Source organism: Edaphosphingomonas haloaromaticamans (assembly GCF_001853345.1).
In the GTDB taxonomy this organism is placed as follows: Bacteria; Pseudomonadota; Alphaproteobacteria; order Sphingomonadales; family Sphingomonadaceae; genus Sphingomonas_E; species Sphingomonas_E fennica.
The window spans coordinates 3754494-3812164 of sequence record NZ_MIPT01000001.1 but is presented as its reverse complement, the minus strand read 5'-3'; the positions used below and the strand labels follow the sequence as shown (position 1 = coordinate 3812164).

47 protein-coding genes and 2 tRNA genes are annotated in these 57671 nt (G+C 68.3%); 22 read left to right on the top strand and 27 right to left on the bottom strand.

Features of this window, described 5'->3' with window-relative positions; genetic code table 11:
* The first annotated feature begins 131 nt into the window (after window positions 1-131).
* The 7 genes from BHE75_RS17655 (at window position 132) to BHE75_RS23480 (ending at window position 10596) form a co-directional block, all read left to right on the top strand.
* Window positions 132-623 (top strand): DUF736 domain-containing protein, encoded by a 492-nt coding sequence (locus BHE75_RS17655; RefSeq protein ID WP_070934625.1) that lies wholly within the window; start codon window positions 132-134, stop codon window positions 621-623.
* Between the two features lie 80 nt (window positions 624-703).
* The gene (locus tag BHE75_RS17650; protein WP_070934624.1) at window positions 704-1717 is read left to right on the top strand and encodes a DUF2493 domain-containing protein; all 1014 of its coding nucleotides are present in this window, start codon (window positions 704-706) and stop codon (window positions 1715-1717) included.
* A 974-nt stretch (window positions 1718-2691) separates the two neighbouring features.
* Window positions 2692-2994 carry a hypothetical protein gene (locus tag BHE75_RS17640; protein WP_070934622.1) on the top strand — a complete coding sequence of 101 codons (303 nt, stop codon included), beginning with the start codon at window positions 2692-2694 and terminating at the stop codon, window positions 2992-2994.
* Window positions 2991-5036 (top strand): type IV secretion system DNA-binding domain-containing protein, encoded by a 2046-nt coding sequence (locus BHE75_RS17635; protein ID WP_070934621.1) that lies wholly within the window; start codon window positions 2991-2993, stop codon window positions 5034-5036. The genes BHE75_RS17640 and BHE75_RS17635 overlap by 4 nt, the downstream gene beginning before the upstream one ends.
* On the top strand, window positions 5033-8017 hold the full coding sequence (gene mobF / locus BHE75_RS17630) for a MobF family relaxase (RefSeq protein ID WP_070934620.1): 2985 nt from the start codon (window positions 5033-5035) through the stop codon (window positions 8015-8017). The genes BHE75_RS17635 and mobF overlap by 4 nt, the downstream gene beginning before the upstream one ends.
* Window positions 8007-8540, top strand: coding sequence for a lytic transglycosylase domain-containing protein (locus tag BHE75_RS23485; RefSeq protein WP_254684485.1), 534 nt, complete (start codon window positions 8007-8009; stop codon window positions 8538-8540). Before mobF ends, BHE75_RS23485 begins: the two co-directional genes overlap by 11 nt.
* 424 nt (window positions 8541-8964) lie before the next feature.
* On the top strand, window positions 8965-10596 hold the full coding sequence (locus BHE75_RS23480; RefSeq protein ID WP_368073073.1) for a recombinase family protein: 1632 nt from the start codon (window positions 8965-8967) through the stop codon (window positions 10594-10596).
* On the opposite strand, the gene BHE75_RS17620 is transcribed toward BHE75_RS23480, so the two are convergent.
* The 3 genes from BHE75_RS17620 to moaA all read right to left on the bottom strand — a co-directional run bounded on the left by BHE75_RS17620 (window position 10555) and on the right by moaA (window position 12528).
* Window positions 10555-10629: transfer RNA gene (locus BHE75_RS17620), tRNA-Asn, on the bottom strand. The two genes, BHE75_RS23480 and BHE75_RS17620, sit on opposite strands and share 42 nt — an antisense overlap.
* Before the next feature lie 88 nt (window positions 10630-10717).
* A complete protein-coding gene (locus BHE75_RS17615) occupies window positions 10718-11494 on the bottom strand; it encodes an NAD kinase (protein ID WP_015458165.1) in 777 nt (258 codons plus the stop codon).
* Window positions 11491-12528: a GTP 3',8-cyclase MoaA gene (moaA, locus tag BHE75_RS17610; protein WP_070934618.1), complete on the bottom strand. Its 1038-nt coding sequence runs from the start codon at window positions 12526-12528 to the stop codon at window positions 11491-11493. Before moaA ends, BHE75_RS17615 begins: the two co-directional genes overlap by 4 nt.
* Before the next feature lie 145 nt (window positions 12529-12673).
* Here moaA and BHE75_RS17605 point away from each other — a divergent pair, with 145 nt between their 5' ends.
* Window positions 12674-14476: a putative bifunctional diguanylate cyclase/phosphodiesterase gene (locus BHE75_RS17605; protein WP_438830596.1), complete on the top strand. Its 1803-nt coding sequence runs from the start codon at window positions 12674-12676 to the stop codon at window positions 14474-14476.
* Between the two features lie 87 nt (window positions 14477-14563).
* The gene (locus tag BHE75_RS17600; protein ID WP_070934617.1) at window positions 14564-15250 is read left to right on the top strand and encodes a hypothetical protein; all 687 of its coding nucleotides are present in this window, start codon (window positions 14564-14566) and stop codon (window positions 15248-15250) included.
* A gap of 212 nt (window positions 15251-15462) precedes the next feature.
* Here the strand turns inward: BHE75_RS17600 and recN are convergent, their stop codons facing one another.
* From recN to BHE75_RS17565, 7 genes are all read right to left on the bottom strand, one after another.
* The gene (recN, locus tag BHE75_RS17595; protein WP_070934616.1) at window positions 15463-17124 is read right to left on the bottom strand and encodes a DNA repair protein RecN; all 1662 of its coding nucleotides are present in this window, start codon (window positions 17122-17124) and stop codon (window positions 15463-15465) included.
* Between the two features lie 39 nt (window positions 17125-17163).
* Entirely contained in the window at window positions 17164-17940 is a 777-nt protein-coding gene (locus tag BHE75_RS17590) for an outer membrane protein assembly factor BamD (protein WP_015458160.1), read from the bottom strand.
* 125 nt (window positions 17941-18065) lie between these two features.
* A complete protein-coding gene (locus BHE75_RS17585) occupies window positions 18066-18452 on the bottom strand; it encodes an Mth938-like domain-containing protein (RefSeq protein ID WP_015458159.1) in 387 nt (128 codons plus the stop codon).
* A 25-nt stretch (window positions 18453-18477) separates the two neighbouring features.
* The gene (gene secF / locus BHE75_RS17580) at window positions 18478-19458 is read right to left on the bottom strand and encodes a protein translocase subunit SecF (RefSeq protein ID WP_070934615.1); all 981 of its coding nucleotides are present in this window, start codon (window positions 19456-19458) and stop codon (window positions 18478-18480) included.
* Between the two features lie 15 nt (window positions 19459-19473).
* Complete coding sequence (gene secD / locus BHE75_RS17575) at window positions 19474-21072, bottom strand: protein translocase subunit SecD (protein WP_015458157.1); 1599 nt, start codon at window positions 21070-21072, stop codon at window positions 19474-19476.
* Window positions 21073-21080: 8 nt separating this feature from the next.
* Window positions 21081-21419, bottom strand: a complete 339-nt coding sequence (gene yajC, locus BHE75_RS17570; RefSeq protein ID WP_015458156.1) for a preprotein translocase subunit YajC — start codon at window positions 21417-21419, stop codon at window positions 21081-21083.
* A gap of 126 nt (window positions 21420-21545) precedes the next feature.
* Window positions 21546-22028, bottom strand: coding sequence for a PaaI family thioesterase (locus tag BHE75_RS17565; protein ID WP_070934614.1), 483 nt, complete (start codon window positions 22026-22028; stop codon window positions 21546-21548).
* A gap of 143 nt (window positions 22029-22171) precedes the next feature.
* On the opposite strand from BHE75_RS17565, the gene BHE75_RS17560 reads away from it, so the two are divergent.
* From BHE75_RS17560 to BHE75_RS17545, 4 genes are all read left to right on the top strand, one after another.
* A tRNA-Pro gene (locus BHE75_RS17560) sits at window positions 22172-22248 on the top strand.
* A 142-nt stretch (window positions 22249-22390) separates the two neighbouring features.
* The gene (locus BHE75_RS17555; protein WP_070934613.1) at window positions 22391-24466 is read left to right on the top strand and encodes an autotransporter assembly complex protein TamA; all 2076 of its coding nucleotides are present in this window, start codon (window positions 22391-22393) and stop codon (window positions 24464-24466) included.
* A gap of 986 nt (window positions 24467-25452) precedes the next feature.
* Window positions 25453-28662, top strand: a complete 3210-nt coding sequence (locus BHE75_RS17550) for a translocation/assembly module TamB domain-containing protein (RefSeq protein WP_438830632.1) — start codon at window positions 25453-25455, stop codon at window positions 28660-28662.
* A 73-nt stretch (window positions 28663-28735) separates the two neighbouring features.
* On the top strand, window positions 28736-29215 hold the full coding sequence (locus BHE75_RS17545) for a hypothetical protein (protein ID WP_070934611.1): 480 nt from the start codon (window positions 28736-28738) through the stop codon (window positions 29213-29215).
* Here the strand turns inward: BHE75_RS17545 and BHE75_RS17540 are convergent.
* The 11 genes from BHE75_RS17540 to crcB form a co-directional block, all read right to left on the bottom strand.
* Complete coding sequence (locus BHE75_RS17540; RefSeq protein ID WP_070936047.1) at window positions 29196-30452, bottom strand: multidrug effflux MFS transporter; 1257 nt, start codon at window positions 30450-30452, stop codon at window positions 29196-29198. The two genes, BHE75_RS17545 and BHE75_RS17540, sit on opposite strands and share 20 nt — an antisense overlap.
* 150 nt (window positions 30453-30602) lie before the next feature.
* Window positions 30603-31985, bottom strand: a complete 1383-nt coding sequence (locus tag BHE75_RS17535) for an oligosaccharide flippase family protein (protein ID WP_015458150.1) — start codon at window positions 31983-31985, stop codon at window positions 30603-30605.
* 45 nt (window positions 31986-32030) lie between these two features.
* On the bottom strand, window positions 32031-33215 hold the full coding sequence (locus BHE75_RS17530) for a glycosyltransferase (RefSeq protein ID WP_070934610.1): 1185 nt from the start codon (window positions 33213-33215) through the stop codon (window positions 32031-32033).
* Window positions 33215-33793: a nucleotide exchange factor GrpE gene (grpE, locus tag BHE75_RS17525; protein WP_015458148.1), complete on the bottom strand. Its 579-nt coding sequence runs from the start codon at window positions 33791-33793 to the stop codon at window positions 33215-33217. The genes BHE75_RS17530 and grpE overlap by 1 nt, the downstream gene beginning before the upstream one ends.
* Window positions 33790-34830: a heat-inducible transcriptional repressor HrcA gene (gene hrcA / locus BHE75_RS17520; protein WP_015458147.1), complete on the bottom strand. Its 1041-nt coding sequence runs from the start codon at window positions 34828-34830 to the stop codon at window positions 33790-33792. The genes grpE and hrcA overlap by 4 nt, the downstream gene beginning before the upstream one ends.
* A gap of 393 nt (window positions 34831-35223) precedes the next feature.
* Complete coding sequence (locus tag BHE75_RS17515) at window positions 35224-35664, bottom strand: hypothetical protein (protein WP_015458146.1); 441 nt, start codon at window positions 35662-35664, stop codon at window positions 35224-35226.
* Between the two features lie 105 nt (window positions 35665-35769).
* Window positions 35770-36462 carry an ATP12 family chaperone protein gene (locus tag BHE75_RS17510; RefSeq protein ID WP_070936045.1) on the bottom strand — a complete coding sequence of 231 codons (693 nt, stop codon included), beginning with the start codon at window positions 36460-36462 and terminating at the stop codon, window positions 35770-35772.
* A complete protein-coding gene (locus BHE75_RS17505) occupies window positions 36459-36689 on the bottom strand; it encodes a hypothetical protein (RefSeq protein ID WP_015458144.1) in 231 nt (76 codons plus the stop codon). The genes BHE75_RS17510 and BHE75_RS17505 overlap by 4 nt, the downstream gene beginning before the upstream one ends.
* Entirely contained in the window at window positions 36686-37345 is a 660-nt protein-coding gene (locus tag BHE75_RS17500) for an HAD-IA family hydrolase (protein ID WP_070934609.1), read from the bottom strand. The genes BHE75_RS17505 and BHE75_RS17500 overlap by 4 nt, the downstream gene beginning before the upstream one ends.
* On the bottom strand, window positions 37342-38451 hold the full coding sequence (locus BHE75_RS17495; protein ID WP_070934608.1) for an RluA family pseudouridine synthase: 1110 nt from the start codon (window positions 38449-38451) through the stop codon (window positions 37342-37344). The genes BHE75_RS17500 and BHE75_RS17495 overlap by 4 nt, the downstream gene beginning before the upstream one ends.
* Window positions 38448-38828 carry a fluoride efflux transporter CrcB gene (crcB, locus tag BHE75_RS17490; RefSeq protein WP_070934607.1) on the bottom strand — a complete coding sequence of 127 codons (381 nt, stop codon included), beginning with the start codon at window positions 38826-38828 and terminating at the stop codon, window positions 38448-38450. Before crcB ends, BHE75_RS17495 begins: the two co-directional genes overlap by 4 nt.
* Window positions 38829-39011: 183 nt before the next feature.
* On the opposite strand from crcB, the gene BHE75_RS17485 reads away from it, so the two are divergent.
* Window positions 39012-39935 carry a LysR family transcriptional regulator gene (locus BHE75_RS17485; RefSeq protein WP_015458140.1) on the top strand — a complete coding sequence of 308 codons (924 nt, stop codon included), beginning with the start codon at window positions 39012-39014 and terminating at the stop codon, window positions 39933-39935.
* A gap of 21 nt (window positions 39936-39956) precedes the next feature.
* Here BHE75_RS17485 and pyrF read toward each other — a convergent pair whose 3' ends face one another.
* The 3 genes from pyrF to BHE75_RS17470 form a co-directional block, all read right to left on the bottom strand.
* On the bottom strand, window positions 39957-40631 hold the full coding sequence (gene pyrF / locus BHE75_RS17480; protein WP_015458139.1) for an orotidine-5'-phosphate decarboxylase: 675 nt from the start codon (window positions 40629-40631) through the stop codon (window positions 39957-39959).
* Complete coding sequence (locus BHE75_RS17475; RefSeq protein ID WP_015458138.1) at window positions 40628-40975, bottom strand: lipopolysaccharide assembly protein LapA domain-containing protein; 348 nt, start codon at window positions 40973-40975, stop codon at window positions 40628-40630. The genes pyrF and BHE75_RS17475 overlap by 4 nt, the downstream gene beginning before the upstream one ends.
* A 66-nt stretch (window positions 40976-41041) precedes the next feature.
* Complete coding sequence (locus BHE75_RS17470) at window positions 41042-43345, bottom strand: patatin-like protein (protein ID WP_015458137.1); 2304 nt, start codon at window positions 43343-43345, stop codon at window positions 41042-41044.
* A 111-nt stretch (window positions 43346-43456) separates the two neighbouring features.
* On the opposite strand from BHE75_RS17470, the gene tgt reads away from it, so the two are divergent.
* From tgt to BHE75_RS17445, 6 genes are all read left to right on the top strand, one after another.
* Entirely contained in the window at window positions 43457-44587 is a 1131-nt protein-coding gene (tgt, locus tag BHE75_RS17465) for a tRNA guanosine(34) transglycosylase Tgt (RefSeq protein WP_015458136.1), read from the top strand.
* A complete protein-coding gene (locus tag BHE75_RS17460) occupies window positions 44584-45111 on the top strand; it encodes a GNAT family N-acetyltransferase (protein ID WP_070934606.1) in 528 nt (175 codons plus the stop codon). The genes tgt and BHE75_RS17460 overlap by 4 nt, the downstream gene beginning before the upstream one ends.
* Window positions 45112-45203: 92 nt before the next feature.
* Complete coding sequence (locus BHE75_RS23475; protein WP_084653286.1) at window positions 45204-46037, top strand: ImuA family protein; 834 nt, start codon at window positions 45204-45206, stop codon at window positions 46035-46037.
* Window positions 45928-47496 (top strand): Y-family DNA polymerase, encoded by a 1569-nt coding sequence (locus BHE75_RS17455; protein WP_191225254.1) that lies wholly within the window; start codon window positions 45928-45930, stop codon window positions 47494-47496. Before BHE75_RS23475 ends, BHE75_RS17455 begins: the two co-directional genes overlap by 110 nt.
* Window positions 47493-50819, top strand: a complete 3327-nt coding sequence (locus BHE75_RS17450) for an error-prone DNA polymerase (protein WP_070934604.1) — start codon at window positions 47493-47495, stop codon at window positions 50817-50819. The genes BHE75_RS17455 and BHE75_RS17450 overlap by 4 nt, the downstream gene beginning before the upstream one ends.
* A gap of 91 nt (window positions 50820-50910) precedes the next feature.
* Window positions 50911-51546, top strand: a complete 636-nt coding sequence (locus tag BHE75_RS17445) for a YbhB/YbcL family Raf kinase inhibitor-like protein (protein WP_015458131.1) — start codon at window positions 50911-50913, stop codon at window positions 51544-51546.
* Window positions 51547-52356: 810 nt separating this feature from the next.
* Here the strand turns inward: BHE75_RS17445 and BHE75_RS17435 are convergent.
* Entirely contained in the window at window positions 52357-53199 is an 843-nt protein-coding gene (locus BHE75_RS17435; RefSeq protein ID WP_070934603.1) for a PhzF family phenazine biosynthesis protein, read from the bottom strand.
* A complete protein-coding gene (locus tag BHE75_RS17430) occupies window positions 53178-54074 on the bottom strand; it encodes a DMT family transporter (protein WP_070936040.1) in 897 nt (298 codons plus the stop codon). Before BHE75_RS17430 ends, BHE75_RS17435 begins: the two co-directional genes overlap by 22 nt.
* Before the next feature lie 108 nt (window positions 54075-54182).
* Here BHE75_RS17430 and BHE75_RS17425 point away from each other — a divergent pair, with 108 nt between their 5' ends.
* Window positions 54183-55586, top strand: coding sequence for a PLP-dependent aminotransferase family protein (locus BHE75_RS17425; protein WP_070934602.1), 1404 nt, complete (start codon window positions 54183-54185; stop codon window positions 55584-55586).
* A 5-nt stretch (window positions 55587-55591) separates the two neighbouring features.
* On the opposite strand, the gene BHE75_RS17420 is transcribed toward BHE75_RS17425, so the two are convergent.
* Window positions 55592-57172, bottom strand: a complete 1581-nt coding sequence (locus tag BHE75_RS17420; RefSeq protein ID WP_070934601.1) for a hypothetical protein — start codon at window positions 57170-57172, stop codon at window positions 55592-55594.
* A gap of 277 nt (window positions 57173-57449) precedes the next feature.
* Between BHE75_RS17420 and BHE75_RS24760 the strand changes: the two genes are divergently transcribed.
* Window positions 57450-57671: hypothetical protein (locus BHE75_RS24760; protein ID WP_217494733.1), on the top strand; the 222-nt coding region annotated here is incomplete at its 3' end.

Genomic DNA, 57671 nt, shown 5'->3' with positions numbered 1-57671 from the left:
GCTCGGGCTCACCATGCACGATGAAAATCTGTCAATAAATCAATAACATGGAAGTAATGGAGGGGAGGGAGTAGGGTTTGGATGCGGCCGGGAAAGAGAAACGGCCCGCACCCGAGAGAAAGGATGAAGTCATGAAGATCGGTAGCTTCAAGTTCGACGAACGCGCCAGCGACATTATCGGCAAGATCGCCACTCGCGAGATGCGCTTTCCCTACCTCATCATGCGCCGTGTCGAGGATCGACAGAGCGACAGCGCCCCCGTCTATGAAATCTACGAGACGAACCGCGCGGGCGACGAAATCCAGATCGGTGTCGTCTGGGAACGCCGCATGAAGTCCAATGACGAGGTGTTCCTGTCCGGCATGGTCGATGACCCGAGCTTCCGCGAGCCGCTCCCCATCGCCCTTTTCGGGGACGAGACGAACGGCTTCGATGTCCAGTGGCGGCGCGAACGCGACCGCGAGGCACAGGGCGGCGGCTTTGGCGGACGCTCCGGCGGCGGCCAGCGGCAGGGCGGTTTCGGCGGACGGTCGGGCGGCGGCTTCTCCGGCGGCAGCACCGCAGGCCCCGGCGGCGAATATACCGGGAACGGGCGCAGCCTTGACGATGAGGTGCCCTTCTAAGCGGCACCAAGGCGGGCCGGGGGAGCGCTGGAACGCTTCCCCGGACCCTGAACCGTCACCCGACCAAAGGAACCCATCCCATGAGCAAGCCAACGGCCTTGCGCAGCGTTAGCAGCTTTGCCGACCTGCCGGAACTCTATGCCGAACTCACCGCCACCCCCGATTTCGTGGCATCGTTCGGCGATCCCTTGCCCCTCACCATCATCGACGCGGGCGAAGACCCTGCCGAACACACCATGCCCGATCCGCTCGCGGCGCAGGCGGAATGCGGGGGCATCGTCGCCGCCATTTTCGACCTGCTAGGCGATACGCGGCTGGACCCACTCGCGCCCGAACTCGCATGGGGCTTCGTTAACAGCTTCCACTTTGTCGCGGGCAAACTCGAAAGCCGCGAGGACAGGCTGGCCGACACGATCCGCGATATGGCGCGCCGATTGGAGCCGGGCGAGGTGTTCAACAAGGAACTGGAAGACACCCAGCTTGAATGCCAGTCGGTCGCCGAGCAGCGCGCCGCCATGGAAGCCATGCGCGACTATGCCGCCGCGATGTATCGCGCCTATGCCGGTCGCCCATGGTCCCCGGCTCGGGGATCGCGCGCGTCCCATGTCACCACCGCCAGCCAGATTTCCGCGCTCGACTTCCTGCGCGCACGATCCGAGCGGCGGCGCGATCGCTACGACCCGCAAGGCCCCGTCGTCGTCGTTTCCGGCCCGCAGGACTGGCACGACTGGCGCGTCATCTGGAACAGGCTCGACCAGATCAGGGCGCGCATCCCGCACATGGTGCTTGTCACCACCGGGCAGCGCGCCGGTGTGGACGCCGCCGCCGCCGCATGGGCAGCGCAGCGCGGTGTCGTCTGTATCGCGTTCGGCCTCTATGGACGCGGCAAGGGCAAGGGCTTCAAGCGCAACCGCGACATTGCCGAGCTTATGCCGGTCGAGGCGCTGCTGTGCGAAGGTTCCGGCATCCAGTCGAGCCTCTATGACCTGCTCAACCCGGAACAGGGGCACCGCGTGCCCACGCATGTTTTCATGCGGACCGATCAGGAACCCGATGTGCCGATCAAGCGCAAGCGCCGCGTCATAGCGGCCTGATCGGACGACCACCCAACGAGAGGGACCGGCGCGGCACACCGCAGCCGGTCCCTTGTCGTGCTTGTCGCACGAGCGGGGGAAACCCGAACGGTTTCCCCCGCGTCGCTCCTTTTGCCGGGCGTTCCGCCCGCCAACGTCGCTCCCCTTTCCGCTAAGGCTGCACCGTCGCCTGGCTCGCNCCTCCGGCCTCCGATCCGGGCGGCGGCGTAGCGCCGGACTTCCCCCGCGCGGCGGCACCAGTCTTGACCGGCAAACCCCGTGCGGGCGGATCATCGGACGCAGCGGGAAGCGCCTTCAAGGCTGCCAGCGCGGCACTGCCACCGACCCGGATCGCTTGGGCGAGCACATCGCGAAACTCGCGCTCGCTCAGTCTCTCGACCGCTAGCTCCGTCGCGACCTTTCCATATTGCGCGCGCAATCCGCGCCGCACCGTCTCGGCTTCTTGCGCGAGGTTGCGCTGGTCGGCCTCGATCTTCGCGAGCCGTTCCCGTTCCGTCATCTTGGGCATGTTTGGACTCCTTCTAGGAAGGAGGTCTGCTCGCCAGTCCCGACTATCCACCAAGGAGCTTTCGCTTGCAACGCCTTCCCGCCAACAGAGCGCAACCAATCAAGCGCGGCTCCCCTGCCGGGGAGACCCGCGCCGATCGGGATCGACGGGCGCAGCGGGCAAGCGCGCTGCGGGCGAGGGACGCACGCCGGAGGCGGGTGTAATGCACCCCACGCACGGGTGCTGCGGGCGCGAATCGTCTGCTTTTCCGCCATTTTCCGAGGGCACAGAGCGGCTGTCGATCTGGCACTGATCGGCTGCCGCCGGCAGCCGGGCCCGGAGTGATGCGGGCCTAAGCGATTGATCTCGCTTGGCACTCTCTGGCTGCCAGCGGCAGTTTCGATAAATTGTTGAGATCACGGCGTAAATCGGCTATAAGGGTGACGCTTCACCACGTTGCTGGCGTGCCGGACAAGGAGTCCGCCGCTTGGCACGCATCACTATCCGCATAGACGATGACCTCTATGCGCGCCTTTCTGTCCAGGCGCGCAATGCTGGACTCGGCGCCGCGACCTATTGTCGCGACATCCTCGAACGGTTCGAAGGCACAGATCCTTCGGGCTACCATGCCCGCTTCGATGAGCTCCATGCGACGGTCATCCAGGCCTTCGCCATCCTCGCCACATCGGTCGGCGAGCGCTCGCCCGACATCCTCCAGAAGGGGCTGGGTGAGGCGCGCCGGCTCCTCCGCGAAAGGGGGCTGCTCGATCCCGAGCGGGACCGGCCATGAGCATCTTCCGCCACGACACGCTGGGCTCCTGGACCCGCGGCGGGCAAGCCATCGTCCACAACGTCCGGATGACCACCCAGGTCTTCTACCAGACCTTCCTTGCAGGACTCATCATCTGGATCGGTGGGATCATCTGGTACGCGCTGGAGAAGTCCTCAGAGTATGAGCGCTTCGTTCTGGTGAAGCTCGGCCAGGCGGTCTTCATGGGGGACACTGTTCCCGGCAGCGCGACCCCGATCTTGTTCAAGACACCCGCGGGTAAGCAATATTGGACGACACCGAAGGGCTTGCTCGACTCAGGTGTCGCCCACAAGACGCTCGCCGCCTTCGAGACCTATCTGCTACACGGTGCAGCGCTCTCCGGGCTTTTCGCCCTCGCCATGCTCTTCTGGGCCTGGTTCTATTTCACCCGGACGGGGAGGGGGCTCGGCTCCAACCACTTCCTGCGCGGCGCGCGCTTTGGAACCGTTCGGCAGGTTCGCCGCGCGCTCTGGCGCTACGCCAAGGGCAGCTTCGAAATCGGCGGCGTCAACGTGCCCGACGCCTTCGAGCCGGAGCATATCCTCATCTGCGGCGCTCCGGGCACCGGCAAGACCAACATCATCGTCAAAATGCTCGACGGCATCCGCAAGCGGAAGCGCCGCGCCATCGTCTACGATACGGCCGGAACCTTCGTCGAGAAATTCTACCGGCCCGGTATCGACGTGCTGTTGAACCCACTCGACGCCCGGGCGGATTGCTGGTCGCCATGGGTCGATGTTCCTCGCGACTATCACTACGACCAGATCGCCGAGTCCACGATCCCGGACAAGACTGGCGACCCCTTTTGGGCAAAGGCAGCGCGCGGGACTCTGGTCGCCGTCTTGCGGAAGTTGGCGCGCCAAGAACGGACTCTCGTCTCGATCCTGCTCGACACGCTGCTGCGCTCCAAGCTGAAGGATCTCGCTGCCTTCGCCGCCGGCACCGATGCGGCGGCGTTCATCTCGACCGAGGGCGAGCGCACCAGCGCGGGTATCCAGGCCGAGCTTGCCTCCGTCATGCGCAGCTTCTCCTATCTCGACGATACCGCCGACGGCTTCTCGATACGCGACTGGGTTGCCAACGAGAGGGACGACAGCTGGCTCTTCATCACCGTGAAGGCGGACCAGCTTCCCTCGCTCCGCCCCCTGATCACGGTGTGGCTCGACATCGCGATCAGCGCGATCATGAGTATGACAGCCGATCGCAACCGCCGCCTCTATTGCGTCATCGATGAGTTGCCGACGCTCCAGCGTCTGCCATCGCTCGGCGACTTCCTTGCCCGCGCCCGGAAATATGGTGGCTGTGGCATCCTCGGCTTTCAGAGCTACCCTCAGCTCGAGGCGACCTACGGCATCCAGGACGCCGCCGCGATCACCGGCTATTGCTCGACGTGGGTGGCGCTCAGAGCCAACGACACCCCGACCGCAAAGCATGTCAGCGAGAACCTCGGCCAGGTCGAGCAGGTCGAGGCAAACGAAGGCATGTCCTATGGCGTGAACGACATGCGCGACGGTGTGAACCTATCCCGCATGCAGGTGACGCGGCCCCTGGTCATGCACACTGAGGTCACCAACCTACCCAACCTGACGGGCTATCTGCGCTTCGGACGCAGCCTGCCGGTGGTCCGGTTCGAGGACAGCTACCATAAGGTCGCTTCTGTCGCCGAGGCGTTCGAGGAGCGCGGAGCACCGCCCATTCGGCTGACGGTCGCGGTCCCACCGACGCCGGCTATTCCGGTTACGCCGCCGCCTCCGGCTAAGCCGAGGGCGGGCGCCCAGAAGCGACGACGGCCCGATCCCAAGGCGCATGAGGCCGAGCTGCCACTTCCTCCGCCACCAAAAGAGACAGGAACATCGGATGGCGCCCCAAGTGCCGGCCCGATGTCGCCGTCCCATCCGAACGGGGACAACGAACCGGCACCCACTTCACCTCCGCTCGAGCTGTTCGGCAAGCCCGCGGGGTTTCGTCTCAGCCAGCACGGCCGCCATGACGGCGCCCGCAACACAGCGAGGCCGGCATGATCAATCCCATCCGCCTGAAGGGGAAACCCACGAACATCGCCCGCTACTATACCGTCGGCGACTATTACACCAAAGGCGCCGACGAGCACTCCGAATGGGGTGGCAAGGTCGCCGCCGAACTCGGCCTTGAAGGGAAGGTCGATCCCGGCGTTTTCAAGGAGCTTCTTGCCGGCAAAGTTGGTGATCAACAGCTCGGCCGTCGCCGCAAGGATGGCAACATCCAGCATCACCCGGGCTGGGATTTCGCGGTCAACGCTCCGAAATCGGTCTCGATCATGGCGCTGGTGGCAGGCGATGATCGTATCATACAGGCGCATGAGCGGGCGGTCGGGGTCGCGCTCTCCTACCTCGAAGAGCACGCTACGATGCGGCTTCGCGTCAATCGAGAGGTTGTCGAGAGAACGACCGGGCGGCTGATCTATGCGCGCTTCACTGAGCACGCGTCGCGCGAACTCGATCCTCATCTTCACACCCATGTCGTCGTCATGAACATCACCGATGAACGTGATGGCGCAAAGAAGGTCAGCCTCGAGACGCGCGCTATGTTCGCCGAGCAGATGGCAGCGGGACAGGCCTATCGGAACGAACTGGCGCACCTTCTCAAGGAGCTTGGCTATGAGGTCGAGTTCGATCCCCGACGCGGCCTCTTCGAAATCAAGGGCATCCCCAGGGATCTGATCACCGAGATGTCCCAGCGCGCTGAGCAGATCGAGGCTCATGCGAAGGAACATGGTCTGACCGGGCAGGCGGCGCGGCAGCAGGCGTTCTACGTTACCCGCGGTCCCAAGCAGAAGGTGTCGCTCGAAGATCTGCACCAGCGATGGGAAGGGCGGCTTGGTAAACATGCTGACGCGGTAAAAGAGACCAAGACGGCTGCGGAAAACGTCGGAGATCGCAAGCTCGACGTCGAACATCAAACGGCGGCGCGAGCGATGTTGTTCGGTATCCGACAATCCGAGGGCAAGGAGGCGGTCAACAACCTGGGACGGTTGCTGCAGACGGCATTAGCCTCCCACGTGGGGGAGGTTCGACTCTCCGACATCCGCCCCGTCGCGGAGGAACATCAGGCGCGCGCGAAGTTATTGGAGACCCGGCATCGTACCGGTGACGAAATCCATACGCGCGGTCGCACCACCCGAAAGACAGCCCGGCTGGAAATAGCATTGTCGGATCAACTGGCGCTTGCCCTGAACGACGCGCGGCCTCTGGCATCAGTTGAAGCGCTTCGCGATGCCGGCATCGCCCGCGATCTCAAGCCCGAGCAGAGAACCGCGCTCCTGCATATAGGAACTACCAACCACAGGGTTGTCGCCGTGCACGGTGTTGCCGGCTCGGGTAAATCCACAATCATTGGCGCATTGCACGAGGCTGTCGGTGAGGACGCGACCCTGATCGCACTCGCTCCCACCTCGTCGGCTGCCGCTGAGCTGGGTCAAAAGGCCGATATTCCGTCGCGCACGGTGGCGAGCTTGCTTGCCACCGGCGGAGCAAAGCTCGACGACAGCCATGTCCTGGTGGTTGACGAGGCTGGCCAGCTTGGCAACCGCCAGGCGACCCGGCTGCTTGAGATCAGCCGAACCACCGGCGCCCGCCTCATCCTACTTGGAGACACCCGGCAAACGGGGGCGATCGAGCAGGGCAAGCCCTTCTGGTTGATGATGCGCCTGGGAATGCCAAGGGCGGAACTGAAGGATCCAATTCGTCAGCAGGACGAGAGGATCATGCAGGCCGTCCGGCTGGCCCGTCTCCAGAATTACGAGGGCTCCCTCAAGGCGCTCGAGGCCGTCTCGACCGGTGCGAGCAGCGAGAAGCTGGCGGAGTGGCTGGTCGCCGACTGGACAAGGCTCAGTCCCGAACAGCGCGCGAAGACCAACATCCTCGTGCTTGAGAACGCGACCCGTCTGATCGTCAACACCAAGGTCCGCGAAACTCTCAAATCCGAAGGCGCGCTCGCGGCCGAAGAAGCCCGGCTCTCGATCCTCTCGCCCTCGGGCATGACCGACCAGGAGAAACATTTCGCGCGCTTCTATTCCCGGGGCCAGGTCGTGGTGTTCTCACGCGATAATGCCGGCCTCGGGATCGCCCGAGATGCCGAGTACAAGGTGATTGGGGTAGGGCGGGACGCTCGCGGGCGCCAGACGGTCAATCTAGTCGATGAGCATGGCAGGACGATCCTATGGGACCCACGTCTGGGCCGGGCCTCCCAGATCAATGTGTTCAGGGAAGAGAAGCGCGAACTTGCCGCCGGCGACCGGATCCAATGGCGCTTGGTCAATCGGGACCTGGATCTCAAGAACGCCGAGCGCGGCACCGTCGAGCGACTCGACGGTACGCTCGCGACAATCCGCTGGGATCGAGACGGCAGGAACCAGGAGATCGATCTGTCTCAGCACAAGAACTGGGACCATGGTTACGGCGAAACCGTTTATTCCGCGCAGTCCAAGACCTACGATCGGGTCTACCTCCTTGCGCCGGTGAATTCGCCGCTCGTCACTGGCCAGAACTATTACACCGCCATCACCCGCGCGAGGTTCGGCGCGAAGCTTTGGACAGAGGACCGGAAGCGGCTGGTCGAAAAGCTGAAACAGCGCTCGGGCGAGAAGACCTCTTCGCTCCAGGGTCTGGGACGGATCGAACGGGACAGCGTAAGGGGCCGGACGGCCCGCCACGGGGAACGCTGGGATCGGCTCCGAGCCGAGCAGCGTACCGATCGCGAAGCCCGCGAGGCACGCGAGGATCGGTCCGCGGCGCAACGAGAACCCTCGGAAATCTCTCGCCCGAGGGGGATAGTCGAACGCATCGCCAGCCGTGCTCAGTCCGCAGCGACCATTCTGGATCGATGGATTGTCTCGCTGCTCGACCGAAGTCCCGCCCAAGCAGAGGATCACGAAGACGGGCGGTCCGCTACGGCCGCGCCGCGACCGGCTCCTGAATCTGCCCACGCGCCCTCCCAGGATCACGACGCCGGCCATGATCGCTAACGCCAGACATACCCGCCGGCTTCTGACGCTGCTCATCCTGATTGTTGCTCCAGCGGGCGCGAATGCGCGGCCTGTGGCGGCGGCTATTCACGAGGCTCGCATAGGTGACTGCATTCGGCAGGCATCAGGCGGCCGTGCTTGGCTTGAAAAAACCTTATGGGGTCTGCGCGACCAAGAGGCAGGCTGGATCGGTGCCGAAATCGCCAACACCAACGGCACGCATGACCTCGGTCCACTTCAGGTCAACAGCTTCTGGGTGCCGAAGCTCGCTAATGCTGTGGGTCGCCCGCCCGCCGAAGTGCGCGCTTGGCTGATTCGCGATCCATGTTTCAACGTGCAGGCGGCGAGATGGATATTCCTCAAAGGCCTGTCCGTAACACGCGACTATTGGAAAGCGGTCGGCGTCTATCATAGTCCAACGGCTTGGCGACAGCGAAGGTATGCCGCCGCCGTATCGCGCCATCTGGCGAATCGCTTCGGTAGCCGCGTCTTTGGCGCTGATCGCTCGTCGGTGAAGCAATGAGGCGGACTAGGCTCGATTCCACCACCTATGGCGAGGTGAAACCTGTCTCCGATGAGGTAGACGAGACGGCGCGCGTGCCTTTCGTGGATGAACCGTCCGGCAGAGAGGACCGTTGGACGGTCAGGAGAGGCGCGCTGTCGCGGCAGTTAGTTCTCGATGCTCAGGCGCTCTTCGAGCAGAGAATGCAACGGCAAGTCTCCGAAAACGAGGCCAGAAACATGCTGGGCAATCTCGCCGATTATGTCTGGATGCTCGTCGAGTGGGAGGTGTCCGCCGTTGATCCGACCGCAGCGATCCGGGAAAAGAACCCTCGGGGCAAACCCCGTGGACGGCCTCGGAAATCCGATTATGAAAAGCGAAGACAGTTACGTCGATCGCCACCCACATAATTATGTCCTTCGCCGTTTAGTGGAGGGAAGGGGGGATGGGACGGCGTTTGGTAGGATTCAGGACAGAGAAAATGGCACGCCCACGTAAACCCAAAGCGCAGCAAACTGGTCGGGGACGCCCCGCCGGAACCGAGAAGGCTGTCCTCTATGCTCGCGTATCTACCGCTGAGCAGGAAAAGGAAGGCTTCTCGATCGACGCCCAGGTGGCTCTAGTGCGTGAATACGCCGAGCGCGTGGGTCTCCTCATCGTCGAGCAGTACGTAGACGTTGAAACCGCCAAAAAAACGGGTCGAACTCAGTTTGAGGCGATGCTCAAGTATCTCCGCGGGCATCCAGGCGTCCGACATCTGCTGGTGGAAAAGACGGACAGGCTCTATCGCAACATCAAAGACTGGGTAACGCTTGATGGGTTCGACATCGAGCTCCATCTGGTCAAGGAAGGAACGGTCCTCTCTCGCGATTCGCGCTCTTCGGAAAAGTTCATGCATGGGATCAAGGTTCTCATGGCCAAGAACTATGTGGACAATCTGTCGGAAGAGGCCCGCAAGGGCATGCTGGAGAAGGCGAAGCAGGGCATCTGGCCCTCTCAGGCGCCTTTGGGGTATCTCAACGTCGTCGGGCCTCTTGGGAAGAAAATTATCGTTCCTGACCCCGACCTCGCACCCATCGTAACCCGCGTCTTCGAATGGTTCGAGACTGGCGATTATGCTCTGAAGGAGGTTACACAAAAAGCGAGAGCTGCCGGCCTCCGCTATCGTCGCAGCCAACGGCCGGTTGGAATCAGCACAATCCACTACATGCTTCGGAACCGGCTCTACGCAGGGGCCTTCGAGTGGGCAGGACGCCTTTTTCAGGGAACCCATGAGCCGATCGTAACCCGCGAGACATGGGAGAACGTCCAGGAGGTTCTGGACGGTCGCAGCGCGAGCAATGTTCGTGCCGAGCCATTACGATTTGCGTTCACGGGCCTTATCACGTGCGGACACTGTGGGTGTGCGGTCGTGGCTCAGATGCAGCGTGGCCGCTACATTTATTACCACTGTTCCGGATTCAAGCAGAAATGCCCGGAGAAGTACGTCCGAGAGGAAGCCTTAGCAAAGGCATTTTCGGAGCAACTCGCCCGTTTGCACATGGATGACGAGGTCTTCTCGCTCATCGAGCGGGCTATTCGCGAATCTCACACAGATAAGAGCCGGGAGCGGGTTGAGGCGATTGCCCGACTGCGGGCAGACGCCGATCGGCTACAGCATCGCCTGGACACTCTTTATGTCGATAGTCTTGACGGTCGGATATCGAGCGACATGCATGATCGAATGGCAGCGACGTGGCGCGAAGAGCGGGCGGTCTGTCTACGGCGACTAGATGCCCTCCACAATGCGGAAGACGCATTCGTCGACGATGGTATCGCGCTGCTGAATCTTGCTCGGAAGGCTCACTCAACCTTCAACCTACAGTCACAAAACGGCAAAAACATCGCTTTGAATCTGTTGGTTTTGAACAGCACGTGGGCAAACGGCCAGCTGACGGTCACCTTCCGCGAACCATTTGATATGCTTGAGAAAATTGTGTCTGGAGCCCCGCCCGCAGAGCCCCCGACCGGGTCGGGTGGCTCTGGAGTTTCAAGTTGGCTCCCCGGGCCTGATTCGAACAGGCGGCCGTCCGATTAACAGTCGGATGCTCTACCGCTGAGCTACCGGGGATCACCATTCGTCCCGACCAAGGCGTCGAGGCGAGGCGCGCCTATAGCAGCGGCTTGTCGCGGGTTGCAAGCCCCTCTTTTCCGCTTTTTCAGACGGCGAACTGTTCCATGGTGATGCGGTCGTCCAGCGCATGTTCGGGGTCGAACAGCAGGGTGAGCGAGCTGGCCCGGTCGATCGCGACGGATACCGTCGCCACGTCGCGCACCTCGCGCTGGTCGGCCACCGCGCTCACCGGCCGTTTCACCGGATCGAGCACGCGGAACTTGATTCGCGTGCGTTCGGGCAGGATGGCGCCGCGCCAGCGGCGGGGGCGGAAGGGGCTGATTGGCGTCAGCGCGATCATCGCCGAATCGAGCGGCAGGATCGGCCCCTGCGCGGAGAGGTTGTAGGCGGTGGAGCCGGCCGGCGTGGAGGCGAGCACGCCGTCGCACACCAGCTCGGGCAGCACCACGCGGTCGTTCACCAGCACTTCCAGCTTCGCCGTCTGCCGGGTTTCGCGCAGCAGCGACACCTCGTTGATCGCGGGATAGGATACGGTCTCGCCGTCCACCGTCTCCGCATCCATGCGCAGCGGCGTCACCGTGAAGGTCTTGGCGCGCCCGATCCGGTTTTCCAGAAGATCGGGGCTCCATTCGTTCATCAGGAAGCCCACCGTGCCCAGGTTCATGCCGAACACGGGCAGGATGCGCCGCCTGTCCAGCATGGCGTGCAGCGTCTGGAGGAGGAAGCCGTCGCCGCCCAGCGCCACCACCAGCGTCGCTTCCTCGATCGGCACCCATTCATAACGGTCGCGCAGCACCACCGCGGCCGCCTGCGCGGCTTCGGTGGGGGAGGGGACCAGCGCCAGCCTGTGCTCGGTCGTCATCCGCCGGTGACGCTCATATGGCGTGCCACGGCGGGCGCCGCCCCGCGCCGGTCGATATGGAAATCATGATGTTCGGGTTTCCTCGTCATCGCTTCGTCCAGCAGGGCGTCCAGCGCCGCCGGGCCGCCCGCGCGCAGCGCGCCGCGCAGGTCGGCGCGCGCATCCTGGCCCAGGCAGAGGTAGAGCATCCCGCCGGCGGTGATCCGCACCCGGTTGCAGCCGGCGCAGAAATTCTCGGTCAGGGGCGTGATGAAGCCGATCCGCGCGCCCAGCTCCTCCACGCGATAATAGCGCGCCGGGCCGCCGGTGCGGTCGATCAGCGGGGTCAGGGTGAAGCGGGCGGCCATCGCCTCGCGCACCCCGGTCAGGGGCAGGTAGCGATCGGTGCGATCCTCCTCGATCCACCCCAGCGGCATCGTCTCGATCAGGGTCAGGTCGTGCCCCTCCGCCGCGCACCAGCGCAGCATGGGCTCGATCTCGTCCTCGTTCAGGCCCTTTAGCGCCACCATGTTGATCTTCACGCCCAGGCCGGCAGCCGTGGCGGCGGCGATGCCGTCCAGCACTTTCTCCACCTCGCCCCGCCGGGTGATGTGGCGGAAGGTGGCGGGATCGCGGCTGTCCAGGCTCACGTTCACGCGGCGGATGCCGGCATCGAACAGGGCCTGGGCGTTGCGGGCGAGGTTGGTGCCGTTGGTGGTGAGGGTCAGTTCGTCCAGCCCGCCGGTGGCGAGATGGCGGCCGATCATCCGTGCCAGATCGGGCACGCCGCGCCGCACCAGCGGCTCGCCGCCGGTCAGCCTTATCCGGCGGACGCCGCGCGCGACGAAGGCATCGGCGATCGCGGCGATCTCCTCCAGCGAAAGGATCTCCGATCGCGGGCTGAAGGCCATCGCTTCGGGCATACAATAGCGGCAGCGCAGGTCGCAGCGATCGGTGACCGAAATGCGCAAATAGGTGATTCGGCGTCCGAATCCGTCGATCAGGGCTTTAGCCGGGGCGATTCCGGCGGCACCCGTCTGCGCCATGCTGGTCATGGGGGTGAAGCTAGGGCCGGGGCGGGCCAGGGGCAAGCCCGGCGGGCCGGGCGCAATCATGTCGTTAACGTAACGTGGCATCATTTTCGCCCATTGGCGCGGACGGCGAGGCGGACTAGCATCGCGCGAAACCATCGATCGAAGGATGAGAGCTATCGCGCCGCGCCACGAAAGCGTTGCGGAACAGGCCAGTGGCGGGCCTGTGGCCGCCATCCCGGCGATCTTCCTGGTGTCGTTCCGTCATCGTGACGAGATCGGCGGCATGGCGGAACGGGCCGGCTGGCGCGTGGTCCTGGCGGGCAGGGGCGAGGCGGCGGATGTCGAGCGCCCCTTCCTTTCCAGCGCCGCCCAGGTGGCCGTGGTCGATGCCCGCGGCGCGCTGGAGGAAGGGCTGGCCGCCGCCCGCCTGCTCGCCGATCCGGTGGAGGCCAATGCCGGCGCGCTGCTGGTGCTGCTGTCGCGCGGCGATGTCGCCGCGCTCGATTCGGTCCATGCCGCCGGCGCGACCCATTATCTGGCCAGCCCCTTCGGCGAGGCGGAATTCGCGCAGATGCTCCGCTTCGCCGATCGCCATGCCGATCGGCTGGCGCGGGGGCGGCGGGACGTGGCGAAGGCGGATGCCGCGCCGGAACGCCGCCGCGATCGCCGCAGCCGCGATGCGCTGACCGGGCTTGCCGATCGCGCGGCGCTGCGGCGCTGGGTGGATCGCCATTGCGGCGCGCCGGCGGCCGCGCGCGCCGGCATGGCGGAAGGGCCGGCCTGCGTGCTGATGCTGCTTGCCGTCACCCGTTTCGATGCGATCAACGCCGCCTTCGGCAATCTGGCGGGGGACAAGGTTCTCCAGGCGGTCGCCCGCCGCATCGAACGCCAGCTCGATCCGGCGATGGCGCGGCGCGGCTGCGTGGCGCGGGTGGCCGGCGCGGAGTTCGCGGTCGCTCTGGCGCCGCCGGCCACCGTCGAGGATGCGGAGCGGCTGGCGGCGGAGCTTACCGATGCGATCGCCCGGCCCTTCGCGGTGGACCAGCATGTCGTCTCGCTTTCCTCGCGCATCGGCATCGCTGCGCCCGACGGGACGGAGGAGGGCGATGCCCTGATTCGCCGCGCCAGCCTGGCGCTGGCCGAGGCCCGCGCGGGGGACGGCGCCGCCCGCGCGCTGGATGCGGTGGACGAGGCGCAGGTGGCCCGCGCCAGCCGGCTGGAGGTGGACCTGCGCGTCGCGCTCGACCGGGACGAGATCGGCATCCTTTTCCAGCCGCAGGTTTCCGTCACCACCGGCGCGGTCGTCGGCATCGAGGCGCTTGCCCGCTGGCGCCATCCGGAACTGGGGGCGCTGGGGGCGGCCACCCTGTTCGCGACGGCCGAGCGATCGGACTATCTCGTCCAGCTTTCCGAACATGTGCAGGCCAAGGCGCTGCGCATCGCCGCCGGCTGGGGCGGGGCGCGGGCGGGGCTCCGCCTCGCCGTCAACGTCACCGCCGCCGATATCGCCCGGCCGGGCTTCGTCGCCCGCTTCCTGGCGCTGGTCGACAATGCCGGCTTTCCCCGCGCGCGGTTGACCGTGGAAGTCACCGAAAGCGGCCTGATCGACGATCTCGGCCATGCGGCGGCCATGCTGGGCGAATTGCGCGCGGCGGGGCTGCGGGTGGCGATCGACGATTTCGGCACCGGCTATTCCAGCCTCGCTTATCTGAAGGCGCTGCCGCTCGATTATCTCAAGATCGATCAGCGGCTGGCGCAGGACATCACCGGATCGGCGCGCGATCGGGTGGTGGTGCGCGGCGTGATCGAAATGGCGCGATCGCTGGGCCTCGCCGTGATCGCCGAGGGGGTGGAGACGGAGGAGCAGCTTGCCCTGCTGGCGGCGGAAGGCTGCAACATCTACCAGGGCTATCTCTGCGCGCCGCCCCTTGACGAAACCGCGCTGGCGGCGCTGGTGGAGCGCGAATAAGGGGAACCGGGTGGCCGTCCCGTGCGTCCCCTGAGGAAGCCGCCGGCCGATGGTGCCGGCACCGGGGGGAGGGAGTATTTGACTGTCATGCGCGGCGTGCCGCTCGCCATCCTTGCCCCTGTCGTCATCGCGGCCGCACCGGCCCCCGCACCGGAAACCCCGCGCGACATCCTGATCCAGGCGGCGTTCCAGACGGCGGACAAGGCGACCGCGCTGGCGCTGATCGGCAAGGCCATCCAGCGGGCCGATGCCATCCTGATGACGGACCCGCGCAACCGCGAGGCGGCGATGCAGCGCGGCATCGCCATCGGCTACCGCGCCAAGCTCACCCGCAGTCGTTCGGACGCGCAGATGTCGCGCCGCATCTTCGAAAGCCTCGCCGCCGCCGACCCGAACGATGCGGAGGTGCAGTTGCTGATCGCCGGCTGGCACCTCGACGCGATCGACGATCTCGGCGGCCTCGTCGCGCGCACGGCGCTGGGCGCGCGCCACAATGTCGGCCAGGCCGCGCTCGATCGCGCGGTGGCGCTGGCGGGCAACCGGCCCTTCTTCGCCGGCATGGCCGCGCTGATGCGCATCCGCCACGATGACGACGATATCGCCGCCGCCCGCCGCCTGGCCGAGGAGGCCGCGTCCGCGCCCGCCGCCACCCCGCTCGATCGGCTGATGAAGCGCAGCATCGATCAGGTGCTGCCGGCATTGCGCGCCGGCAACGGCAAGGCTGCCCAGGCGATCGCCCGCAAGCTGCTGCCGTTCGGGCGGGTGGGAACGTAGGGGAGATATCGTCCGCCGCGCTTCTCTCCCTTCCTGAAATGGAGAGGGCGGCGCGCCGCACGGGATGTCCCGATGCTCGATCGCCCGTCTCGCCGATCGTGAGGCTGGTTGCCGGCGCCATGGACCGGCCATCCACCAGCATGCTTCTGGAAAGGCGCTCCGTGTGCCCGTCCGCCCTAAGTCCCTTCCTTCCAGGGAGGGTTGATCGGAAGCTACGCGGCTTCCAGCAGCCGCGCCGCCTGCGCCCGCGCCTCGTCCGTCACCGCCGCGCCGCTCAGCATGCGGGCGATCTCCTCGCGGCGGCCGGTGGCGTCCAGCGCGGTCACGCCGGTGCGGGTGACGGTGCCGTCGTGGCTCTTGGCGATCAGCCAGTGGGCGTTGGCGCGCGCCGCCACCTGCGGGCTGTGGGTGACGACCAGCAATTGCGCGCGCGCCGCCAGCCGGGTCAGCCGCTCGCCGATCGCGCTCGCCACGGCGCCGCCGACGCCGCGATCGATCTCGTCGAAGATCATCGTCCGCGCGGCGCCTTCCTCGGCCAGCGCGACCTTCAGCGCCAGGATGAAGCGGCTCAGTTCGCCGCCGCTGGCGATCTTCACCAGCGGCGCGAAGGGCGCGCCGGGATTGGTCGATATCTCGAATTCCACCCGGTCGCGTCCGGCCGGCCCCCATTGCGCCTCGGCCAGCGGCTCCACGGCGGTGCGGAAGCGGGCGGCGTCGAGCTTGAGCGGCGGCAGCTCGGCCGCCACCGCCGCGTCCAGCCGCGCGGCCGCCGTGCCGCGCGCCTCGGTGAGCGCGGTCGCGGCGTCGAGATAGGCGGCGCGCGCGGCCGCCGCCTCCGCCTCCAGCCGGGCGATGCCCTCGCCGCCCGCCTCAATCCGCCCAAGCCGCTCGCTCAGTTCGGCAGCAAGCGCGGGCAGGGCATCGGGTTCCACGCGATGCTTGCGGGCCATGGCGCGCAGCTCGAACAGCCGGGTCTCGGCTTCCTCCAGCCGATCGGGATCGAAGGCCAGCGCCTCCTTGGCGGCGGTTAGCCGATCCTCGGCCTCGCCCGCCTCGATCACCGCCCGGTCGAGCGCCTCGAGCGCCTCGGCCAGCAGGGGATGCTCGCCGGCGATCCGGTCCAGCCGCCGCGCCGCCTGCCGTAGCTGCGCCGCGCCGCCTTCCGATCCGTCGAGATGTCCGGTCACGGCCTCCAGATCCTCGGCCAGCCGCGCGCCCTTCTGCATGTCGGCGCGGGCGGTGGAGAGCGCTTCCTCCTCGCCCGCCTCGGCGGCAAGCGCGTTGAGCTCGGCCACGGCATGCTCCAGCCATTCCCGGTCGCGCGCCGCATTTTCGAGGTCCGCGACCGCCCCGGCCAGCCTTTCCTCGGCCGCCCGCCACGCGCGATGGGCGTTGGCCGCGGTCTGCGTGTCGATCCGCCCGAAGGCGTCGAGCAGCGCGCGGTGCCCGCGCGGGTTCAGGAGGCCGCGATCGTCATGCTGGCCGTGAATCTCGACGAGATGGGGCGCCAGCTCCTTCAGCAACGCGGCCGATGCCGGCTGGCCGTTCACCGTCGCCCGGCTGCCGCCGTCCGCCTTCACGATGCGGCGGATCACCAGCGGCTCGCCCGGCTCGGCCTCCAGACCGTTCTCGACCAGCAGCTCGGCTGCCTCATGGTCGTCGGGCAGGTCGAAGCTCGCCGTCACCACCGCCTGCTGCGCGCCGTTGCGCACCAGCCCGCTGTCGGCGCGCGCGCCCAGCGCCAGCCCCAGCGCGTCGAGAAGGATGGATTTGCCGGCCCCGGTCTCGCCGGTCAGCGCGCCCAGGCCCGGCCCGAAATCGAGGTCCAGCGCCTCGATCAGCACGACGTCGCGGATCGAAAGCGCGCTCAGCACGGCAGGCCCGCCGGGGCGCTCATGCCGGAACGGCGGGGATCAGGCCGGGTGCTTCTGCACCAGCGCATAAGCGCGCTCGTACCATTTCGATCCGGGATAGTTGGCGCCCAGCACGGCCGCCGCCTTCTTCGCTTCCTCGGGCACGCCCAGCGAAAGATAGCATTCGGTCAGCCGCATCAGCGCCTCGGGCACGTGGGTGGTCGTCTGATATTCGTCCACCACCTTGCGGAACCGGATGGTCGCGGCCAGCCAGTCGCGCCGCCGTTCGTAGAAACGGCCGATCTCCATCTCCTTGCCGCCCAGATGGTCGCGCACCAGGTCCATCTTCAGGCGGGCGTCGGCGGCATAGGGCGTGTCGGGGTAACGGCGCACCACCTCGCCCAGCGCATCGAGCGCCTGCTGGGTAATCTTCTGGTCGCGGGTTACGTCCTGGATCTGTTCGTAATAATCCACGCCGATCAGGTAGAGCGCGTAGGGCGCATCCTTGTTGCCGGGGTGGATCGAAAGGAAGCGCTGCGCCGACTGGATCGAGCTTTGATACTGGCGCGCCAGATAATAGCTGAAGGCGCTCATCAGCTGCGCGCGGCGCGCCCAGGCGGAATAGGGATGCTGGCGCTCCACCTCGTCGAACAGGGCGGCGGCGATCTTGTACTGGCCCTTGTCCAGCCGTTCCTTGGCGGCGTTGTAGAGCGTGTCGACGTCGCGGGCGACATATTTGGTGTCGGCCTTCTTGGCGCCTGAGCTCGCGCAGCCGGCAAGCGGGGCGATCAGGGCGATGGCGACGGCAAGGGCGACCGGGCGGGCAATATAGCGCATGGCGGTGGGTCTTAGACCAGCCTTTCAAAGCCGCCAAGCGGGAAGGGAAGGGTGCGCGCCCGATTGCGAAGATTGTGCGGGGAAGACGGGCAGGCGAGGCCCCGCCCAGCCGCAATGGCAGGAGGCTACAGGGGCAGCAGGGCGGCGGCGATCCAGCGGCCCTCGGCGCGCAGCACGCCCCAGGCGCGCGCGGCCGCGCGGCTGTCCATCGCCTCCACGCCCACGCCGCGCGCCTCGATCGCGCGGACGAAGGCCACGGGCGGGCGGATCATGTCGCGGCCGGTGCCGATCAGGATGAATTCGGGCGGGGGCGCCATCGCCAGCAGATCGGCCACGTCCGCCTCGGTCAGCGTCGCGACGTCGGTTGCCGTCCAGTCGCGCGCGTCGTCGGGCGTCAGCTTCAGCCCGCCGGGGACGTAGCGATCGGAAACGAGGAAGCCGCGTTCGCGGAATCCCCGCACGATCGGCCCTTCGGGGGCCGGATCGCGCTCCATCTTCGGGCCGTTCGCCATTCCGTTCCCCTCGGGCGCCTCCCCCTCAGGGAACGGCGCCCTCCTTATTCTCGCGCTTGGTCACGCGCTCGGCGCCGGTGGCGGCGGTCTTGGGCGCGAAGCTCTTGGCCGTCACGCCCAGCGAGATCAGCAGGGAGGAGGACACGTAGATGGAGGAATAGGTGCCCACCAGGATGCCCAGCATCATCGCCGCGGTGAAGCCGCGGATCACGTCGCCGCCGAACAGCAGCAGCGATCCCAGCGCCAGCAGCAGGGTCAGCGATGTCATCACCGTGCGCGGCAGCGTCTCGTTCACCGAAAGGTCGACCAGCGCGCGCATGTCCATCTGGCGGTATTTGCGCAGATTCTCGCGGATGCGGTCGTCGATCACGATCTTGTCGTTGATCGAATAGCCCACGATTGTCAGCACCGCGGCGACGATGCTCAGGTCGAACTCGATCTGGGTGAGCGCGAAGAAACCCATCGTCACCAGCACGTCGTGGATGATCGCGACGGCGGTCGAAAAGCCGAACTGCCATTCGAAGCGGAACCAGGAAAACAGCGCGATGCCGATGATCGAAAGCACCACGGCGGTCACGCCCGTGCGGATCAGCTCGCCCGAAACCTTGCCCGAAACGGTGTCGGTGCGGCGGAACTGGACGCCCGGATATTTGGCCTCCAGCGCGCCCTGCACCTTCTTCACCACCTGGTTGGTGGCGCCTTCATCGGTCGATTCGGGCAGGGGCAGGCGGATCGAGACGACATTGGTCTGGCCGAACTGCTGGAGCGAGCTTTCGCCCACGCCCAGCCGGTCGACGTCGCGGCGCAGCTCGTCGAGCGATACCGGCTTCTGGAACTCCGTCTCGACCATCAGGCCGCCGACGAAGTCCACGCCCAGGTTCAGGCCGCGGATGCCCAGCAGGGCGACCGAGGCGAGCGTCAGCAGGCCGGTCAGCGTGAAGGCGATCCACCTCAGCTTGACGAAGCCGATATTGGTGTTGTCGGGAACGAGCTTGAGCAGGCGCATGGTCCGGTCCCCGGATCAGATGGTGATGTGCTGCGGGCGCTTGGCGCGCAGCCAGCGGGCCACCAGCAGGCGGGTGAAGGTGACGGCGGTGAACACCGAGGTCGCGATGCCGATGATCAGCACCACGGCAAAGCCCTTCACCGGGCCGGTGCCCAGCGAGAACATGATGACGGCGGCGATCGTGTTGGTGATGTTGGCGTCGAAGATGGCGCGGCTCGCCTCCTTATAGCCCAGCTCCACCGATTGCACGGCGTTGCGGCCCCGGCGCTGTTCCTCGCGGATGCGCTCGTTGATCAGCACGTTGGCGTCCACCGCCGCGCCGATCGTCAGCACGAAGCCGGCGATGCCCGGCAGGGTCAGCGTCGCGCCCACCAGCGCCATCACGCCGATGATGATCAGGATGTTTATGATCAGCGCGATGTTGGCATAGACGCCGAAGCGGCCATAGGTCACCAGCATGAACACGATCACGGCGACGGTCGCGATCACGGCGGAAAGCGTGCCGGCGCGGATCGAATCGGCGCCCAGATCGGGGCCGACGGTGCGTTCCTCCACCACCTTCAGCGCCACCGGCAGCTTGCCGGATTTCAGCGCGATCGCCAGCTCGTTGGCGCCCTGCACGGTGAAATTGCCGGAAATCTGGGCCTGGCCGCCCTGGATCGGCTCGTTGATGTTGGGGGCGGAGATCACCTTGCCGTCGAGGATCATGGCAAAGGGCTTGCCGACATTCTCGGTCGTCACGCGGGCGAACTTGCGGCCGCCGGAAGCGTTGAAGCGGATGTTGGTGACGGGCCGGCCATTCTGGTCGTAGCCCTGCGAGGCGTCGATCAGCTCGTCGCCGTTCAGCATCACGCGGCGATAGACGGCGATCGCCGGCACGCCGCCGGGATTGTCGGGATAGGGCAGGATCTGGCTGCCCGCCGGCGCGCGGTTGGCGGCGATGTCGGCGGTGGTCACGGTCAGGTCCACCAGCTTGAACTCAAGCTTGGCGGTCTTGCCCAGCAGCGATTTCAGCGCCTCCGGGTCCTGCAGGCCGGGCACCTGCACCACGATGCGGTTGCTGCCCTGGCGGATGATGGTCGGCTCGCGCGTGCCCATCTCGTCGATGCGGCGGCGGACCACGTCGGTCGCCACGTCCATCGCGCTGTTCACGGCATTGTCGAGGCCCGACTTGGTCGGCGTCAGCACGATGCGCGACGAATCGACCACCGCCACGTCCCAGTCGCGCTGCCCGGTCATGCCGGCGGGCTGGGTCAGGGTGCGGATGCGCTCGACGGCGGTATCCAGCTTGGTCGTGTCGCGCACGAAGAAGCTCAGCTTGCCGCCGGCGGTGGAAATGTCGCCGATGTCGATCTTGGTGTCGCCGCGCCGCATCTCGGTGCGGACATTCTCTTCCATCAGCTGCACGCGCTGCTTGGCGACGTCGGCGGTGTCCGCCTCCAGCAGGATGTGGCTGCCGCCGGCAAGGTCGAGGCCGAGGTTGATCCGGGGCAGGCCGGAAAGCCCGGCCTGCGCCAATGTCGTCTCGGGGATCAGGCTGGGTATGGCCAGCAATATGCCGATGGCGATCGAGCCGAGGATCGACCAGACCTTCCAGCGCGGGAAATCCAGCATGGTCGGGCTCAGTCGTTGGCGGGCTTGGCGCCGCCGAGCGGCTGGACGTCGGTCAGGGTCGCCTTGACGACCTTGATCTTGACCTGGGAGGCGATCTCCACCTCCACCTCATGCTCGTCCACCTTGGTGACCTTGCCGATGATGCCGCCGCCGGTGACGACGGTGTCGCCCTTCTTGACGGAATCGATCTTGGCGCGGTGCTCCTTCAGCTTCTTCTGCTGGGGGCGGATGATGAGGAACCAGAAAATGGCGCCGAGCAGGACGAACTGGCCGACAAGCATGGCGACGCTGCCGCCCGAGGAGGATGCGGCGCCGGCGGCCTGGGCATATGCGGGGGTCACGAACATCTGGGATTGGCTTCCTGGAAAGCGCGGCCGTCAACAAGGCCCGGGAAAAGCGGGCGCCTATCACGGGAAGGGCGGCCCGCGCAACGGTGGCCGTGTTGCAGGATGTTTCCGGGCCCCGGCCGGCGATCAGCCGCCCGGCGGGAACACGATCAGGGTGGAGGTGCCGTGGGCGACGATCCGGCCCCGCGAATCGGTGATCCTGGCTTCGGTGGCGATGATCCTGCGGCCGGCCGTCAGCACGCGCCCCTCCGCGCGCACCTTGCCCGTGTCGGGCGCGATCGGCCGGGCGAAATTGGCCTTGGTCTCGACGCTGGTATAGCCATATCCCGGCGCCAGCGTGGCATGGCCCGCGCAGCCGGCGGCGCTGTCGATCAGCGTTAGCGCCCAGCCGCCGTGCACCACGCCCAGCGGGTTGAGCAGATCGGGGAAGGGCGTGCCTTCGAATATGGCCAGGCCGTCGCCCACCTCGACCAGCTCGAATCCCATCAGCCGCGCGATGGGCGGGGCGGGCAGGCGGCCGGCGATCATCGCCTCCAGCGCCTCGCGCCCGCTCATTCCGGCGATCTGCTCGGGCGTCGCGACGCCATAGACCCGTTCGTTCGCGCTCATGATAAGTTTCCTTTCGCAACCTAATATCTACGCGCCCGCGGGCTCTGCTGCAATATCGGGCGGACATGCGGCTTGCATGTCCGGGCGGACCCCGATAAAGCGCGCCGCCTGAGGCCCGGCAACGGGCTTCGGACAAGCAAGGTCGGGGCGTAGCGCAGCCTGGTAGCGCATCAGACTGGGGGTCTGGGGGTCGCAGGTTCGAATCCTGTCGCCCCGACCATTGCTTTCCGGGATCACCGCCCCCAGCGGACCGGCCGCCTCTTCCACCGATCATGTCCCGAAATCGCCGAACGGCCCCGAAATAGCGGGTCGCGATGCCAAGGGCTGTTCCGTGGGAAGGAAAACCGATCTAGTTAACCCCCATGCAGTGGGACGTTCGCCGGCGCACATCGCGGAATCTTGCGCTGGCCACGGCCCTGTTCGCCTGGCCGGTCCCCGCGCTTGCGCAGGTGGCCGGGACGCTGGACGCCGTGGATGTCGCGCCGCAGGGGCCGGACCTGCCGGCGCCCGGCCCGCTTTCGCCGATGGACGACCTGCCCGACATCGGCATCGCCTGGCCCGATCTCGATGCGCCGGACGAGGCGCCCGCCGCCACGGCGGAATCGCCGCCGCCCGCGCCGCCCGCCGCGCCCGGAACCGCGCCGCCCCAGATCGCCCAGCCCGCCCCGCCGGCCGAAACCCCGCCCGCGGCGTCCGTGGATGCCGATGCCCAGCGCCGCTATCGCATCGTCATCGACGGGCTCGACGGGCTTGCCGTCGCGAAGGACAGGCTGCGCGGCCAGTTCGACGCGCTCTCCGCCCTCGTCGCGGGCGAGCGCAAGGACGCCAACGTGGCCCAGATCGATCGCCGCGCCCGCAGCGACGAATCGATGCTGCGCGAATTGCTGCGCGCCCACGGCTATTATGACGCCCGCGTCCGCACCCGCGTGGAAGGGCAGGGGGGCGGTGTCGTCACCGTCACCCTCATCGCCGATGCGGGCGAGGTCTATCATTTCTCGGCGGTGGAGCTGGCCGGCCTCGAAGCCGCCGGGAACAAGGCGGAAAGCCTGCGCAACGCCTTCCCCGTCAAGCAGGACGACGTGGTCGATGCCGCCGCCGTCAACGCCGCGGTCGCGGGCCTCAAGGTGGCGCTGGGGCGCGAAGGCTTCCCCTTCGGCAAGATCGAGGAACCGGATATCGTGATCGATCACGATACCCATACCGCCACCCTGAAGCTTGCGGTCGTCCCCGAACATGCCCGCCGCTTCGGCCATATCGAGATACAGGGCCGCCAGCTCTTCTCGGTCAAGCATCTCGGCCGCATCGCCCGTTTCTCCCCCGGCGATCCCTATGACAGCGCCAAGGTGGACGATTTCCGCCGCGCGCTCATCCAGACGGGCCTCGTCTCCTCGGTCACGATCACGCCGCGCGCGGGCGCCACGTCCGACACCGTGGACATGGTGGTGGCGCTGGAACGCGCGCCCCGCCGCACCATCGCGGGCGAACTGGGCTACGGCACGGGCGAAGGTCTCCGCGCGGAGGTGAGCTGGCAGCACCGCAACCTCATCAAGCCCGAGGGCGCCGTCACCTTCCGGGGCGTGGCCGGCACGCAGGAACAATTGATCGGCGCCCAGCTCCGCCGCAACAATTTCAAGGATCGCGATCGGGTGCTGACCGCGCAGGTGCTGGCCAGCCACACCAATCGCGATGCCTATGACGCCCGCACCCTCACGCTCGGCGCGGGGCTGGAACGGCAGACCAACATCATCTGGCAGAAGGACTGGACCTGGTCGCTGGGGGCGGAGCTGCTCGCCTCGGACGAAAAAGACGTGGTCGGCGCCACCAACATCCCCCGCCGCCGCACCTTCTTCATCGCCGCCGCGCCCACCAGCCTCAGCTATGACGGATCGGACGATCTGCTCAATCCGATGCGCGGCTTCCGCCTCGCCGGCCGCGTCTCGCCCGAAGTCTCCTTCCAGGGCAGCCCCTTCGCCTATGTGAAGACCCAGTTCGACGCGACCGGCTATGTGCCCCTGAGCGATCGCGCCACCATCGCCGGCCGCGTCCGCGTGGGATCGATCCTCGGCGCCAGCCGCGATCGCATCGCCCCGTCCAGGCGCTTCTATGCCGGCGGCGGCGGATCGGTGCGCGGCTACGGCTATCAGCGCATCGGCCCGCGCGATCTCAACAACGATCCGATCGGCGGCCGCAGCCTCGCCGAATTCTCGCTGGAGGCGCGCGTCCGCTTCGGCAATTTCGGGGTCGTTCCGTTCCTCGACGGCGGCAATCTCTACACCGATGCGCTCCCCGATTTCTCCGGGCTGCGCTACGGCACCGGGCTCGGCGTGCGTTATTATTCCAGCTTCGGGCCGATCCGCGTCGATGTCGGCACCCCGCTCGATCGCCGCCCCGGCGATGCGCGGGTGGCGGTCTATGTCTCGCTGGGGCAGGCGTTTTGAGCGTGGACGATCCCGCGACGGCCCCGCCGCCGCCGGAGGAGGAGGCTCCCCCGCCGCGCCGCCGCAGGCTGTGGGCGCCGCTGCGCTGGCTGCTCTGGTCGCTGCTCGGGCTGGTGGCGCTGGCGGGCGCGGCGCTGCTTGCGATCGATACCGGCCCCGGTCACCGCTTCCTGGCCGATCGGATCGCGGCGCTCTCGCCCTCCTCGGGGCTCAAGATCCGCATCGGCCGGATCGACGGATCGATCTGGGGGCGCACCCGCCTGCGCGATCTCCGCCTCTATGATCCGCGCGGCCTGTTCCTCGAGGTGCCGGAACTCGACCTCGACTGGAAACCCCGCGCCTGGATNGCCAACACGCTGCACGTCGATCGGCTGGCCACCGATCTCGCCATCCTCCACCGCCTGCCGAAGCTCAATCCATCGAAGAAGGCGGGGCCGATCCTGCCCGGCTTCGATATCCATCTCGGCAATCTCGATATCCGCGCCCTCCGGCTGGAACCGGGCGTCGCCGGCGATCCGCGGGTGGCGCGGATCAAGGGGCGGGCGGACATAAGGGGCGGCCGCGCGCTCGTCGATCTTGCCGCCGCCACCAATGCCGGGGACGATCTCCGCCTGTTTCTGGATGCCGAGCCCGATCGCGACCGCTTCGATCTCTCGGCCCGGCTCGATGCGCCCAAGGGCAGCGTCGTCGGCAAGCTGGCGGGCACCGACCACCCGATCGCGCTCGCCGTCGCGGGGGACGGCACGTGGAAGGTGTGGAATGGCGGCGCCCAGCTGGATATCGGCCCGCATCGCGTCGTCGATCTCAAGCTCGGCGTGCGGGAGGGCAGCTATTCGCTCTCCGGCGGCCTGGCGCCCGCGCCGCTGCTCAAGGGCAAGCTCCAGCGGCTCACCGCGCCGCGCATCCTCGTCACCGGCGAGGCGAAGCTTGCCGATCGCAAGCTCGATTCCACGCTGTCGCTACGCTCGCCGGCGCTCACCGTCGACATGACGGGCGTGCTCGACCTGGCGAAAAGCGCCTTCCAGGGCACCCAGCTCAACCTGCGCCTGCTGAAGCCGCCGGCGCTCTTCCCCAACATGACGGGCACCAATGTCCGCCTGCGCGTGCTGCTCGACGGCCCGTTCAAGGCGGCGACCTTCGATTATCTCCTCACCGCCGATCGCGCGGCCTTCGACGATACCGGTTTCGAAGGCGTCCGCGCCCAGGGCCGGGGGCAATTGGCGGGCGTGCCGATGAAGCTGCCGGTGCGGCTTGCGGCGCGGCGCGTGACCGGGGTGGGCGATGTCGCGGGCGGCATCCTCGCCAACCTGCTGGTGGACGGCAAGCTCGACGTCACGGCGAAGGACGTGCGCGGCCAGGGGCTGGCGCTCTCGTCGGACAAGCTCAAGGGCAAGCTCTCGCTCTATCTCGATCTCGTCACCGGGCGTTACGATGTCGGCGTCTCGGGCGGGCTCACCCGCTATCTCATCCCCGGCATCGGCCTGGTCGACGTGACCAGCGACCTCAAGGTCATGCCCGGCGCCGGCGGGCGCGGCACGATGGTGCAGGGCACCGGCCGCGCCTGGGTGCGGCGGTTCGACAACGCCTTCTTCGCCGGGCTGGCCGGCGGCCTTCCCGATATCGAAACCGGGCTGGTGCGCGGGCCGGACGGGATATTGCTGTTCCGCAACCTCCGCCTGCGCGGGCCGGCGATTACCATCACCGGCGATGGCATGCGCCGGCGCGACGGCACCTTCCAATTCGAAGGCAGCGGCCGGCAGGGCCAATATGGCCCGTTCACCCTGAAGCTGGACGGCGATATCAGCCGGCCGAAGGTGGATCTGGCGCTCGCCCGGCCGATGGACGCGCTGGGGCTGGATGCGGTGCGCGTCCTGCTCGATCCCAATCCGCAGGGCTTTGCCTATACCGCCGATGGCGGCTCCATTTTGGGGCCGTTCACCAGCAACGGGCAGATATTGCTGCCGCAGGGCAGCCCGGCGACGATCGGCGTCGCCGTGCTCGACGTCGCCGGCACCCGCGCCAGCGGCGCGCTGCGTTCGGAAACGGGCGGTTTCCTCGGGCGGTTGGGCCTTGCTGGCGGCGGCATCGATGGCGAGCTGCTGTTCCGCCCCGTGCTGGGCGTGCAGGAAATCGAATCGCATCTGGCGCTGCGCGATGCGCGCTTCCCCGGCCCGCCGGAAATCGGCGTGCGGCGCGGCCGGGTCGACGGCTCGATCCGCCTCGATCCCGCCGGCCTTTCCATAAACGGCCGGCTTGCGGCCTTCGGCGTGCGCCGGGGCGGCTTCACCCTTGGCCGGTTGCGCGCGGAGACGGAGCTGGCGGCCGGGCGCGGCAAGGTTTCCGCCACGCTGGCCGGCACGCGCGGCCGCGCCTTCGTATTCAACGTCGATGCCGATGTCGCGCCCGATCGGGTGGCGCTGAACGGCAGCGGCCGGCTGGATGGCCGGCCGCTCCGGCTGGTCACGCCCGCCGTCCTGACGGCGGAGGAAGAAGGCGGCTGGCGGCTGGCCTCCACCCGGCTGGAATATAATGGCGGCGGCGCCACGCTTGCCGGCCGCTATTCGCCCACCGCCGTGGAGGTCGATGCCGGGCTGGAACGGATGCCGCTCACCGCGCTCGATATCCTCGTGCCCCGGCTGGCACTCGGCGGGCAGGCGACGGGCCGGCTCGAATATCGCTGGGCGCAAGGCGCGCTTCCCACCGGCCGGGCCGATTTCAAGGTGCGCGGGCTTACCCGTTCGGGGCTGGTGCTCTCCTCCACGCCCGTGGACATGGGGCTGGCCGCCGCGCTCACCGGCGATCGGGCGGTGGCGCGCGCGGTGGTCGCCACCGGGGGCAAGACGATCGGCCGCGCCCAGGCGCGCATCGCCCCGCTCACGGGCGAAGGCGATATCGTCAGCCGGCTGATGAATGCGCCGCTCTTCGCCCAGCTCCGCTATGTCGGCCCGGCCGATACGCTCTGGCGGCTCACCGGCATCGGCACGATCGACATTTCCGGCCCGCTCTCGGTCAGCGCCGATGCCACCGGCCGGCTCGCCGATCCGCAGATACGCGGGTCGCTGCGCACCGATGCCGGGCGGGTGGAAAGCGCGGTCAGCGGCACCGTCATCTCCAATGTGAAGGCGCAGGGGCGGTTCAACGGCTCGCGGCTGGTGATCGACAGCCTCACCGGCACCACGTCCGACGATGGCAGCATCAGCGGGCGCGGCAGCTTCGATTTCGCCTCGGCCAGCGGCTTCGCCATGGATCTGGCCGCCGATGCGAACCACGCCGTGCTCATCAACCGCGACGATATCGGCGCCACCGTCACCGGGCCGATCCGCATCACCGCCGCCAGGGGCGGGGGCATGATCGCGGGCGACGTCACGCTGGATCGCAGCCGCTTCCGCCTCGGCCGTGCCGCCGCCGCCGAGGTGCCGGTGCTGAAGGTCACCGAGGTCAACCGCCCGGTGGACGAGGATGAGGATAATTCCCCGCCCATGCCCTGGCGGCTCGATCTGAAGGCGAAGGCGCGCAATCGCCTGGCCGTCACCGGCCTCGGCCTCGATTCCGAATGGCGCGCGGATCTGGAGATTCGCGGCACGATCGACAATCCGGCGATCAAGGGCCGGGCCGATCTGGTGCGCGGCGGCTATGAATTTTCCGGCCGCCGCTTCGATCTGGAACGCGGATCGATCCGCTTCCTCGGCGAAACCCCGATCGATCCGGTGCTGGATATCGTGGCGCAGGCCGATATCAGCGATCTCAACGCCACGATCCGCGTCTCGGGCACCGGGCTCCGGCCGGAAATCAACTTCACCAGCATTCCGGCCCTGCCGGAGGACGAGCTGCTGTCGCGGCTGCTGTTCGGCACCTCGATCACCAATCTCTCGGCGCCGGAGGCCCTCCAGCTCGCCGCCGCCGTCGCCTCGCTGCAAAGCGGCGGCACCGGGCTCAACCCGATCAACGCGGTGCGCCAGGCCACCGGCCTCGATCGCCTACGCATCCTGCCGGCCGATACCACCACCGGCCAGGGCACATCGATCGCCGCCGGCAAATATATCACCCGCAAGACCTATGTGGAGCTGATCACCGACGGCGCCGGCTATTCGGCCACGCGCGTGGAATTCCAGATCACCCGCTGGCTCTCGCTCCTCTCCAGCATCTCCACCATCGGCCGCACCAGCGCCAACGTGCGGGTGTCGAAGGATTATTGAGGCGGGATCGCTGGCCAGCGCCGCCGATCGGGTCTAGCCTCCCCTCCATAATCGCAAAATTGGGAGGAAGCCTTTGTCACCCACGATGCGTGCAATCCTTGGCGGCGGCCTGATCGCCGCCATTCTCGATCTCGGCTGGGCCTTCATGCTGGCCGCGCGCGACGGCATCGGCCCCGCGCGCGTGCTGCGGGTGGTGGCGAGCGGCCCGTTCGGCGATGCGATGCGCGAAGGCGGCGCCGGCGCCTCGGCGGTGGGCGCCTGCGTCCACGTCCTGCTCGCGCTGGTCATGGCCGCGGTATTCGTGCTCGTCGCCCACCAGGCCACCGTGCTCATCCGCCGGCCGATCCTGTGGGGGCTGGCCTATGGCTTCGGCCTCTATGTGGTGATGTATTGGATCGTCCTGCCGCTGCGCTGGCCGGAACGCTTCCCCAACCGCGATCCCTATGACGTCGCCGCCGCGCTCTTCACCCACATGGTGCTGGTCGGCGTGCCGATCGCGCTGGCGGCGGCGCGCGCCTTCAGGGCCGGTGCCTTCAGGGGACGGCTTCGTTGACGACGGGGTGGGGGCGGAACAGCCGCCCCTGTTCCGTCGCCAGCACGATCACCAGCGCGACGAGGCCGAGCACCAGATAGCCCAGCGTCACCGGCACGGTCGTGCCGTCGTAAAGCTGGCCGATGACGATGCCCAGCGCCGCGCCGCCGAGCGTGGAGGTGAAACCCTGGATCGAGGATGCCGTGCCGGCGATATGCCCCACCGGCTCCATCGCCATCGATCCGAAATTCGATCCGGCAAGGCCGAAGCACGCCATCGTCGCCGCCTGCAGCAGGGCGAAGCTCAGCATCGTCTCATGCCCGCTCAGCGCGATGGCGGAATGCGCGCCCGCCGAGGCGATGAAGCCGATCAGCGCCCAGTGCGACACGAAGCGCGTGCCCAGCCGCTCGACGATGCGGGAGTTGAGGTAGGAGGTGAAGCCCATCGATGCCGCCATGCTGGCGAAGATCACCGGGAACAGTTTAGGTTCGTGGAAGATGTCGGTGAAGATCTGCTGCACCGAATTGATGAAGCCCATCAGGCTGCCGAACAGCATGGTGGACGCCAGCGTATAGCCCCGCGAATAACGGTTGCCGATCACCACCCGCGCCGCGCTGGCGATCTTGCCGGCGGATATCGGCCGGCGGTCCTCGGGATGCAGCGTCTCGGGCAGGCGCAGACCGGCCCACAGCACCAGCAGCGCGCCGAAGAAGGCGAGGAACAGGAATATCCCCCGCCACGGCGCGAACAGCAGGATGAACTGGCCGATGCTGGGCGCCAGGATCGGCACGGCCAGGAAGACGATGAAGGATAGCGACATCACCCGCGCCATCTGCCGGCCGGAAAAGCGATCGCGCACGATCGATACGGCCAGCACGCGCGATGCGGCGGCGAACACGCCCTGCGCCACCCGCGCGGCGATGATCGACGGGAAATCCCAGGCGAAGGCGGCCAGCACGCTCATCGCCGTGAACAGGCTCATGCTGGCGATCAGCACCGGCTTGCGGCCGAAGCGGTCGGCCAGCGGGCCGTAGACGAGCTGCATCGATCCGAAGCCGAAGACATAGGCGGCGATGATCCATTGCCGCTGGTTCTCGTTGTGGATGCCCAGCGCGTCGCCGATCGCGGGCAGCGCCGGCAGCATGGAATCGATGCCCAGCGCGTTGATCGCCATCAGCGCGGCCACCAGCGCCACGAACTCGCGGAACCCCAGGTTGAAGGCGGGCGCGCCGCCGCTGTCGCCGGTGGGTTGGGACATCATCAGGCCTCGATTGTCTAGACGCGCGCGGGATGGCGGGCAGGGCACGGAGGGGTCATCACCGGGGCCGCCATCGTCTAGAGAAGGATAAGGGCTGGCCTGTCAAGCCGTTGGGGGCGCGGCGCCCGCGCAGCGGAAACGGGCTTCCGCCTAGAATATCGCCAGTTTCTGCCCTTCGACCAGCGCCAGCCCGATCTGGCTCAGTGCCAGCGCCACGAGGCCGGCCGCCAGCGCGACGGCGAAGGCCGTCGCCCGCTCCCGCCAGTGGAAGCTCCCGACCAGCCCATGCACCCTGGCGGAAAGATAGACGTGCACCGGCACCTCCACGCAGCCTAGCGCCGCGATCATGGCGAGCTGCCCGCCCCAGTGATAGGCGGCCGGCAGGCTGATGACGATCCAGGCCGCGCGGATCAGGTTGGCATACATCTGCGCCGCATCGACCTTGTGAGCGAGGAGGAACTGCTCCATCCGCGCATTGGTGAGCCGGAGGAAGATCGAAGGCGCCAGCAGGTAGATATAGGTCGCGGCGAACCAGTAGCGGCTGTCGTAGAGGATGTGGACGATCGCCTCGCCGCCGCCCACCAGCGCGCCGACGCCGGCGACGTAGAGCCAGCGGAACGGCCGGCCGAACTTCAGGAAGAAGCCGGTGTCGGGGCGGTCCTGCGCTTCCCGGTGGTTGACATAGGCGATGTAGAGGAAGCGCCGGGCATAATTGTCCGAAAGCAGCGTCGGCACCGAGGTGAGGTTGGATGCGATCGTATAGATGCCGAACTGCGGCAGCGTCATGAAGCGGGACAGCAGGATCTTGTCGATCTGGCGCACGAACACGCTGGCCACGCTGGATATGAAGAAGGGCCGCCCGCCCACGATCAGCTCGCGGAAAACCTCGCGGTCGAAGCTCGGCCGCCGTGCCGCGCCCGGCAGCAGGAAGCTCGCCACCGTCTTCACGCAGGCGCCGGACACATAGCCCCAGACCAGCGCCCAATAGCTCGGGATCATCAGCGCCAGCAGGATGGTGAACAGCGTCTGCACCAGCGCGCCGGCCATCTCGAACAGGGTGAGCTGGGCCAGCCGCCCCTCGCGCGGGGCGGTCACGTTGAACAGCGATTGCGATCCGTCGATCAGCAGCACCAGCGCGGCCACGGCTAGCGGGGCGGCCACCTCGGACTTGGCGGAAACGCTGGCGATCGGCCCCGCCAGCACGATCATCGCTATGGTGATCACCAGCCCGCGCAACGCCCGGAACGTCCAGATCGCGTCGAGGAAGGCGGGCTCGAAGAAGCGCTTGTGCCGGGTGACGACGGCATAGACGCCGATGTCGGAGATCATCGTCAGCACGATCATCCACGACATGATGATGCCCATCACGCCGAAATCATGCGTGTCGAGCAGCCGCGTCAGGATCATCGAGCTGACGAGGCGCAGCCCGTTCTGGAAGCCCAGCGAAATCAGGATCAGCGACGACGGCCGCGTCGCCAGCCGGTGGGCGCGGCCGATCAGGCCCCGGGAATCGTTCGGGCTGGATGCGTTCAAGGCCGTGTCCGTCGGGTCAAGGGATCGGGGCCGCCGGTTGCCGCATCATCCCTGCACCACCTGGCGCAGATAGGCGCCCAGCCCGCCGCCGAACAGATAATCCCGCGCCCGGCCATAGGCGCGCGCGGCGATCGCCTGGCGCCGGTCCTCGTCCGCCAGCACGGCCCGCGTCCGTTCCTCGAAATCGGAAAGGTCCCAGGCAACGGGCACATAGGTCTCGTCCCGGTCGAACAGGTCGGGCGCGGTCACGAAGCCGTCCATGCCCTGCTTGATGACGACGCTGCCCATCGCCATCGCCTCATAATCGCGCCAGCATAATTCGCCATAGCCGAAGGGGCTGAACGTGCATTTCGACTGGCGAAGCTCGGCCATGAACGCCTTCAGCTTCAGCCCCTGGCCGCGGGCGATGGCGATGCCTTCCAGCGCGCCCGCGCGCTCGTCGGCATCGCTGCGCATCGCGGCATACCAGGGAGCGCCGCGTTTGGCGATGCGGGCGTTGAGGTCGATGGTGCGCGGCTGGCCGCCGATCTCGGCGAAGGGCCGGGCGAACAGCGGCATGATCCGCCGGTCGGTGATGAAGGCCGGCCCCACGATCAGCTTGGCCCAGAAACGGTCGGGCACGGCCATGGTCGCTTCGGGCAGCGGGCAATCGTGGCGGCGCGCGAAATAATCGGTCAGCACCGTGTCGCCCAGCACCGGCCGGGCATAAGCCGCGCGATCGGCCAGGCTGCTCTTCTTCACATAGGCATCGATCGCGTCGACCACGCCTTCCACGCCCAGGAAGCCGCTGTGCGGCGTGCCGTCCAGCAGCACCAGCCGCGCGTGGGGATAACGATCGCGCAGCGCCGGGGCCACGATCGGCGCCGTATCGCCCAGCCGCACCAGATCGGGCTGGAAGATCACGGTATCGGCATCGGGCAGCGCCTTCAGCCCGCTGGCCGCATGGGCCGCGAAATGGGCGGGCAGCTCGGCCGCCTTCAGCTCGATGTCCAGATCCCCGGCACCGGCGATGCGCCGCCAGTCGAGAAAGGGGTGGACCTGGCTGAGCGCGATGGCGTTGGGATCGTATAGCACCAGCACGCGCCGGCGCGTGCCGCGATATCCGCTGCCCAGGTCGTGCGCCTCCAGCCGGGAAATGGCCCGGCGGGCGCGGAGATATCTGGGGCCGTGCAGCCGGTCGGCCGCGGCGCGCAGCAACGGGCGCGCCGCGCGCCGCAGCCCCGAACGCATCAGGCTTCGAGGTCCACCGAAGGCGTGGGCGAGGGGGCGCCGGCCGGGGCCTTGGCGACGCCCACCATCGCCGGGCGCAGCAGCCGATCCTTGATCATGTAGCCCGATTGCATTTCATGAACGACGGTGCCGGGCGCGGCATCCGGGCTTTCCACCTCCATGATCGCCTGGTGGCGATTGGGGTCCAGCGGCTCGCCGACCGCCGCGATCCTGGTCACGCCGTTGCGCTGGAACACGGTTTCCAGCTCGCGCGCGGTCATCTCGATGCCCGTCACCAGCGGCTTGATCCGCTCGTCGGCCGCGATCTCGGCGGGGATGGCCGCCAGCGCGCGGCCCAGATTGTCGGCGACGGAAAGCATGTCGCGGGCGAAGCCGGTCGCCGCATAGGCGATCGAATCGGCTTTCTCCTTCTCCAGCCGGCGGCGGACATTCTGGGTCTCGGCCTGGGCGTAGAGCAGGTCGTTGCGCAGCTTCTCCAGATCGGCCTCCAGGGCGGCGAGGGGGTTCTTGCCAACCTCCTCGGGGCTTTCGGCGGGGTTGGCGCCGGGGGTCTGTTCCGGGGTCGTCTCGTCACTCATGCCATCAGTCTCGTCAATGTCTGCGCGGTGAAATCCACCATGGGAACGACGCGCGCATAGTTCAACCGGGTCGGGCCGATCACGCCGACCACGCCGACCACGCGGCCGTCGCCGCCACGATAGGGGGCCGCTATCACGGATGAGCCGGAAAGGGAGAAAAGTTTGTTCTCCGATCCGATGAAGATCTTCATGCCCTGGCCGGCGCGCGCGCTATCCAGCAGGCGGGCGATCTCCTGCTTGCTCTCCAGTTCGTCCAGCAGCTGGCGCACCCGTTCCAGATCGGCGGCGGCATCCGGATCGATCAGATTGGCCTGGCCGCGCACGATCAGCACCGGCCGCGCCTCCCCATCCTCGGACCATGTCGCCAGCCCGCGCGCGATCAGGTCGGCGGCGGCACTGTCCAGCATCGCCCGGCCTTGGCCGATCTCGGCCCGCAGCCGCTCCTCGGCCTCGCGCAGGGTCAGTCCGGTCAATCGCGCGCTTACATAGCTGCTGGCCTCCACCAGCAGGTGGGGCGGCGTGCCGGGCGGCAGATCGACCACCCTGTTCTCCACCGATCCGTCCGCCCCCACCAGCACGGCCAGCGCCTGATCGTGGGAAAGGGGGACGAAGCCGAACTGGCGCAATACCGGCTCGTGACGGGGCACCAGCACGATGCCCGCGCAGGAGGAAAGGCCGGAAAGCACCGCGCTAGCCTGCGTCAGCGCATCCTCCACGGGGCCGCCGGTGATTCGCGCCTCGATCGCGGCGCGCTCCTCGGGCGACGGCTCGGCCGCCTGCATCATCCCGTCCACGAACAGGCGCAGGCCGCTTTCGGTCGGCATCCGGCCGGCGGATGTATGGGGCGCCGCCAGCAGGCCCAGCTCCTCCAGGTCCTGCATCACGTTGCGGATCGACGCCGGGGAAAGGTTGAGGCCCGCCAGTCGCGCGATCGTGCGGGAGCCCACCGGCGCGCCCGTGCCCAGATAGCTTTCCACCACCACGCGGAAGATGTCGCGCGCCCGGGCGGAAAGTTCGCTGATCGGCGGGGTCGTCATCGCCGGGGAATGTAAGGGGATGGCGGGCGGAGGGGAAGGGCTTTCCCCGCCGACCATTATGGTCGGACGGGGTCTGCAGGTGTCCCGGATCGATCTCCGGGCAAGCGCTCAGAAGGTAACGACGATACCCACGGCAAGCGCCTGCGTCGCGATCGCCAGCGCAAGGCTGGTCGCGGCTTCGAACATACGCATGGTCTTCTCCATATGCGCGGGCGGGATAGCCCGCGTGGCGCGGACGCCGGCGGCGCACCCGGCTTTGCAGCCGGGCGGCGGGCCGCCGTGTCTCGTTGTGCGCTGCACAATGAATAGTCGACCGAAACGATTTTCCGCAATTGAGAAATGCAACCGCGCGATTGCGTTACCTGCAATCGTGCGGTTGCTCTGCCAGACGGCTCAGGCGCGGGCCGGCTCTGCCGCGCTGGCGGCGCGCGGGCGATAGACGAATTCGAAGATGATGCCCGCCGCGATCAGCAGCACGATCGCCTCCACCACCTGCACCGCCAGCAGCGTCCAGGTCGTGCCGGCCACGCCCACGAAGAACTGCATGTTGGGCAGCACCACGAACAGCCCGCCCCACAGGCCCCACCACACCGCCTTGCCGATGCCGCGTTCGGGATAGAGCCGCACGAACAGCCACAGGAACATGGTGATCTGCACCAGATAGGTCAGGAACAGGAACGGCATCAGCGGCGCCATCTCGCCCGCCGCGCGCTGCGGGTAGCCGACATACAGATCGGGCACGAACGTGGCGTGGAAGGCGATGTCCGCCACGAAGATCAGCACGGATATGATGGCGCACGTCACCAGGAAGCGCGCGTTCAGCACATGTTTCATTCAGGTCCCCTCTCATTTCCGCTCGCTGGCGGAAATTAACGATACAACCTGAATCGTATATCGATCAATCGCCCCGATGCGGGCCGGCGTCGCCGGGCCGGACGCTTAGCCCGCCAGCGCCACGAACCGCGCCGCCGCGATGAAGTCCCGCCGCCGCGCCGCCCTGGCATCGGCCGCCAGCGCATCCTCGCCCCATTGCTCGGCCTGCCACAGCTCGTCGAGATGGGTCGCCGCGAACGCCGCGTCCGCATCGACGGCGCCTTCCGCCACCGCCAACGCCGTCACCAGCGATCCGCCGATCGTCGTCAGCGGGGACAATCCCGCCAGCGCGAACGCATCCCGCGCCACCGTCGCTTCGGCCAGCCGCGTCACCGTCGCCGCCGGCTGGGCCTTGTGGATGATGCCGGTCGCGATCGTGAAATGGATGTCGTATCGCCGCTGCGCCCAGTCGATCAGCGGGTCCCACGCCGCCGCCTGCCGGGCCACCAGCTCCGCCGGCTCGTCGGCGCGGTAGCAGAGCAGATCGGTCTCGCCATAGACGGCGATGTCCCCGGCGAAGCGCGCCGGGTCCGGCGCCACCCGGTCGATCGCCGCATTGGCGAGGCCGGTCAGCGGCATGGATCGCGGATCGATCGTCTCGCCCTGCGCCGCCCATTCCGCCGCGACCGCCTCGGCCAGTTCCGCGCCCGGCAGCAGCAGCGGGTTGCGCGCCGGCGTCTTCACCGGCCGCCCGTCCAGCCGGATCGCGAAGCCGCCGGGCTCCGCCGCCGCCGCGACTTCCTTGTAGAACCGCTTCACGGCTTTGGCGTCCGCCACTTCCGTGCCAATATTTGCGGCACGATCAGCGACTGGAGGAAGCCGATCGCGAACAGCGGCACGCCCGCGGCCGGCAGCCCGCCCGCGCGCAGGATATCGCCGACCCAGATCCACATCCCCAGCACCATCAGCAGGGCGCCGCTCGCGCGCATGGCGGAGATGATGGTGTAGCGGGTGCGCGCCAGCCGCTCCGCATCGTCCCGGTTCATTTGAGCTCCTTCAATATGGCGGAAAGGTCGGCCGGATGGCGGGCGACATGGTCGGCGCCCTCGGCGTGCAGCTCGTCCGCGTCATGATAGCCCCAGGCCACGCCGATCGCCGTCGCGCCCGCGGCCTTGGCCATGGCGATGTCGAACCGCGTATCGCCGATCATCACGGTGGTTTCCGGCACGGCGCCGGCATCGGCCATCGCCTGGATTAGCATGGAGGGGTGCGGCTTGCTCGGATGGCGGTCGGCGGTCTGGAGCGTCACGAAGCGATCGGCGATGCCGTGATGGGCCAGGCAGAGGTTGAGCCCGCGATCGGACTTGCCGGTGGCGACGCCGAGCAGCCAGCCATCGCCATCGGCCGAAGCGATCGCATCGGCGATGCCGTCGAACAGAGGCTCCGCCACCAGCCCGCGTCCGCGCAGCGCGTGGAAGCAGCCCTTATAATCCTGCGCCATGGCGTGATGCAGCTCGGGATCGCCTGCGGGATGGAGCGCGCGCACCGCCTCCACCAGGCTGAGGCCCACGATCCGCCGCACCGCATCCCGCTCCGGCAGGGGAAGGCCGGCGCGGGCGAAGGTCTCCTCCATCGCGTCGCAGATATTGGCCTGGCTATCGACCAGCGTGCCATCGCAATCGAAAACGGCGAGGCGGTTCACTTGCGCCCCCGGCCGCGCCTTTCGCCCTTGCGTTCCTTGCGGCGTGCCTTGGCGGCGGCGCTGATCGCGCGGCGCTTGCCCTCGGCCGTCTCGCTGAACTTCGGTTCGTCGAGCGGCAGCGCATCGCCATCGGCAAGGTCGAAGCCCAGCGTCTCCAGGCTTTCGGCGAAATGCGACGGCAGCTCGGCGCGCACGTCGATCTGGCCGCCGTCGGGATGGTCCACCCGCAGCCGGCGGGCGTGGAGGTGCATCTTGCGGCTGATACCGCCGGTCAGGAAGGCTTCCTGTCCGCCATATTTGCCGTCGCCCACGATCGGGTGGCCGATCGCCGCCATATGCACGCGCAGCTGGTGCGTCCGGCCGGTATAGGGTTGCAGCTCGACCCAGGCGGCGCGGTTGCCGGCGCGCTCGATCACGCGATAGCGGGTGCGCGCGGGGCTACCCTCCTTCTCGTCGACATGCATCTTCTCGCCGCCGGTGCCGGGCTGCTTGGCGATCGGCAGCTCGATCATGCCGTCGTCGATCGAAGGCACGCCGGCGATCAGCGCCCAATAGACCTTGCGCGCGGTGCGGCTGCTGAAGGCCTTGGCGAAATGGCCGGCGGCATTGGCGGAACGGGCGACCAGCAGCACGCCGGACGTATCCTTGTCCAGCCGGTGAACCAGCTTGGGCCGGCCTTCCGCCTCGAACTGCACGGCGTCCAGCAGCCCGTCGACATGGCGGTCCGTCTTGGTGCCGCCCTGGGTGGCGAGGCCGGGCGGCTTGTTGAGGACGATGGCCGCCTTGTCGCGATGGATCACCAGCGACTGGGCGAATTCCGTATCCTCGGGCGAAAGCGGCGGGCGGGCCTTCTTGGCCTTGGGCGCGGGCGCCGCCGGGGCGCTGTCCGCCGGGGGCACGCGGATGATCTGCCCGGCCTCGATCCGGTCGCCCGGCGCTATCCGCTTGCCGTCGACCCGCAACTGGCCGGTGCGCGCCCAGCGCGACACGACGTTGAAGCTCGCATCCGGTAAGTGGCGCTTGAACCAGCGGTCCAGGCGGATGCCGTGATCGTCATCGCTGACGGTGAACTGGCGGACATTGTCCGCCGCGGGATCGCCGCTCATGACAGCGCCTTTCCAAGCAGGAGGCCAAGGACGAGGAGCATCACCGATCCGACGACCGATGTGACGGCATAGACCGCCGCCAGCCCGTGCTGGCCGTTCTGGAGCATGCCGAACGTATCGAGGCTGAAGGCGGAGAAGGTGGTGAAGCCGCCCAGCACGCCGGTGGCGAGCAGCAGCCGGATCGGCGCGGTCATTTCGGGATCGCTGCCGGCCAGCGCGCCGACCAGCGCTCCCATCAGGAAACCGCCCGAAAGGTTGATGATCCAGGTGCCCCAGGGGAAATAGGGACCCCAGAGGTAAAGGGCGATGCGGGAAATCTGATAGCGCAGGCCGGCGCCCAAGGCGCCGCCCACCATCACGAGAAGAAGCGGAGGCATGGCGGACGCTCTACCCTGTGGAAGATCGGGTGAACAGCCCAGAAGCGCGGTCCGGCTGCGCGCTTAAAACTGGCGGCCGGGGCAATGAAGCCCGAATCCCGTTGCATGCGGTGCAAGGATCGCGCAGCTTGATGCCGGGCAGGAGCCGCAAAGGCCCGCCTATCCACAAAGGGGTCGCAAACTATGTGGGACAATGCTCTGCACTATTTCTACGAGGCGGCGAGCCTCGGTTCCATGCGCCTGGCCAGCGACAAGATCGGTGTCGCCGTATCGTCCATCAGCCGGCAGATCGCGCAGCTTGAAAGCGAAATGGGCATTTCGCTGATCGAACGGGGGCGCCGCTCGATCCGGCTGACCGATGCCGGGCGGCTGACCTACGAATATTATCGCAGCCAGCTTGCCGATCGCGAGGCTTTGCTGAGCCAGATCCACGCACTGCGCGAGGTGCGGACCGGCCGCATCAACCTGGCCGTGGGCGAGGGGTTTTTCGGCCCCGCCTTCAACGCCGTGATCGATGGCTTCCAGCGCCGCAACCCCGGCGTGACCATCACGATCGCGACGGGCGCGGATGCCGATCTCGTCCGCATGGTGCTGGAGGACGAGGCGCATATCGGCCTGATCCTCAACGGCACCAACGAGCCCAAGATCCGCGTCCGCGCCACGATCAGCCAGCCCCTGATGCTGCTCTGCGCGCCGCGCCATCCGGCGGCGCGGCTGGAAGCGCCGACGATCGGGGATCTCGCCGGTTTCGACCTCTGCCTGCCGCCGAAGGGATTTCCCACGCGCGCCCTGCTGGACGATGCCGAGCGCCGCGCCCAGGCCTATCTGGAGCCGCGGCTGGTGACGGCGTCGCTCCACATGATGCGGGAAACCGCCAAGGCCGGCCGGATGGTCACGGTGCTGCCCCGCATCTGCGCGCTTGCCGAAATCGGGGAGGGATCGCTGGTCGCCCGTCCGCTGTGCGACCCGGAATTGAAGGACAGCGCGGTCAGCCTGATCCACCGGCTCGGCCGCCAGCTCGATGGCGCGCCGATGCGGCTGCTGGGCCTGCTGGAAGCGAAGCTGAAGGCGCTGGGCGAACCCGAGCCGGTGGCCGCCGCCGCCTGATCGCGGCGCCGGCCGCCTGCCTCAAAGCGTCGCTTCGATCGCGCGGGCGGCCCGATCGGGATCGTCCGCCTGGGTGATCGGGCGGCCGATCACGAGCACGGATGCGCCGGCGTCCAGCGCGGCGCGCGGCGTCATCACCCTTTTCTGGTCGCCCGCGTCGCCATCGGCCGGGCGGACGCCGGGCACCACGAAGAAGCCTTCCGGCCAGATCGCGCGGGCGGCGGCCACCTCATTGCCCGAACAGACGATGCCGTCGATCCCGGCGTCGCGCGCCAGCGCGGCCAGCCGCTCGACCTGGGCATGCGGATCGGGCGGCAGGCCGATCGACTGCATGTCCGCCCCGTCCAGGCTGGTGAGCATCGTCACCGCCACCACCTTGGTGCCGGTGGGGGCGGCCGCCTTGGCATCCTCCATCATCGCCCGCCCGCCGGCCGCGTGCACCGTCAGGATCGCGGGATCGAGCGGGCGCAGCGCCTGCACCGCCTTGGCGACGGTGTTGGGGATGTCGTGCAGCTTCAGGTCCAGGAAGATCGGCAGGTCCAGCGCCGCCATCTCCTTCACCCCGGCCCGGCCGTTGGCGCAGAAGAATTCCAGCCCCAGCTTGATCCCGCCCACATGGTTGCGGATGCGGGTGGCGATGGCCATCGCCCGGTCGATATCGGGCGTGTCGAGGGCAACGTAGATCGGGCTCGTCATGATACCGCCGGCGGAACGGGGATGGTGGAGGGCGAAGGCGTCGCTTCGATGATGTTGGGGGCCTGGGGGGCCGGGGCCGCCGGGATCGGCGCGGGGCCGCGCGCCTCGGCCAGGGCGCGTTCCGCGCTTTCCAGGCGGCGGCGCAGCGTCCAGCGGGTGGTGCGGTGCAGGATCCATGGCGGGATCAGGCCGATGAAGAAGGCGCCGAATATCAGCATCGGCAGCTTCACGTCCGCTTGCAGGCCGCCCCACAGATTGATCGTCACCGTATTCCAGTTCCGCGTCGCGAAGATCACCGCGATCACCGCGATAACGACCCAGAACAAGGTTCGGAGGAATTGCATCGACCCTGTCTCCTTGATCGCACCTTTTAGGCAGAAAGGCGCGCCTTTGGCAAAGGGGCTGGTGGGTTAACCCACCTCCCTTTCGAGCTGGTCGAACAATGGCTGGATGGATTTGAGGCGCGGCCGTTCCTGCGCGAGGATCGCCCGGAAGGCGCGTTTCCGGAGGCCCGTTATCGTTCCGGGCGGCAGGGTGATGCCGGGCGGCAGGGCGGAAACGACGATGTCGATCAGCCGTTCGGCGCCGTGCAGCCGGCCCCACAGATAATCATTCTCGCGATAGTTGCGGCTGAAGAAGGCGCCGAAGCTGTTGAACTGTATGCCCTTCAGCGTCGCCTCCGCGCCGCCTTCGCGGATGGCGGAGCAATCGTCCGGGGAAATGCGGTCGACCAATATGGGATTGAACTCGTCCGTGCCCTCGACGTGGATCAGTGGCAGCGTCGCGATATCGTAGAAGGGAAAGCCCAGATAGGTGAGCAGCACGATGCGGCGTTCCGCCTTGGGAAGCGCGGAAAGCGCGGTGGCCATGATGTCATCGGCCCGCTCGTCCACCAGCCTGAGGTCGCGCGCCGCGGCGATGGCGGCCATGGCCGCGGCCGGCGCCTGCGTGGCCTTGGCGGCGGCGGCGATGGTCTCCGGTCCGAAGAAATCGTCCATCTGCCGGTCGAGATAAAGGGCGAGCGCGGCATAGGCCGCGTCGCGCGCCGCCTGAAGGGCGGGTATCTCCGTCGCGGATTGCTCCTCCACCTCGCTGATGCGGCGGATCACGCTGCGCAGGCGGCGGATGCGGAAGCCCAGATCATGATCGCGGAAGAACAGGATGGCGGCCGGGCTGGCCCCGTTCGAGGAAAGCGCCCCCGGCTCGGTGATGCCGATGCTCCGCACCTCCGCCCATATCGCCCGGCGGATATCGATGTGGCGCAGCCGGTCGCCGCCCGCCAGCGTGGCGATCTGGTCGATCATGTCCTCCACCACGCCCGAAAGCTTGAGGTGGCCGTAGGCGGCATAGGCATAGCCCGCGCGCCTGGCGGCGGCGTCCTGCGCCTTGGCGCGCCAGGCGGCGAGCCGGCCGGGCGTGGGGCTGTCGAGGAAGAAGGTGCGGCCGAACAGGCTGTCGATCGCCCCTTCCACCTCCGGCCGGATCGCCTCGACGATCCGGCGCATGCGGCGGATGCGGGCGGATCGCGCCGCGATCGCATCCAGATTGTCGCCGATCGGCTGTTCGCGCGGGATATCGGAAAGCGCGCCGAAGATGGTGGCGAAGAAGCCCGGCAGCTCGTTCTCGCCGCGGCCGATGCGGATCGAATGGGCGCCGGGCTTGGGATCGATATAGACCATGCGGCGATCGACCTCGCGCCGCGCCGGGCGATCCTTCAGCGCATCCGTCGCCGGGCCGAAGGGGGCGTTGGCCAGCACCGATCCGTCGATCAGCACCGCATCCCCGGTCGTCCCGATCGCGGCGTGGCGGGGCAGGGCGCGCGTGAGGAAGGCCTCGCGCCCCGGCCAGGTCCGGTCGCGCGCTTCCAGTACCCCGTCCAGCTCCGCCACGGTGAAGGGCGGGAAGGCGCCGGGGAAGCTCGCCGTCGCCCGCGCGGCGAAGACGAGGTCGGGCACGTCGCCCAGCCGCCGGGGGGAAAGGCCGTGATCGCTGAAGCTGATCTTCAGCCGATGCTCGGTCTCCACGATCTCGGGCGGGGAATTGAGCGCCAACCGCTCGGGATGGCCGTGGAAATCGGTGACAGTGACGAACAGGTCGAGCGGCTGGCCCGGCGGCAGCAGCGGATCGCCGTCCCCCGTTTCCGCCATCGCATCCAGCGCATCGAGGATCAGGCCGGAGAATATCCCGCCGCCGAAGGGCGGTTCGAACCAGCGGGCCCGCACGAAGCGCGACAGCTTGGTCCGTATCTCCTCGCGCGCCTCGGCATCGACGGTGCGCTCGATCGTGCCGCCGCGCTTGCCCGCCGCCCACCAGGCGATCGGCGCCGCCCACATCTTGGTGGCGCGGGAGAGCGGCCGGGCGTCGGGATCGAGCAGCACGTCGACATCGGCCTTCTCCAGCCACAGCTCGGTCAGCGGCTCCAGCGATTGCCCCCGCGCGATCGCCTGCGCCAGGAACACCCCGTTGATGCCCCCCGCGCTCGCGCCCGCGACGATATCGATCAGCACGCGCAGCCGGACGCCGGTCTCCCGCTCGATCGTCTCCAGAAGCTCGCGATAGATGGATTCGCTGCCCGCCGCGCAATCCTCGCCGGCATGGAAGGCCCGGCTCGCCCGCGCCAGCCGCCATACCTCCAGCGTGATGCCGTGCATGTAGACGGCCAGGCTGATCCCGCCATAGCAGACCAGCGCCAGCCGTAACTCCTTCTCCCGCATGGGCCGGGGTGTGGCACGGGCGGGGTGGGGATGGAAAGGGGGCATGCGGCGCAGTGGCCGTGGCGGGAGCCATCTCGACTCTCGCGCCCGCACGCGGCATGGGGCGCAGCCATGACCGATCGTCCCCGTTTCCAGTTCAGCGTGGCCGCCACCGATGGCGCCGCGCGCACCGGCACGCTCGCCATGCGGCGTGGCGATATCCGCACGCCGGCCTTCATGCCGGTGGGCACCGCCGCCACCGTCAAGGGCATGAAGCCCGAAGGCGTGCGCGCGATCGGGGCGGATATCATCCTGGGCAACACCTACCACCTCATGCTCCGCCCCGGTGCGGAGCGGATGGCCCGGCTGGGCGGCCTGCATGATTTCATGCAGTGGGACCGGCCGATCCTGACCGACAGCGGCGGCTATCAGGTGATGAGCCTCAGCGATCTCGCGAAGATCACCGAGGAAGGGGTGGCGTTCAAATCGCACCTCGATGGTTCCCGCCACATGCTGACCCCGGAACGATCGATGGAGATCCAGCGGCTGCTGGGGTCTGACATCGTGATGGCGTTCGACGAATGCACGCCCTTTCCGGCGACGCGCGACCGCGCCGAATCCTCCATGGAACGATCGATGCGCTGGGCGAAGCGATCGCGCGACGCCTTCGATGCCGGCGGCGATCATGCGGCTTCCTCCGCCTTGTTCGGCATCCAGCAGGGATCGATGGAGGAGGATCTGCGCCGCCGTTCCAGCGAGGCGCTGACCGGCATCGGCTTCGACGGCTATGCGATCGGCGGGCTCGCGGTGGGCGAAGGGCAGGCGGAGATGTTCCGCGTGCTGGATTTCGCGGTGGACATGCTGCCGGCGGATCGGCCCCGCTACCTGATGGGCGTCGGCAAGCCCGACGATATCGTCGGCGCGGTGGAACGCGGCATCGACATGTTCGATTGCGTGCTGCCCACGCGATCCGGCCGCAACGGCCAGGCCTTCACCTGGGACGGGCCGATCAACATCCGCAACGCCAAATATGCCGAGGATCTGGCCCCGATCGACCCCGAATCGCCGATCGCGCCGTGGAGCCGCGCCTATCTCCACCATCTTGTCAAATCGGGCGAGATGCTGGGCGCGATGCTGATGACCGAGCATAATCTCTGGTTCTACCAGCGGCTGATGGCGGAGCTGCGCGCGGCGATCGCCGAGGGGCGGCTGACGGCGTTCGCCGATGGCTTCCGCGCGCGATACAAGGGGAACAAGGCATGATCCGCCCGGCCCGCGCCGGGGATGCGGCGGCGCTTTCCGATCTGGCGGTGGCGACCTTCTTCGAAACCTTCGTCGAAGGCTTCGGCATTCCCTATCCGCCGGCGGACCGCGATGCCTATGTCGCCGAGAAGCTGGCGCCCGCCATCTTCGCGGCGCGCATCGCCGATACCGATCATGGCGTGTGGGTGGCGGAACAAGGCGGCGTGGCGATCGGCTTCGCGGTCGCGGGGCCGTGCGGCCTGCCCCATGCCGATGTGGCGACCGGGGACATGGAGCTGAAGCAGCTCTACCTGCTCCGGTCCGCGCAGGGGCTGGGGCTGGGCGGCCGGATGCTCGAAACCGCGCTCGGCTGGATGGAGGCCAGGCAGCCGGCGGCGATCTGGATCGGCGTCTGGTCCGGCAACCTGAAGGCGCAGCGTCTCTATACGGCGCTGGGCTTCGAAAAGGCCGGCGAATATCAGTTCCCGGTCGGCAGCTGGCGCGACGAGGAATTCATCCTGCGCCGGCCGGCTTCGCGGGGCTGAGGGGCTTTTCCCTTCCTTTTCCGATGACTGGCCGGTCCGCTTGACAGTGGCCGGATCGGGGCCTGATATGGAACATATCAGGAACATTTGTCATGCACGAGTCGCACCCCTCCCTTGCCGCCCTGCGCGGCCGGATCGCGATGCTGGCCGGCGCCGCTCCGGCGGAAGCGGGGCGGATCGTCACCGGCCATGGCGGCATCGACGGCGCGCTGGGCGGTGGGCTGGCGCGGGGGCGGCTGCATGAGATTTTCGCCGCCGATGCGGGCGAGGCGGGCAGCGCCGCCGGCTTCGCGGCGATGCTGGCGCTACGCGCGCGGACGGCGGAGATGGCGGATGGCGATGCCGATGCGCATCCCGGCGAAGGGCTGCTCTGGCTGCGCTGCGACGAGGCGGAACGGCGCAGCGGCGGCCTTTATGCCCCCGGCCTCGCCGATCTGGGCGGGGCGGCGGACGGGCTGCTGCTGGCGGTCGCGCCCGATCCGGTGGCGCTGCTGCGCGGGGCCGGCGATGCCGCCCGCTGCCCCGGCCTGGCGGTGGTGGTGGTGGAATGCTGGGGCGATCCGCGGGTGCTGGACCTCACGGCCACCCGCCGGCTGACCCTGGCGGCGGAGGATTCGGGCGTGCCGATGCTGTTGCTCAGGATCGACGCGCGGGCCTCGCCCAGCGCCGCCGACACCCGCTGGCGGGTGCGCGCCGCGCCTTCGCGGGCGCTGGCGGCCAATGCGCCGGGGCAGGCGGCCTTCGAAGTGGAATTGCTGCGGCAGCGGAGCGGGATCGCCGATCTCCGCTGGCGCGTGGAGTGGGATCGTGAACGCATTGTCTTCCGCGAAGCCATCCGGGAACCGGCGCTGCCTGGCGCTGTGGTTCCCCTTCCTTCCCGCGGATCGGCTGCGGGCGGCGCGACGGCGGACCGGCGCATCGCCTGAAGCGCAGGCGCCGCTCGCCTTCGTCGAGAAGGTGAAGGGTGCGCTGCGGCTGGCGGCGGTGGATGCGCAGGCGCTGGCGCTCGGGCTGGAGCCGGGCCTGCCGCTGGCCGATGCGCGCGCCCGCGTGCCGGACCTCGCCGTGGCGGATCATGATCCCGATGCCGATCTCGCCTGGCTGGAGGCGCTGGCCGAAGGCTGCGGCCGTTACACCCCGATGGTGGCGGTGGATGCGCCGGATGGCCTGCTGCTCGATATCAGCGGCTGCGCGCATCTGTTCGGGGGCGAGGCGGGGCTGGTGGCCGATATCGAGGCGCGCCTGGCGCAAAGCGGGCTGGCGGTGCGCCATGCGCTGGCCGGCAATGCCGCCGGCGCCCGCGCGCTGGCCCGGTTCCAGACGGTGCCGGCCGCCGATGAGGCGACCGCGATCCGCCGGCTGCCGGTGGCGGCGCTGGGCCTCGATCCCGAAGCGGAGCTGGGCCTGCGCCGCGCCGGGCTGAAGCTGGTGGGCGATCTTGCCTGCCGGCCGCTGGCGGGGATCGCCGCGCGTTTCGGCGGCGATGCGGTGATGGCGCTCCGCCGCCTGCTGGGCGAGGCGGACAGCCCGATCGTCCCGCGCCGCACGCCGCCGACGATCGGCATCGAGCGCCGCTTTGCCGAGCCGATCGCCCGCACCGAATATGCGCTGGCGGTGCTGGAGGAACTGGCCGGCGAGGCGAAGCGGCTGCTGGAGGAACGCAAGGCCGGCGGCCGGCGGTTCGAAGGCATGTTCTTCCGCAGCGACGGGCTGGCGCGGTCGATCCGGGTGGAGACCAGCCGGCCGACGCGCGATCCGGCGATGGTGATGCGGCTGTTCCGCGAACGGATCGGCGCGCTCGATGATCCGATCGATCCCGGCTTCGGCTTCGATATGGTCCGGCTGTCAGTGCCCCTGGTCGAGCCGCTGGCGGCCGCCCAGCTGCGGCTGGAAGGCGGCGCCACCCATGAGGCGGAGATCGCGGCGCTGGTCGATCGGCTGAGCACGCGGCTGGGCCGGGGCCGGGTGCGGCGGCTGGTGCCGCGCGACACGCATATTCCCGAACAGGCCCAGCTCGCCTTGCCGGCGGTGGCCGCCCCGCCGCCCGCCGCCTGGGATGCGGCCGGCCCCGGCGATCCGCCGCTGCGGCCCATCCATCTGTTCGATCCGCCCCAGCCGATCGATGTGATCGCCGAGGTGCCCGATGGCCCGCCCCACCGCTTCCGCTGGCGGCGCGACGCGCATGAAGTGCGCCGCTTCGAGGGGCCGGAACGGATCGCCGCCGAATGGTGGCAGCGGGCCGATGGCGCGATCGACCGGCCGGGGCTGACCCGCGATTATTATCGGGTGGAGGATGCGCGCGGCCGCCGCTTCTGGATCTTCCGCCACGGCCTTTACGAGGAGAAGGCCGATCCCGCCTGGTATCTCCACGGGGTTTTTGCATGACGGATGGGGTCACGCCTTTCCGCCGCCCCGCCGGCGATCGGCCGTCGGGGGGCGAGGAAGCCGATGCCGGCTTTGCCGAGATGGTCGCCGCCACCAATTATTCCTTCCTGCGCGGCGCATCCCATCCGGCGGACATGGTGGCGCGCGCGATCGGCCTCGGCATGGCCGGCATCGGCATCGCCGATCGCAACACCGTGGCCGGCGTGGTGCGCGCCCATGTCGCGCTGAAGGAAGCCAAGGCGGCGCTCGCGGCCGCGCAGGAGGAGAATGGGGAAGAGGCGAGGCCCCTCGATTTCCGCCTCGCCGTCGGCGCGCGGCTGGTCTTCGCCGATGGCACGCCGGATATCGTCGCCTATCCCGCCACCCGCTACGGCTGGGGGCGGCTCACCCGCCTGCTCACGCTCGGCAACCGGCGGGCGGAGAAGGGCGATTGCATCCTCCATTTCGCCGATCTGCTGGCTTATTGCCAGGATCTGCTGCTGATCGTGATGGCCGGCGACGCGGACGAATTCGTGCTCCGCCGGCTGGCCGATGCCTGCCCCGGCGCGGTCTGGCTGGGGGCGACCATGCCGCGCGAGGGCCGCGATCATCGCCGGCTGGCCGGGCTGGCGGCGCTGGGCGTGCGGGCGGGCGTGCCGCTGCTCGCCACCTGCGATGCGCTTTATGCCGGGCCGGAACAGCGGCCGCTCCACGATGTCGTCACCTGCATCCGCGAAGGGGTGACGATCGCCGAGGCCGGCCGGCTCCTCCATGCCAATGCCGAACGCCATCTGAAGCCGCCCGCCGAAATGGCGCGCCTGTTCCGCGCCTGCCCGGAAGCCGTGGCGGCATCGGCGGACATCCTTGCCCGCATCCATTTCGATCTCGATCAGCTCGCCTACGAATATCCGCACGAACCCGTGCCCGAAGGCTGGACCCCGCAGGGCTGGCTGGAACATCTGGTGCTGGCGGCGGCGAATGCCCAGCATCCCGGTGGCATCCCGGCCAAGGTGCAGAAGGTGCTGGATGAGGAACTGAGCCTGATCCGCGCCCGCAACTACGCTTATTATTTCCTGACGGTGCACGACATCGTGAGGTTCGCGCGCACGCGGGATCCCCCGATCCTCTGCCAGGGGCGGGGATCGGCGGCCAATTCGCTGGTCTGCTACCTGCTGGGCGTCACCCCGATCGATCCGGTCGAAAACAACCTGCTCTTCTCGCGCTTCCTGTCCGAACAGCGGGGCGAGCCGCCCGATATCGACGTGGATTTCGAGCATGAGCGGCGCGAGGAGGTGATGCAATATGTCTATGAACGCTACGGCCGCCACCGCGCTGGCATCGCCGCCACCGTCATCCATTATCGCCCGCGCAGCACCCTGCGGGAGGTGGGCAAGGCGCTCGGCCTGTCGGAGGATGTGACCGCGCGCCTCGCCGATACGAGCTGGGGCAGCTATGGCGGCGAGGTGCCGGACGGCCGCTTCGCCGAGGCGGGCTTCGATGCCGCCAATCCCGAAATGGCGCGGCTGCGGGCGCTGGTCGGCCAGCTTCTCAAATTCCCGCGCCACCTTTCCCAGCATGTCGGCGGCTTCGTGCTGACCGAGGACCGGCTGGACGAGACCGTGCCGATCCACAATGCCGCGATGGAGGACCGCACCTTCATCGAATGGGACAAGGACGATATCGACGCGCTGGGGCTGATGAAGGTCGATGTGCTGGCGCTCGGCATGCTCACCTGCATCCGCAAGGCCTTCGATCTGATGCGCCGGCATGGCGAGGGCGATCTCATGTTGGAAACCGTGCCGAAGGAGGACAAGGCCACCTACGACATGCTGTGCAAGGGCGACAGCATCGGCGTGTTCCAGGTGGAAAGCCGCGCCCAGATCAACATGCTGCCCCGCCTCCGGCCCAGGGAGTTCTACGATCTCGTCATCCAGGTCGCGATCGTGCGGCCGGGGCCGATCGAGGGCGACATGGTCCACCCCTATCTCCGCCGCCGCGCCGGGCAGGAGAAAGCGGACCTGCCCGGATCGCGCGACAATCCGGATGAATTGCGCGAGGTGCTCGGCAAGACCTTCGGCGTCCCTCTGTTCCAGGAACAGGCGATGAAGCTCGCCATCATCGCCGCCGGCTTCACCGCGGACGAGGCGAACGAGCTGCGCCGGGCGATGGCGACGTTCCGCAATGTCGGCACCATCCACAGGTTCCGCGAAAAGATGATCGGGGGGATGGTGGGGCGCGGTTACGAACCCGATTTCGCCGCCCGCTGCTTCAAGCAGATCGAAGGCTTCGGCAGCTATGGCTTCCCCGAAAGCCACGCCCAGTCCTTCGCCAAGCTGGTCTATGTCTCGGCCTGGCTCAAATGCCACCAGCCGGCGGTGTTCGCCTGCGCCCTGCTCAATTCGCAGCCCATGGGCTTCTATGCGCCCGCCCAGATCGTGCGCTGCGCCCGCGATCATGGGGTGGAGGTGCGGCCGATCGATATCAATGCCAGCTTCTGGGACAACGGCCTGGAACGGGAGGAGGATGGCCGCCTCGCCCTGCGGCTGGGGCTGCGCCAGATCGATGGCTTTCGGGAGGAGTGGGGGGTGGCGCTGGCCGATGCCCGCGCCCGCGGGCCGATCGCCAGCGTCGAGGCGCTGGCCCGCGATGCCGGCCTGCCGGCGCGCGCGCTGCGCCTGCTGGCCGATGCCGATGCCTGCCGGTCGATCGCGCTGGACCGGCGCGAGGCGCTGTGGGAGGCGCGGCGCACGCCTGCGGGCGAGCTGCCTTTGTTCGCCGCCGCCGCCGCGCGGGAACTGGGGGATGAGGCGGATGCCGCGCTTCCCGCCATGCCGCTCGCCGAACATGTGATGACTGATTATCAGGTGACGCGCCTGTCGCTGAAGGATCATCCGATGACCTTCCTGCGCGATCGCTTCCGCCGCGCGGGCGTGCTGAGCTGCGCGGAGGCGGAGCAGGCGAAGAATGGCGCGCAAATAAGGGTGGCGGGCGTGGTGCTGATCCGCCAGCGGCCGGGCAAGGGCAATGCCGTGTTCGTCACGCTGGAGGATGAGACCGGCATCACCAACGTGCTGATCTGGGCGCGGCTGTTCGAACGCTATCGCCGCGCCGTCATGGCATCCCGCCTGATGGAGGTGACGGGCGAGCTGCAGAAAAGCCGCGAGGGCGTGGCGCATCTGATCGCCACGCGGATCGTCGATCGCACCGCCGCGCTGGACGGGATCGCCGCCGATCGCCCCCGGCCCATGGCCGATCCGGGCGAAGCGGCGCTCCCGCCGCGTCCGGCCCATGCCTCGCATCCCCGCAATGTCCGCATCCTGCCGAAATCGCGCGACTTCCACTGATCGGGCGTCATCGCCCGCCGATTTCATGGAACCCAATCCACCCCTTCGCCGGTTGTGCAGGCATCAGGCCGGAGAGGGGAGGGATCGCCCGATGCTGGAACATCTGCCGCAATGGATCGGCGCGCTGATGCGCAATGTCCGCGCGGGCCATGCCAAGCTGGCGATCGTCCAGCCGGAACTGACGATAACCGGCGTGCACATCGATCTTTCCAGCCCCGCTTTCCCCGATGGCGGGCGATTGCCCGAACGCTTCACCGCCGATGGCGCCGGCGTCTCGCCGCCCCTCGTCTGGAACGGCGTGCCCCTCGGCACGCGCAGCCTGGCCCTGATCGTCGAGGACCCGGACGCCCCCGCGCCCAATCCGCTGGTGCATGCGATCGTCTGCGGCATCCCGCCGGGCGAGCGCCGGCTGGCCGAAGGCGCGATCCGGGCGGATGGCGGGGGCGATGCCGGCGGCGGCGATATCGGCCGCAACAGCGCGTTCGGCGAAGGCTGGCTGCCCCCCGATCCCCCTGCCGGCCATGGCAGCCACGATTATATCTTCCAGCTCTTCGCGCTGGCGGACGTGCCCCTGTTCCGTCGCCATCCCGGCCGCTCCGCGCTCCTCAACGCGATGGAAGGCAAGGTGCTGGCGGCGGGCCTTCTCGTCGGCACCTATTCGCGCGGCGAGGCGGCCATGACCGGCGGCGGCAAGGCCGTGCCGCGTGCCGTGGCGCGACACGGCTAGGCCGGATCGCCCGGACGACGGACTCGGATCAGGCCCGGATCGAAATCCAGGTTGCCAGCGCAGCGGCGATCAGGCGGCCGTCGCGATCGTGGATCGCGGTGCCCGCCTGATGCTTGCGGCCTTCGCTGGCGATGGGCCAGCCGGTCACCAGCAGCGGTTCGCCCGCCCGTGGCCTGCCGTGGATCATCACGCCGATCCGCCCCAGCACGGCCGGCCCCGATCGCGGCTGGACCGCGAAATAGCCGGGGCAGTCGAGCGCGGCCCACAGGAATTCGGGGCGAACATGGCCGCCCTCGTCCGCCAGATCGGCGGTGGCCACCCACAAGGCGGCGACCTGCCCGGCCGCGTCGCCGACCGGGCCGGGGAAGATGCGCAGGCCATCGCCTTCCGCCCGTTCCGGCCCGCAGACGAAGCAGCCGGGAAAGACATGCNCGTCGAAGCCCGCGAAATGGCGGGAAGCTTTCTCGGCAACGGGCAGGGCCGGCGGGGGTGGCACATCGATCGCGATCTCCGCCGGTTCCGCCAGCGCGACGAGGGCCTCGTCGTCGATCAGCCGGATGGCGTCGCCGTCCCGCGCAAGCTCCATCTCCGTCGCCAGCGGCGGCGGCAGCTTCAGCGTGACCGTGCAGCCCGATCCACCGATCGGCGCCGCCACCAGGCCGGCGACATAGCCGCCATTGCCGCTCTGCGGAGGGCCGCGAAACCGATGGTCGATGTGCAAGGGGAGCCGCCTTTCCGTCCTGATCGCCCGGCGCGCGTGCGGGGACGCCGTTGCCGGATGCTTATAGGCGGGCGCCGGCGTCCGGTCGATCAGAAGGCGGTTTCGCCGCTGAACAGCGTCGCCGTTCGCCCGCCGATCCAGATCGTGCCGTCCGCATCGCGATCGACGCGGATGCGTCCGGTGCGCCCCAGCCGGGTCCCCTGCGCGGCGCGGTAGGAACCCTGCACCCGGCCCGACGCGAACAGCCATTGCGCCACCGAAGCGTTGAGGCTGCCCGTCACCGGATCCTCGACGATGCCGCCATGCTGATCGCTGAAGAAGGCGCGCAGTTCATAGCTGATGTCCTGCCCGGCGGGATGCGGGCCGACGACGCCCACCTCGATCCGGCCGCCATGGCTGCGCGCGGGTTCGACCGCCAGCACCGCCTCCGCCGATGCCAGCATCACGCCGATCCAGCCCGGCCCGTTGTCCACCCATTGCGCATCCACGATCTCGGCGCGGGATATGCGGAGAAACGCCGCAACCTCCTCCAGCCTCGCCTCGTCCACCGCGCCCGTCCGGATCAGCGGCGGCGCGGCGAAGGCCAGGCCGGCCGCGTCCTGGCGGATGGGGACGAGGCCCGCGCCGCATTCCTGCACGATCCTGCCCGATTGCTTGGGCACGCCGCCCGCGGCCAGCCAGGCATGGCAGGTGCCCAGCGTCGGATGGCCGGCAAAGGGCAATTCGCGTTCCAGCGTGAAGATGCGCACGCGATAATCGGCCTCGGGCGTGGTGGGCGGCAGCAGGAAGGTGGTTTCCGAAAGGTTCAGCCATTGGGTGATGCGCTGCATCGCATCGGTGTCGATCCCCTCCGCATCGGCCACCACCGCCAGCGGATTGCCGGAGAAGGGGTATTCGCCGAACACGTCGATCAGCTGGAACGGGCGGGGCATAAAGCGGGTCTCCTCTTGGCGAAATGCCGGGCGGCGGCAACGCAGATGGCAACGACGATGGTTATGGCGACGATCGATCCGCCGATCGGCTCATCGATCAGGATGGCGGCCAGCGCCAGCCCGCAAAGCGGCTGGAGCAGCTGGAGCTGGCCGACGCTGGCGATTCCGCCCAGGGCCAGCCCGCGATACCAGAAGACGAAGCCGATCAGCATGCTGAACAGGGCGACATAGGCCAGGCCGGCCCAGGCGGCGGGCGGCACCTGCGTCCATCGGGGCGCGGGCAGGGCCGTCATCAGCCCGATCATCGCCGGCAGCGCCAGCACCAGCGCCCAGCAGATCACCTGCCAGCCGCCCAGCCGCCGCGCCAGCACCGCGCCTTCGGCATAGCCTAGTCCGCAGACCAGGATCGCCGCCAGCATCAGCGCATCGCCCATCGATGCCGTGCCGGCGCCGTCGCGCAGTGCGAATCCGGTCACGGCCGCGCTGCCCAGCGCCGCGAACAGCCAGAAGGCGGGTGCCGGCCGCTCGCCGCCGCGCAGCACCGCGAAGATGGCGGTGGCCAGCGGCAGCAGGCCGGTGAACATGATCGAATGGGCGGTGTCGATATGGCGCAGCGCCATCGCGCTCAGCAGCGGAAAGCCCAGCACGACGCCGCCCGCCACCACCAGCAGCGGCACGATATCCGAAAGGGCGGGCCGGGGCTGGCGCATCGCGGCCAGCGTGACGAGCGCGAGGCCGCCGGCGATCGCCGCGCGCGCCGCCGTCAGGTAGAGCGGATCGAAACCGCCCATCGCCAGCCGCGTCGCCGGCAGCGATCCGCTGAATATCAGCACGCCCAGCAATCCGTTGATCCACCCGCTCGTCGTCCGGTCCATTGCGCGATCCATTCCGTGTTTTTTCCCCGATGCGGCGGCGGGGCTGGCGGCGCGAGGTACGGATCGATACAGTTCGACCAAACTGTACCGGTTCACGGAGCAATAAGGATGGATGTGCCGCTTGCCGCGCCTCAGGGCTCGCTCACCGAACGGCTGGCCGGGGCCATGCGCCAGCGCATCGCCTCGCGGGCCTTGCTGCCGGGGGCGAAGCTGCCCTCGATCCGCGCGCTCGCCGCCTCGGCGCAGGTTTCCAAGTCGACGGTGGTGGAGGTCTATGATCGCCTGGCCGCCGAAGGCGTCATCCATTCGCGGCGCGGGTCGGGCTTCTATGTGGCCGGGCATCTGCCGCCGCTATCGGTAGCCGATGTCGGCCCCCGGCTCGATCGCGCGGTCGATCCCTTCTGGGTGTCGCGCCAGTCGCTCGAGGCGGGGGAGGGCGCGCTCAAGCCGGGCTGCGGCTGGCTGCCGCCCTCCTGGCTGCCGGAGGACATATTGCGCCGCGCGATGCGGGCGTTGGCCAGGGCGGATGAAGGGGCGCTGGTCGATTATGGCACGCCGCTCGGCCTGCCGGCGCTCCGGCAATTATTGTCGCGGCGGCTCGCCGAACGCGGGGTGGAGGCGGCCCCGGACCAGATCATGCTCACCGAATCCGGCACGCAGGCGATCGACCTGCTCTGCCGCATGCTGATCGAGCCCGGCGACGTCGTGCTGGTCGACGATCCCTGCTATTTCAACTTCCACGCGCTGCTGCGCGCCCATCGCGCGCGGATCGTCGGCATCCCCTTCACGCCCTCGGGGCCGGACATGGATGCCTTTGCCGAGGCGCTGGCCCAGCATCGCCCGCGCCTCTACGTCACCAATTCCGGCGTCCACAATCCCACCGGCGCGACGCTGGCGCCGGCGGTGGCGCATCGCCTGCTCCGGCTGGCGGAGCAGCATGACCTCGTCATCGTCGAGGACGATATCTTCGCCGATTTCGAGGATGAGCCCGCCCCCCGCCTCGCCGCGCTCGATGGTCTGGAACGCGTCATCCAGATCGGCAGCTTCTCCAAGACGCTCTCGGCCAGCGTGCGGTGCGGCTATGTCGCCATCCGGCGCGACTGGCTGGAACGGCTGCTCGACCTCCGGATCGCCACCGCCTTCAGCGCGCCGCGCCTCTCGACCGAGCTGGTATCGCGCGCGCTTCAGGACGGCAGCTATCGCCGCCATGTCACCGCGCTTCGCGAACGCCTGCATCGCGCCCGGCAGCGGACGGCGGCGCGGCTCGCCGCGATCGGCATCCGGCCCTGGATCGAGCCGCGTGCCGGCATGTTCCTATGGTGCCGCCTGCCCGATGGCGTCGATGCCGCCGATCTCGCCCGCACCGCGCTGGGGCAGGGCGTGGTGCTGGCGCCGGGCAACGTCTTCAGCCTTTCGCAGACGGCGGGCCAGCATATGCGCATCAACGTCGCGCAATGCGCCGATCCCAGGATCTTCGAGGTGCTGAAGCAGGCGATGCGCGAGGCCGCCTGAGGCGATCAGGCGACCGGTGACGCCTCGGCCAGCGGCGTGGCCGGCACCGCCTGGAATGCCGGGGCGGAGCGTGACTGCCGCCGCGCCATCACCAGCATCCACGCCGTAAACGGCACCAGCCAGATCACGCGGCCCTGATAACGGCTCTGCGGATCGGAAAGCGCGCCGCCCAGGAAGGCGTTGACGGCAAGCCCCACGGCGATCAGCGCGATCCATGCCCAGACGGCGCGTTCGCCGGCGGTCAACGGATCGCGCTCGTCGCGCCGCCGTCGCAGCGCCGCTATGCCCGCCGCCGCCATCGTCAGCAGGGCGATGCCCACCGTGCCGTAATGGATGATACTGAGCGCCCCGGTCGGCCACAGGCCCCGGCCCGCCGGGGATGCCGCCATGCGCTGGCGGATCGGCTCGGGCACCGTGCGCCAGCACCGCGCCTCCGCCTTGCAGCTATAGTTCAGCCAGCGATCGTCGAACATCGCCGCCTGGAGGAGCGAGTTCTTCACGATCATGCCGGCCTGTTCGATCGGATAGGTCTTCAATACCGCCAGCGCGAAGGGAATATCCTCGGCAGACAGCGCCTTGCGCTCCGCGTCGGTGGCGAAGAGGAAGACGCCGTCACGCTTGTCCGTGGACCAGAGGAAGGCGCCGGAGGTCGGTGCGATCCGATCGGCGAACCGGCAGACCGTGAAGTCCGCGCCGGGGCAATATTCCCTGATATAGCGCGCGCCCGGCCCGTCGCCGATGAAGCGGGCGGTCAGCAGCGGCGCCATGTGCGGCGGATGGCCGAATGTCCTTTCGATCGCGAAATTGGTCAGCATCGTGCCCGCCACGGCCAGCGCCACGGCGACCGCGCCGGTGCCCAGCGCGAAGCGGGCATTGGCGCGGGGCAGCAGCCTGAACGCGGCCATGATCGCCGCTGTGACCGTCATCGCCAATATGATCAGGACATGCGTCGGATGCGACATGATGCACAGGATCACCAGCCCCGCCAGAACGAGCCGGTCCCTCCGGCCCATCGGCCCGCGCGAGGCGGCGAGCACCGCCAGCGCCAGCATGCCGAGCCCGGCGAAGATGTCGGCCAGCAAATAGGATGTGTAGAAGGGGAGCGGCGTCAGCAGCGCGAGCAGGGCGGCGGTCAGCAGGAAGGTCCGGTCGTCCTCGATGCCGATCGCCCGCAGTGCCAGCCGGACGAGCCATAGCGACAGGATCGATCCGATCGCCACGAACAGCCAGAAATTGCTGAGCACATAAGTGAGGTAGAGGCCGAACCCGAAATAAGGCGATCGCCCGCCCATGATGAAGCCGCTGGAAAGATCGTTGCCGCGCTTGGGGGCGGCCGCATCCTGGTCGGCGGGGGGGCTCGCCGGCCTGGCCGTGGGCGATCGATGCGCCGCCGCGTCCTCCGATCGCGTCCAGACGGTCGAGATGCGCCCGCCCGAGGCCAGATGGATCGGGAAGTCGGCCGATCGCACATAAGTGGTGGTGTCGGGGAAGAAAAAGGGCTGGCCATTTACGATGGCGGGCCACGCCATCATGGCCACCATCACTATTATCAGGAAATAATAGGATATTCCCTTGCGGTTGTGCATATCGCCTGCTGCTTCCCCCGCGCCCGGATGAATGCGTGAACCTTCCCCTTGGTCCCGAATGTGCCGTCTTGCGCCATCGCTACATGCCGAAGGACAGCGGATAAGCCGATATGCGTTAGCATGTGCACCCTATGCGCAAAAGCCATTATTGGACGATCAAGCGTTTGGGGCGGATAATTATTTTGCACGGCGGCATATTTTCTCGTGCGTCATCTTTTCGCAATGACGAAACAAGGGTGCGGGTGGGCGGGATTCATGGCCGCGCGGCACCGAATCGGTGACCGATCTGCCCTTCTTGATCCCCGCTGCTGCAGCTGCCCTGTCGGATAGCCTGGAAATTGCGGTTAATTATTTGTTAAACATGAAAAATCATCCGCCTCGCTTTGGCGGGCCGACCGTTCTTCCCAGAATGAAAGGCGGGCCGATGGGTATCGGGCCGTCGTGGGCCGGCGCTTCCGGTCCAGGTCGCAGAAGGCGGCCTCCTATCCAAGAAGGACGA

Bases quoted from the DNA above. Each gene is read 5' to 3' on its own strand.
- BHE75_RS17485 (WP_015458140.1), top strand. From the start codon at position 39,012: ATGTGGGACAATGCTCTGCACTATTTCTACGAGGCGGCGAGCCTCGGT.
- BHE75_RS17555 (WP_070934613.1), top strand. From the start codon at position 22,391: ATGCAGTGGGACGTTCGCCGGCGCACATCGCGGAATCTTGCGCTGGCC.
- pyrF (WP_015458139.1), bottom strand. From the start codon at position 40,631: ATGACGAGCCCGATCTACGTTGCCCTCGACACGCCCGATATCGACCGG.
- crcB (WP_070934607.1), bottom strand. From the start codon at position 38,828: ATGCCTCCGCTTCTTCTCGTGATGGTGGGCGGCGCCTTGGGCGCCGGC.
- BHE75_RS17505 (WP_015458144.1), bottom strand. From the start codon at position 36,689: ATGAACCGGGACGATGCGGAGCGGCTGGCGCGCACCCGCTACACCATC.
- BHE75_RS17650 (WP_070934624.1), top strand. From the start codon at position 704: ATGAGCAAGCCAACGGCCTTGCGCAGCGTTAGCAGCTTTGCCGACCTG.
- hrcA (WP_015458147.1), bottom strand. From the start codon at position 34,830: ATGACGACCCCGCCGATCAGCGAACTTTCCGCCCGGGCGCGCGACATC.
- BHE75_RS17600 (WP_070934617.1), top strand. From the start codon at position 14,564: ATGCGCGGCGTGCCGCTCGCCATCCTTGCCCCTGTCGTCATCGCGGCC.
- BHE75_RS17605 (WP_438830596.1), top strand. From the start codon at position 12,674: ATGAGAGCTATCGCGCCGCGCCACGAAAGCGTTGCGGAACAGGCCAGT.
- tgt (WP_015458136.1), top strand. From the start codon at position 43,457: ATGACCGATCGTCCCCGTTTCCAGTTCAGCGTGGCCGCCACCGATGGC.
- BHE75_RS17515 (WP_015458146.1), bottom strand. From the start codon at position 35,664: ATGAAACATGTGCTGAACGCGCGCTTCCTGGTGACGTGCGCCATCATA.
- BHE75_RS17470 (WP_015458137.1), bottom strand. From the start codon at position 43,345: ATGCGGGAGAAGGAGTTACGGCTGGCGCTGGTCTGCTATGGCGGGATC.
- BHE75_RS17615 (WP_015458165.1), bottom strand. From the start codon at position 11,494: ATGACGACCGAGCACAGGCTGGCGCTGGTCCCCTCCCCCACCGAAGCC.
- BHE75_RS17445 (WP_015458131.1), top strand. From the start codon at position 50,911: ATGCTGGAACATCTGCCGCAATGGATCGGCGCGCTGATGCGCAATGTC.
- yajC (WP_015458156.1), bottom strand. From the start codon at position 21,419: ATGTTCGTGACCCCCGCATATGCCCAGGCCGCCGGCGCCGCATCCTCC.
- BHE75_RS17450 (WP_070934604.1), top strand. From the start codon at position 47,493: ATGACGGATGGGGTCACGCCTTTCCGCCGCCCCGCCGGCGATCGGCCG.
- mobF (WP_070934620.1), top strand. From the start codon at position 5,033: ATGATCAATCCCATCCGCCTGAAGGGGAAACCCACGAACATCGCCCGC.
- BHE75_RS17530 (WP_070934610.1), bottom strand. From the start codon at position 33,215: ATGCGTTCGGGGCTGCGGCGCGCGGCGCGCCCGTTGCTGCGCGCCGCG.
- grpE (WP_015458148.1), bottom strand. From the start codon at position 33,793: ATGAGTGACGAGACGACCCCGGAACAGACCCCCGGCGCCAACCCCGCC.
- BHE75_RS17475 (WP_015458138.1), bottom strand. From the start codon at position 40,975: ATGCAATTCCTCCGAACCTTGTTCTGGGTCGTTATCGCGGTGATCGCG.
- BHE75_RS23485 (WP_254684485.1), top strand. From the start codon at position 8,007: ATGATCGCTAACGCCAGACATACCCGCCGGCTTCTGACGCTGCTCATC.
- BHE75_RS17635 (WP_070934621.1), top strand. From the start codon at position 2,991: ATGAGCATCTTCCGCCACGACACGCTGGGCTCCTGGACCCGCGGCGGG.
- secF (WP_070934615.1), bottom strand. From the start codon at position 19,458: ATGCGCCTGCTCAAGCTCGTTCCCGACAACACCAATATCGGCTTCGTC.
- BHE75_RS23475 (WP_084653286.1), top strand. From the start codon at position 45,204: ATGCACGAGTCGCACCCCTCCCTTGCCGCCCTGCGCGGCCGGATCGCG.
- BHE75_RS17425 (WP_070934602.1), top strand. From the start codon at position 54,183: ATGGATGTGCCGCTTGCCGCGCCTCAGGGCTCGCTCACCGAACGGCTG.
- BHE75_RS17540 (WP_070936047.1), bottom strand. From the start codon at position 30,452: ATGTCCCAACCCACCGGCGACAGCGGCGGCGCGCCCGCCTTCAACCTG.
- secD (WP_015458157.1), bottom strand. From the start codon at position 21,072: ATGCTGGATTTCCCGCGCTGGAAGGTCTGGTCGATCCTCGGCTCGATC.
- BHE75_RS17565 (WP_070934614.1), bottom strand. From the start codon at position 22,028: ATGAGCGCGAACGAACGGGTCTATGGCGTCGCGACGCCCGAGCAGATC.
- BHE75_RS17420 (WP_070934601.1), bottom strand. From the start codon at position 57,172: ATGCACAACCGCAAGGGAATATCCTATTATTTCCTGATAATAGTGATG.
- BHE75_RS17430 (WP_070936040.1), bottom strand. From the start codon at position 54,074: ATGGACCGGACGACGAGCGGGTGGATCAACGGATTGCTGGGCGTGCTG.
- BHE75_RS17460 (WP_070934606.1), top strand. From the start codon at position 44,584: ATGATCCGCCCGGCCCGCGCCGGGGATGCGGCGGCGCTTTCCGATCTG.
- BHE75_RS17495 (WP_070934608.1), bottom strand. From the start codon at position 38,451: ATGAGCGGCGATCCCGCGGCGGACAATGTCCGCCAGTTCACCGTCAGC.
- BHE75_RS17585 (WP_015458159.1), bottom strand. From the start codon at position 18,452: ATGGCGAACGGCCCGAAGATGGAGCGCGATCCGGCCCCCGAAGGGCCG.
- BHE75_RS23480 (WP_368073073.1), top strand. From the start codon at position 8,965: ATGGGACGGCGTTTGGTAGGATTCAGGACAGAGAAAATGGCACGCCCA.
- BHE75_RS17435 (WP_070934603.1), bottom strand. From the start codon at position 53,199: ATGCCCCGCCCGTTCCAGCTGATCGACGTGTTCGGCGAATACCCCTTC.
- moaA (WP_070934618.1), bottom strand. From the start codon at position 12,528: ATGACCAGCATGGCGCAGACGGGTGCCGCCGGAATCGCCCCGGCTAAA.
- BHE75_RS17550 (WP_438830632.1), top strand. From the start codon at position 25,453: ATGACGGGCGTGCTCGACCTGGCGAAAAGCGCCTTCCAGGGCACCCAG.
- BHE75_RS17655 (WP_070934625.1), top strand. From the start codon at position 132: ATGAAGATCGGTAGCTTCAAGTTCGACGAACGCGCCAGCGACATTATC.
- BHE75_RS17590 (WP_015458160.1), bottom strand. From the start codon at position 17,940: ATGCGCTATATTGCCCGCCCGGTCGCCCTTGCCGTCGCCATCGCCCTG.